General features: G+C 34.6%; 57 protein-coding genes (2 of these 57 cut by a window edge). 29 read left to right on the forward strand and 28 right to left on the reverse strand.

Features of this window, described 5'->3' with window-relative positions; all coding sequences use genetic code 11:
- From MTX13_RS08800 to MTX13_RS08810, 3 genes are all read left to right on the forward strand, one after another.
- On the forward strand, window positions 1-769 hold the end of the coding sequence (locus tag MTX13_RS08800) for an alkaline phosphatase family protein (protein WP_250434202.1). 947 nt of this gene lie to the left of the window's left edge; 769 of the gene's 1,716 nt are visible here — the last part of the coding sequence; its start codon lies off the left edge, out of view; it ends in the stop codon at window positions 767-769.
- Between the two features lie 12 nt (window positions 770-781).
- Window positions 782-2,203 (forward strand): DUF1254 domain-containing protein, encoded by a 1,422-nt coding sequence (locus MTX13_RS08805; RefSeq protein ID WP_250434203.1) that lies wholly within the window; start codon window positions 782-784, stop codon window positions 2,201-2,203.
- A gap of 321 nt (window positions 2,204-2,524) precedes the next feature.
- On the forward strand, window positions 2,525-3,076 hold the full coding sequence (locus MTX13_RS08810; protein ID WP_250434204.1) for a YfiT family bacillithiol transferase: 552 nt from the start codon (window positions 2,525-2,527) through the stop codon (window positions 3,074-3,076).
- A 1-nt stretch (window position 3,077) separates the two neighbouring features.
- Here MTX13_RS08810 and MTX13_RS08815 read toward each other — a convergent pair whose 3' ends face one another.
- Together MTX13_RS08815 and MTX13_RS08820 are read right to left on the reverse strand one after the other, a co-directional pair.
- Entirely contained in the window at window positions 3,078-3,443 is a 366-nt protein-coding gene (locus MTX13_RS08815) for a DUF1801 domain-containing protein (protein ID WP_250434205.1), read from the reverse strand.
- A 20-nt stretch (window positions 3,444-3,463) separates the two neighbouring features.
- Window positions 3,464-4,018, reverse strand: a complete 555-nt coding sequence (locus MTX13_RS08820; protein WP_250434206.1) for a thioredoxin family protein — start codon at window positions 4,016-4,018, stop codon at window positions 3,464-3,466.
- Between the two features lie 43 nt (window positions 4,019-4,061).
- On the opposite strand from MTX13_RS08820, the gene MTX13_RS08825 reads away from it, so the two are divergent.
- The 3 genes from MTX13_RS08825 to MTX13_RS08835 all read left to right on the forward strand — a co-directional run bounded on the left by MTX13_RS08825 (window position 4,062) and on the right by MTX13_RS08835 (window position 6,420).
- Window positions 4,062-4,397 carry a tRNA-binding protein gene (locus MTX13_RS08825; RefSeq protein WP_250434207.1) on the forward strand — a complete coding sequence of 112 codons (336 nt, stop codon included), beginning with the start codon at window positions 4,062-4,064 and terminating at the stop codon, window positions 4,395-4,397.
- Window positions 4,398-4,477: 80 nt separating this feature from the next.
- Window positions 4,478-5,392: a bile acid:sodium symporter family protein gene (locus MTX13_RS08830; RefSeq protein ID WP_250434208.1), complete on the forward strand. Its 915-nt coding sequence runs from the start codon at window positions 4,478-4,480 to the stop codon at window positions 5,390-5,392.
- Window positions 5,389-6,420: a 1-acyl-sn-glycerol-3-phosphate acyltransferase gene (locus tag MTX13_RS08835; RefSeq protein WP_250434209.1), complete on the forward strand. Its 1,032-nt coding sequence runs from the start codon at window positions 5,389-5,391 to the stop codon at window positions 6,418-6,420. Before MTX13_RS08830 ends, MTX13_RS08835 begins: the two co-directional genes overlap by 4 nt.
- A gap of 59 nt (window positions 6,421-6,479) precedes the next feature.
- Here MTX13_RS08835 and MTX13_RS08840 read toward each other — a convergent pair whose 3' ends face one another.
- Together MTX13_RS08840 and MTX13_RS08845 are read right to left on the reverse strand one after the other, a co-directional pair.
- Window positions 6,480-6,872, reverse strand: coding sequence for a PUR family DNA/RNA-binding protein (locus MTX13_RS08840; RefSeq protein ID WP_250434210.1), 393 nt, complete (start codon window positions 6,870-6,872; stop codon window positions 6,480-6,482).
- A 152-nt stretch (window positions 6,873-7,024) separates the two neighbouring features.
- Complete coding sequence (locus MTX13_RS08845) at window positions 7,025-8,782, reverse strand: ABC transporter ATP-binding protein (protein WP_250434211.1); 1,758 nt, start codon at window positions 8,780-8,782, stop codon at window positions 7,025-7,027.
- A gap of 145 nt (window positions 8,783-8,927) precedes the next feature.
- Between MTX13_RS08845 and MTX13_RS08850 the strand changes: the two genes are divergently transcribed.
- The 4 genes from MTX13_RS08850 to yajC all read left to right on the forward strand — a co-directional run bounded on the left by MTX13_RS08850 (window position 8,928) and on the right by yajC (window position 11,885).
- Complete coding sequence (locus MTX13_RS08850) at window positions 8,928-10,031, forward strand: Glu/Leu/Phe/Val family dehydrogenase (RefSeq protein WP_250434212.1); 1,104 nt, start codon at window positions 8,928-8,930, stop codon at window positions 10,029-10,031.
- 76 nt (window positions 10,032-10,107) lie between these two features.
- Window positions 10,108-11,052: a transcription antitermination factor NusB gene (gene nusB / locus MTX13_RS08855; protein WP_250434213.1), complete on the forward strand. Its 945-nt coding sequence runs from the start codon at window positions 10,108-10,110 to the stop codon at window positions 11,050-11,052.
- 46 nt (window positions 11,053-11,098) lie between these two features.
- Complete coding sequence (locus MTX13_RS08860; RefSeq protein ID WP_250434214.1) at window positions 11,099-11,590, forward strand: DUF1573 domain-containing protein; 492 nt, start codon at window positions 11,099-11,101, stop codon at window positions 11,588-11,590.
- Between the two features lie 4 nt (window positions 11,591-11,594).
- Window positions 11,595-11,885, forward strand: a complete 291-nt coding sequence (gene yajC / locus MTX13_RS08865) for a preprotein translocase subunit YajC (protein ID WP_250434215.1) — start codon at window positions 11,595-11,597, stop codon at window positions 11,883-11,885.
- A 92-nt stretch (window positions 11,886-11,977) separates the two neighbouring features.
- On the opposite strand, the gene MTX13_RS08870 is transcribed toward yajC, so the two are convergent.
- The 3 genes from MTX13_RS08870 to pepT all read right to left on the reverse strand — a co-directional run bounded on the left by MTX13_RS08870 (window position 11,978) and on the right by pepT (window position 15,097).
- Window positions 11,978-12,577, reverse strand: a complete 600-nt coding sequence (locus MTX13_RS08870; RefSeq protein WP_250434216.1) for a YdeI/OmpD-associated family protein — start codon at window positions 12,575-12,577, stop codon at window positions 11,978-11,980.
- Between the two features lie 116 nt (window positions 12,578-12,693).
- Window positions 12,694-13,722, reverse strand: a complete 1,029-nt coding sequence (gene rhuM / locus MTX13_RS08875) for a virulence protein RhuM/Fic/DOC family protein (protein ID WP_250434217.1) — start codon at window positions 13,720-13,722, stop codon at window positions 12,694-12,696.
- A gap of 130 nt (window positions 13,723-13,852) precedes the next feature.
- Window positions 13,853-15,097: a peptidase T gene (gene pepT, locus MTX13_RS08880; RefSeq protein WP_250434219.1), complete on the reverse strand. Its 1,245-nt coding sequence runs from the start codon at window positions 15,095-15,097 to the stop codon at window positions 13,853-13,855.
- 131 nt (window positions 15,098-15,228) lie between these two features.
- Here pepT and MTX13_RS08885 point away from each other — a divergent pair, with 131 nt between their 5' ends.
- The 5 genes from MTX13_RS08885 (at window position 15,229) to MTX13_RS08905 (ending at window position 23,536) form a co-directional block, all read left to right on the forward strand.
- A complete protein-coding gene (locus MTX13_RS08885) occupies window positions 15,229-17,571 on the forward strand; it encodes a TolC family protein (protein ID WP_250434221.1) in 2,343 nt (780 codons plus the stop codon).
- 11 nt (window positions 17,572-17,582) lie between these two features.
- Complete coding sequence (locus tag MTX13_RS08890) at window positions 17,583-18,671, forward strand: efflux RND transporter periplasmic adaptor subunit (RefSeq protein ID WP_250434223.1); 1,089 nt, start codon at window positions 17,583-17,585, stop codon at window positions 18,669-18,671.
- Window positions 18,672-18,680: 9 nt separating this feature from the next.
- Window positions 18,681-21,794, forward strand: a complete 3,114-nt coding sequence (locus tag MTX13_RS08895; RefSeq protein WP_250434225.1) for an efflux RND transporter permease subunit — start codon at window positions 18,681-18,683, stop codon at window positions 21,792-21,794.
- 130 nt (window positions 21,795-21,924) lie between these two features.
- The gene (locus MTX13_RS14430) at window positions 21,925-22,464 is read left to right on the forward strand and encodes an ion channel (RefSeq protein ID WP_250434226.1); all 540 of its coding nucleotides are present in this window, start codon (window positions 21,925-21,927) and stop codon (window positions 22,462-22,464) included.
- 55 nt (window positions 22,465-22,519) lie between these two features.
- Window positions 22,520-23,536, forward strand: coding sequence for a quinone-dependent dihydroorotate dehydrogenase (locus tag MTX13_RS08905; RefSeq protein WP_250434228.1), 1,017 nt, complete (start codon window positions 22,520-22,522; stop codon window positions 23,534-23,536).
- Here MTX13_RS08905 and MTX13_RS08910 read toward each other — a convergent pair.
- Window positions 23,526-24,437, reverse strand: a complete 912-nt coding sequence (locus MTX13_RS08910) for a T9SS type A sorting domain-containing protein (RefSeq protein WP_250434230.1) — start codon at window positions 24,435-24,437, stop codon at window positions 23,526-23,528. The genes MTX13_RS08905 and MTX13_RS08910 overlap by 11 nt on opposite strands.
- An 87-nt stretch (window positions 24,438-24,524) precedes the next feature.
- Here MTX13_RS08910 and MTX13_RS08915 point away from each other — a divergent pair, with 87 nt between their 5' ends.
- Genes MTX13_RS08915 through MTX13_RS08925 form a run of 3 tightly spaced genes read left to right on the forward strand, consistent with a single transcriptional unit; the run spans window position 24,525 to window position 26,817 of the window.
- Window positions 24,525-25,139, forward strand: coding sequence for a LysE family translocator (locus tag MTX13_RS08915; RefSeq protein WP_250434550.1), 615 nt, complete (start codon window positions 24,525-24,527; stop codon window positions 25,137-25,139).
- A gap of 5 nt (window positions 25,140-25,144) precedes the next feature.
- Complete coding sequence (locus tag MTX13_RS08920; RefSeq protein ID WP_250434232.1) at window positions 25,145-25,909, forward strand: hypothetical protein; 765 nt, start codon at window positions 25,145-25,147, stop codon at window positions 25,907-25,909.
- A gap of 44 nt (window positions 25,910-25,953) precedes the next feature.
- Complete coding sequence (locus MTX13_RS08925; RefSeq protein WP_250434234.1) at window positions 25,954-26,817, forward strand: hydroxymethylglutaryl-CoA lyase; 864 nt, start codon at window positions 25,954-25,956, stop codon at window positions 26,815-26,817.
- Window positions 26,818-26,874: 57 nt separating this feature from the next.
- On the opposite strand, the gene MTX13_RS08930 is transcribed toward MTX13_RS08925, so the two are convergent.
- Window positions 26,875-29,094 (reverse strand): TonB-dependent receptor family protein, encoded by a 2,220-nt coding sequence (locus MTX13_RS08930; protein ID WP_250434235.1) that lies wholly within the window; start codon window positions 29,092-29,094, stop codon window positions 26,875-26,877.
- A 289-nt stretch (window positions 29,095-29,383) separates the two neighbouring features.
- Between MTX13_RS08930 and guaB the strand changes: the two genes are divergently transcribed.
- Entirely contained in the window at window positions 29,384-30,856 is a 1,473-nt protein-coding gene (guaB, locus tag MTX13_RS08935) for an IMP dehydrogenase (RefSeq protein WP_250434236.1), read from the forward strand.
- Here guaB and MTX13_RS08940 read toward each other — a convergent pair.
- Both MTX13_RS08940 and MTX13_RS08945 read right to left on the reverse strand, forming a co-directional pair.
- Complete coding sequence (locus tag MTX13_RS08940; RefSeq protein WP_250434239.1) at window positions 30,853-31,167, reverse strand: DUF3784 domain-containing protein; 315 nt, start codon at window positions 31,165-31,167, stop codon at window positions 30,853-30,855. The two genes, guaB and MTX13_RS08940, sit on opposite strands and share 4 nt — an antisense overlap.
- Before the next feature lie 2 nt (window positions 31,168-31,169).
- Entirely contained in the window at window positions 31,170-31,406 is a 237-nt protein-coding gene (locus MTX13_RS08945) for a hypothetical protein (RefSeq protein ID WP_250434241.1), read from the reverse strand.
- Between the two features lie 116 nt (window positions 31,407-31,522).
- Between MTX13_RS08945 and MTX13_RS08950 the strand changes: the two genes are divergently transcribed.
- Complete coding sequence (locus MTX13_RS08950; protein ID WP_223034025.1) at window positions 31,523-32,167, forward strand: sterol desaturase family protein; 645 nt, start codon at window positions 31,523-31,525, stop codon at window positions 32,165-32,167.
- A 9-nt stretch (window positions 32,168-32,176) separates the two neighbouring features.
- On the opposite strand, the gene MTX13_RS08955 is transcribed toward MTX13_RS08950, so the two are convergent.
- The 5 genes from MTX13_RS08955 to MTX13_RS08975 all read right to left on the reverse strand — a co-directional run bounded on the left by MTX13_RS08955 (window position 32,177) and on the right by MTX13_RS08975 (window position 39,719).
- Entirely contained in the window at window positions 32,177-33,409 is a 1,233-nt protein-coding gene (locus MTX13_RS08955) for a M48 family metallopeptidase (RefSeq protein WP_250434243.1), read from the reverse strand.
- A 5-nt stretch (window positions 33,410-33,414) separates the two neighbouring features.
- Window positions 33,415-34,209, reverse strand: coding sequence for a TrmH family RNA methyltransferase (locus MTX13_RS08960; protein WP_250434245.1), 795 nt, complete (start codon window positions 34,207-34,209; stop codon window positions 33,415-33,417).
- Between the two features lie 70 nt (window positions 34,210-34,279).
- Complete coding sequence (locus MTX13_RS08965; protein ID WP_250434247.1) at window positions 34,280-35,584, reverse strand: amidohydrolase family protein; 1,305 nt, start codon at window positions 35,582-35,584, stop codon at window positions 34,280-34,282.
- Between the two features lie 12 nt (window positions 35,585-35,596).
- Window positions 35,597-38,569, reverse strand: coding sequence for an amidohydrolase family protein (locus tag MTX13_RS08970; protein WP_250434249.1), 2,973 nt, complete (start codon window positions 38,567-38,569; stop codon window positions 35,597-35,599).
- Window positions 38,570-38,651: 82 nt separating this feature from the next.
- Window positions 38,652-39,719, reverse strand: coding sequence for a DUF3810 domain-containing protein (locus MTX13_RS08975; protein ID WP_250434250.1), 1,068 nt, complete (start codon window positions 39,717-39,719; stop codon window positions 38,652-38,654).
- Between the two features lie 73 nt (window positions 39,720-39,792).
- On the opposite strand from MTX13_RS08975, the gene MTX13_RS08980 reads away from it, so the two are divergent.
- On the forward strand, window positions 39,793-41,253 hold the full coding sequence (locus MTX13_RS08980; protein ID WP_250434252.1) for an aminoacyl-histidine dipeptidase: 1,461 nt from the start codon (window positions 39,793-39,795) through the stop codon (window positions 41,251-41,253).
- A gap of 61 nt (window positions 41,254-41,314) precedes the next feature.
- Here MTX13_RS08980 and MTX13_RS08985 read toward each other — a convergent pair whose 3' ends face one another.
- From MTX13_RS08985 to MTX13_RS08995, 3 genes are read right to left on the reverse strand one after another with little or no spacing between them, the layout of a single operon-like run.
- Window positions 41,315-42,496, reverse strand: coding sequence for a peptidylprolyl isomerase (locus MTX13_RS08985; RefSeq protein ID WP_250434254.1), 1,182 nt, complete (start codon window positions 42,494-42,496; stop codon window positions 41,315-41,317).
- Between the two features lie 49 nt (window positions 42,497-42,545).
- Entirely contained in the window at window positions 42,546-43,085 is a 540-nt protein-coding gene (gene gldI / locus MTX13_RS08990) for a gliding motility-associated peptidyl-prolyl isomerase GldI (protein ID WP_250434256.1), read from the reverse strand.
- Window positions 43,082-44,098, reverse strand: coding sequence for a DHH family phosphoesterase (locus MTX13_RS08995; protein ID WP_250434257.1), 1,017 nt, complete (start codon window positions 44,096-44,098; stop codon window positions 43,082-43,084). The genes gldI and MTX13_RS08995 overlap by 4 nt, the downstream gene beginning before the upstream one ends.
- Window positions 44,099-44,185: 87 nt before the next feature.
- On the opposite strand from MTX13_RS08995, the gene MTX13_RS09000 reads away from it, so the two are divergent.
- Entirely contained in the window at window positions 44,186-44,605 is a 420-nt protein-coding gene (locus MTX13_RS09000; protein WP_250434258.1) for a nucleoside-diphosphate kinase, read from the forward strand.
- Between the two features lie 56 nt (window positions 44,606-44,661).
- On the opposite strand, the gene MTX13_RS09005 is transcribed toward MTX13_RS09000, so the two are convergent.
- Genes MTX13_RS09005 through recF form a run of 3 tightly spaced genes read right to left on the reverse strand, consistent with a single transcriptional unit; the run spans window position 44,662 to window position 46,466 of the window.
- Window positions 44,662-44,958 (reverse strand): DUF721 domain-containing protein, encoded by a 297-nt coding sequence (locus MTX13_RS09005; protein ID WP_250434259.1) that lies wholly within the window; start codon window positions 44,956-44,958, stop codon window positions 44,662-44,664.
- A gap of 16 nt (window positions 44,959-44,974) precedes the next feature.
- Complete coding sequence (locus MTX13_RS09010) at window positions 44,975-45,340, reverse strand: hypothetical protein (RefSeq protein WP_250434260.1); 366 nt, start codon at window positions 45,338-45,340, stop codon at window positions 44,975-44,977.
- A gap of 46 nt (window positions 45,341-45,386) precedes the next feature.
- Entirely contained in the window at window positions 45,387-46,466 is a 1,080-nt protein-coding gene (gene recF / locus MTX13_RS09015; RefSeq protein WP_250434261.1) for a DNA replication/repair protein RecF, read from the reverse strand.
- 133 nt (window positions 46,467-46,599) lie between these two features.
- On the opposite strand from recF, the gene MTX13_RS09020 reads away from it, so the two are divergent.
- The 7 genes from MTX13_RS09020 (at window position 46,600) to MTX13_RS09050 (ending at window position 53,065) form a co-directional block, all read left to right on the forward strand.
- Complete coding sequence (locus tag MTX13_RS09020) at window positions 46,600-47,373, forward strand: tetratricopeptide repeat protein (protein WP_250434262.1); 774 nt, start codon at window positions 46,600-46,602, stop codon at window positions 47,371-47,373.
- A 24-nt stretch (window positions 47,374-47,397) separates the two neighbouring features.
- Window positions 47,398-47,883, forward strand: a complete 486-nt coding sequence (gene ribH, locus MTX13_RS09025; protein WP_250434263.1) for a 6,7-dimethyl-8-ribityllumazine synthase — start codon at window positions 47,398-47,400, stop codon at window positions 47,881-47,883.
- Between the two features lie 345 nt (window positions 47,884-48,228).
- Window positions 48,229-48,513 (forward strand): riboflavin synthase subunit beta, encoded by a 285-nt coding sequence (locus tag MTX13_RS09030; protein WP_250434266.1) that lies wholly within the window; start codon window positions 48,229-48,231, stop codon window positions 48,511-48,513.
- Window positions 48,513-50,366: a DNA mismatch repair endonuclease MutL gene (gene mutL / locus MTX13_RS09035; protein ID WP_250434268.1), complete on the forward strand. Its 1,854-nt coding sequence runs from the start codon at window positions 48,513-48,515 to the stop codon at window positions 50,364-50,366. The genes MTX13_RS09030 and mutL overlap by 1 nt, the downstream gene beginning before the upstream one ends.
- 11 nt (window positions 50,367-50,377) lie before the next feature.
- Complete coding sequence (locus MTX13_RS09040; protein ID WP_250434552.1) at window positions 50,378-51,151, forward strand: rhomboid family intramembrane serine protease; 774 nt, start codon at window positions 50,378-50,380, stop codon at window positions 51,149-51,151.
- A 1-nt stretch (window position 51,152) separates the two neighbouring features.
- Window positions 51,153-52,037 (forward strand): rhomboid family protein, encoded by an 885-nt coding sequence (locus MTX13_RS09045; RefSeq protein WP_250434270.1) that lies wholly within the window; start codon window positions 51,153-51,155, stop codon window positions 52,035-52,037.
- 2 nt (window positions 52,038-52,039) lie between these two features.
- On the forward strand, window positions 52,040-53,065 hold the full coding sequence (locus MTX13_RS09050) for an endonuclease/exonuclease/phosphatase family protein (protein WP_250434272.1): 1,026 nt from the start codon (window positions 52,040-52,042) through the stop codon (window positions 53,063-53,065).
- Here MTX13_RS09050 and MTX13_RS09055 read toward each other — a convergent pair.
- From MTX13_RS09055 to MTX13_RS09080, 6 genes are all read right to left on the reverse strand, one after another.
- Window positions 53,054-53,362 (reverse strand): DUF6122 family protein, encoded by a 309-nt coding sequence (locus tag MTX13_RS09055; RefSeq protein WP_250434273.1) that lies wholly within the window; start codon window positions 53,360-53,362, stop codon window positions 53,054-53,056. The genes MTX13_RS09050 and MTX13_RS09055 overlap by 12 nt on opposite strands.
- The gene (locus MTX13_RS09060; protein WP_250434275.1) at window positions 53,359-53,982 is read right to left on the reverse strand and encodes a WbqC family protein; all 624 of its coding nucleotides are present in this window, start codon (window positions 53,980-53,982) and stop codon (window positions 53,359-53,361) included. The genes MTX13_RS09055 and MTX13_RS09060 overlap by 4 nt, the downstream gene beginning before the upstream one ends.
- A gap of 8 nt (window positions 53,983-53,990) precedes the next feature.
- Window positions 53,991-55,721 carry a signal peptidase I gene (gene lepB, locus MTX13_RS09065; RefSeq protein WP_250434276.1) on the reverse strand — a complete coding sequence of 577 codons (1,731 nt, stop codon included), beginning with the start codon at window positions 55,719-55,721 and terminating at the stop codon, window positions 53,991-53,993.
- A 66-nt stretch (window positions 55,722-55,787) separates the two neighbouring features.
- The gene (gene dapB / locus MTX13_RS09070; RefSeq protein WP_250434277.1) at window positions 55,788-56,489 is read right to left on the reverse strand and encodes a 4-hydroxy-tetrahydrodipicolinate reductase; all 702 of its coding nucleotides are present in this window, start codon (window positions 56,487-56,489) and stop codon (window positions 55,788-55,790) included.
- A gap of 3 nt (window positions 56,490-56,492) precedes the next feature.
- Window positions 56,493-57,083 (reverse strand): DUF5683 domain-containing protein, encoded by a 591-nt coding sequence (locus tag MTX13_RS09075; RefSeq protein ID WP_250434278.1) that lies wholly within the window; start codon window positions 57,081-57,083, stop codon window positions 56,493-56,495.
- A protein-coding gene (locus MTX13_RS09080) for a ParB/RepB/Spo0J family partition protein (protein ID WP_250434279.1) crosses the window boundary here: on the reverse strand, window positions 57,073-57,671 show its 3' portion. It continues 307 nt past the right edge of the window; 599 of the gene's 906 nt are visible here — the last part of the coding sequence; the start codon falls outside the window, past its right edge — the gene reads right to left on this strand; the stop codon is at window positions 57,073-57,075. The genes MTX13_RS09075 and MTX13_RS09080 overlap by 11 nt, the downstream gene beginning before the upstream one ends.

The raw sequence follows: 57,671 nt of genomic DNA on the forward strand, positions 1-57,671 counted from the left end.
GGTGAGTTTTTCATCTACTGATTATATAGGCCACACTTTTGGTCCAGCAAGTTTAGAAAGCGAAGACAATCTCATAAGATTAGATAGAACACTTGCCAATCTCATAAGTTTTGTGAACGAAAAAATTGGGCTGGATAATGTACTCATAGTATTATCAGCCGATCATGGTGGCCCTGATGTCCCTGAACGATTAAAGAACTTTGGTATTGACGCAGGTTATTTTGATATTAACAGTGTTGATACAACAGCCATAAGTCAGGTAATGAACAAAAAGTTCAATTTAACCGAAAAAATTGTTTCAGGTTATTTTCATCCTTATGTGTATTTAAACACCGACGTTATTAATAAATATAATTTGGATGTCAATGAAGTTTCCCGAACGCTGGCATACGAACTTCAAAATCAAGAAGGCATAGCCTTCGCCATAGCATCCATTGATTTATTGGAAGGTAAGCTTGCCGATACTGAACTGAATAGGTCGGTGTTAAGAAATTACAACCCTAAAAGATCAGGCGAAATATTCATTGTAACAGAACCGTATTGGTACATCAATGATTTTGATGGTTTAACTGTGGCAAGTACACATGGTTCGCCTTGGAAGTATGATACGTCTGTACCAGTAATTTTTGCTGGAAATGGTCTAAAACATCAAAATATTTTTAGAAATGTTGAAACAGTTGATGTCGCATTAACTTTATCAAATTATCTTAAAATCAAAATACCCTCTGCAGCATCTGGACAACCTTTAATAGAAGTATTAAAAAAATAAAAATAGTATAAAATGAAAACTGTAAAACTGAAAACATTATTCACCGTTTTTTTGTTTGGTACAATTATGTTAGGAACAAATTCCTGCGACAATAAAAAACAAGATTTAACTCTTCAAGAAACCAAACAAATTGCTGAAGAAGCATACATCTATGCTTATCCTATGATAGAACATTACAAAATGATGTTTGCCTATACTATGTATGAAGAATCAGGGCTATATACAGGACCATTTAATACGCTTTCGAATAATGCAACATTGAATGGACCAAAAGACACTATTATTGTTCGACCTAATAATGATACTTTTTATTCCTCTGTATGGCTTGATTTATCACATCAACCTCAAATTATGGAAGTTCCTGCTATTACCAATGGAAGATACTATTCATTCCAAATCATTGACATGTATACTCACAATATAGACTATGTAGGTACCCGTAAAACAGGTTTTGATGCAGGAAATTATATGTTTGTTGGTCCAAATTGGAAAGGTGAAACTCCAGAAGGAATTAACAAGGTCATTCATTCTGAAGGAAATTACCTTTTAGCACTTGGGCGCACTCAAGTTTTTGGTCCCGATGATGTTGAAAACGCACAGGAAATGATGACAGCTTATAAAGTATTGTCGCTCAATGAATATCTGGGTAATGTTTCAGCAACAGTTATGCCTCCAAATCCTGATTTTCCACCATACAATCCACAGAAAGCAGCCGATGCAAATTTCATTAGTTATTTAAATGCTTTAATGACTCAAGGACCTATTCATCCTAATGAAGAAGCAATGTTTGAACGGTTTGCAAAAATTGGAATAGCATCTGGAAAACTGTTTAACTCTGATGATATTGAACCTGAAGTTCTTGCAGCAATAAATGAAGGCGTACAATCAGGGATGGAAAAAATAAAAGAGGAGTCAACAAAGTTAGGTATGAGAAAAGACGGTTGGCAATTGATTTCTGGTTCCTTTGGAACAAGGGAAGCCATGAAAGGAAAATATTTGAGAAGAGCAGCAGCAGCATATTTTGGGCTTTATGGAAATGATTTGGAAGAAGCTTTCTATCCCGAAACTACTTTTGATGCAGATGGTGAGGAACTCGACGGATCTAAATACAACTATATCTTGCATTTTAATGCCGATGAATTGCCTCCTGCCAAAGCGTTTTGGTCGCTAACCATGTACAAACTACCTGAACAACTGCTTATAGAGAATGAAATCAATCGCTACATAATAAGCAGTAATACCAAAGGCTTAAAATATAACGACGATGGTTCTTTGGATGTTTATATCCAGAAAGACAATCCTGGAGAAGATAAAATATCTAATTGGCTGCCAGCACATGATGGAAAGTTTTCATTACAGTCACGCATTTACTGGCCTGATCCAAATGCGCTTGACCCATTATATGCACCACCTGCTGTAGAAAAGACAAATTAACTAATAAGTTAAATTAAGCAAAGATGAATTCTTTTTTTAGGTCTAAAAACAAGATTATATTTATAAAAATAAGTTGATTATTAACAGCGACGTACCAAGGAAAAGATGTCGTTAAGTGCATTTAAAAAGATAATTATAAGCTTACTAGCCAGCCAACAATGATTAATAGCTGAAGGGTCCAACATTTTGTTGGGCTTTTTTATTTTAGAAATTACTGAATAATTTATATTCTATAAGGTTTTTATATTGAAATTTTTTAAGTTGGATTACTTTTATGATTTTTAGAGATTATTAAACGATTTTAAAACCTAATCATTACAGATGGTATTGAATAGCAAGCAACTCGAGCAATTGAGGTATCCTATAGGTCATTTTAAATGCCCAGATGTAATTTCTAAAACGCAAATTGAAAATTGGATTACGGTTTTGGAAACGTTTCCTGAACGATTAACACAATTAACGGCTGGTTTGACTGATCAACAATTAGATACGCCCTACCGACCAGAAGGATGGACTATTCGGCAAGTAGTTCATCACGTGGCTGATAGCCATCACCACAGTTATATTCGTTTTAAATGGGCATTAACCGAAGAGAATCCAGTTATAAAATATTACTATGAAGCGCTTTGGGCCGAATTGTTTGATTCTAAAACAGGGCCTATTGACATGTCATTACTCCATTTAAAAGCCGTGCATGCCAAATTGGTTTATCTGCTGAAGGGTTTGAGTGACGCTGAATTAAACCGTACCTTCATTCATCCAGAGCATAACGAGGAAGTTGTTTTAAAAAAGAATATTGGTATTTATGCTTGGCATTGCAATCACCATTATGCGCATATCGAAAATTTAATAAAGCGTGAAGGTTGGGTTTAAGTTATTTTATTATAATAATTCCTTTTCTATATAAATCTAAAGCAGCATTAAGTAGTGCGTTAATTGTCTTTATTGGTAAATCCGATTTAGGATTAATTCTAAAAATTTTCATTCGCGAACGATTACCACTTTCCAATTCTGGAAAATCAAGATGGTTGCCTTCAACAAATAAGATATAAGGTTCCCCCGTTTTTTTATCTGTCCATAGATAGGCGAACATTTTGGTTTTATAACAAAAACAAGGCATACCATACTTTGTGGTTTCTGTTACGTTTTCATCTTGTTTTAAAATAATATCACGAAGCGTAAGCAAACAGCTTTTGTTTGATTCCTCTTGTTTAAAATAAAAAGATGCGTTCTGACTCAAAAGATAAGTTTAAAGTTGCGTTATTTCCACTTGATATTACAACCCATACTAGGCTTTTGGGTTTGCGTGTTTTCTTTTTGCTCTATTATACAGTCTAAAGCATACCGTAAATCGCTACCATTTAATGGTTTGCCATTTCCGGGCCTGGAATCGTCTAATTGGCCACGGTAAACTAATTTTAATTCGGCATCAAAAACATAAAAATCTGGAGTGCATGCAGCATCATAGGCTTTGGCGACCGCTTGGGTTTGGTCGTATAAATATGGAAACTTAAAGTCATTATCTATTGCCTGTTGTTTTAAATGTATGGGTGCATCTTCAGGATAGTTTTCGGTATCGTTACTGGAAATGGCAATATAATTAACACCCTTACTCTTGTAATCTCGGGCTAGTTGAGCCAGTTGTGGGTTTACATGTTTAACAAACGGACAATGATTGCAGATAAACATGATAACGGTGGCTTTTATTCCTTTTAACTCATTTAAACTATAGTTGTTTCCTGATATGGTGTCTTGTAATGTAAACTCTGGAGCTGTTGTACCTAAAGGCAACATATTTGAAGGTGTTAATGACATAAATTTGGTTTTGCTTTGTTATTAAATAATGTAATTTTATAGCATGAATAATGTAATAAATTTTGAGGATTTTACAAAAGTAGATCTTCGTGTGGGAACAATAACCGAAGTTCACGATTTTCCTGAAGCCAAAAAACCAGCTTATCAATTAACTGTAGATTTTGGTGATCTGGGTATAAAAAAAACTTCAGCACAAATCACAACCTTATATAACAAAACGGACTTGCTTAATAGACAGGTTGTCGCAGTGGTTAACTTTCCCAAAAAACAAATAGCCAAGTTTATGAGTGAATGTTTACTACTTGGAGCGGTTAATGGCTCTGATGTTATACTTTTAAACCCGGAAAGTAAGGTGAAAAATGGCTCAATAGTTTCCTGATAATGGACTTCTTTTAAAAACTTACTTGTTTTTTAATAAATTAACTGCCATCTTACCGCTTACTAACTAACTTTTTAAGTATGCTGGAACTCGATGAGGTTCAAATTAACTTCGATTCTAATAATTTATGGATTCTGAATATTGCATTGGCGGTGGTCATGTTTGGCGTGGCTCTGGGCATTACGGCAGATGATTTTAGGGCCTTGTTCAAAAAGCCCAAATTGGTGTTTGTAGGTATTTTGTCACAGTTTGTTTTATTGCCATTGGTTACTTTTTTCTTTGTTTTAATTGTTCAGCCTCAGGCAAGTATTGCTTTGGGCATGATGATGGTTGCCGCATGTCCTGGCGGGAATATTTCCAATTTTATGACACACTTGGCTAATGGCAATACAGCCCTATCAGTAAGTTTAACCGCATTTTCAACCTTTTTAGCTGTGGTTATGACACCTGTCAATTTTCAATTTTATGGTAATATGTACCAACCCACAGCCGAGCTGTTACAATACGTAGCTTTAAGCCCAATAGATTTGGTTAAGCTAGTTGTTTTAATTCTGGGAATACCTTTATTGTTTGGAATGCTTGTGCGTTATAGGTTTCCTAATTTCGCCATAAAAACATCTAAGCTCTTAAAGCCTTTTTCCATATTGATTTTTGTGGCTATAGTCATCATGGCGTTTATGAATAACCTTGATGTTTTTAATAATTACATTCATCATGTATTGGTTTTAGGTGTTAGTCATAATGTAGTGGCCATTTTACTGGGATTGTTGGTGGCCAAAGCATTTAGGCTGTCATTTAAAAACCAAAAAACAATAGCTATAGAAACAGGGATTCAAAATTCTGGATTAGGATTGCTACTTATATTTACTTTTTTTAATGGGTTAGGCGGTATGGCCATAATGGCTGCATTTTGGGGTATTTGGCATATTATTTCAGGGTTGGTTTTAGCTTATTTTTGGTCTGTTAAATCGCATAAAAAACACGCAGTAGTTTGAAAGCACTTTGGTTACATTTGGTAAGAGCTTATCTGCGAATTGGACTATTCTTTTACTACAGAAGGTTTTATAAAGTCAATAGAAAGGCTGTACCAAAAACAGGTCCGTTAGTTATTTTGTCCAATCATAATAATGCCTTAATGGATGCCTTGTTAATTGCTACTAGAGTAGGTAGGTTCTCCTATTTTTTAACACGTGCCAGTGTATTTAAAAATCCTAAAATAAAATCTTTTTTAATGAGTTTGAATATGTTGCCTGTTTATCGTGTTCGCGATGGATGGAGTACTATTCAAAACAATAATGAAATTTTTGAGTATTGTAGGAAGCTACTGTATATGGGAAAAGCTGTAGCCTTATTTCCTGAAGGAAATCATAATATGAGGCGAACCGTTAGACCATTAAGCAAAGGTTTTACCAGAATTATTTTTGAAACATTAGAAGCCTATCCGGAAACGGACTTAAAAATTGTACCAATTGGGTTAAACTATGAACAGGCCGATACTTTTGCAGATAGTGTCTCCATGGTTATAGGAAGCCCACTACAGGCATCAAATTTTATTTCTGATAACCGTAATCAAGATATTTTAGATTTAAAGCAAGTTGTTTCAGATAACCTAAAGGTATTAACCACACATATTCCAGCCGAGAATTATGATGAAAATCTTGAAGCATTAGAAAAGCTTCGCGCCAATTTTTTAAACCCTATAGCAGTTAATACTTGTATGGCTTCAAATTATATGGATTGTTCATTTAAATCACAATACACGCCTAAGGTTTTAAAGTCTGTTTTTAAAGCGTTAATGTGTATGGTGTTGTTTGCTCCATATGCCATTTGGGTCTGGTTTGTTAAGCCTCGAGTTAGCGAAATAGAGTTTGTCTCAACATTTCGTTTTGCTATTGCTATAACACTTGTGCCAATTTGGATACTCCTTGTTGTAATGGTTTTAATTACGTTTTTTGGATGGGAAGTAGGTTTAGGTTATATGCTGTTAACACTACTGTTTAGTTTACTTGCTATAAAGTTGTAAACAAAAAAGCCACTAATTGATATTAGTGGCTTTCGTATAATGTATATAGTTAGTTTTTGTTATATATCATCAAAATCAATGTCTGTAAAACTTTCAGGAGCTTTTGATGCGACATCGTCTGTTGATTCAGAATCGTCGTTATTTACAAATTCTTTTTTAAAGTCTTTTTGGTGACGTTCGCTTATAACTTCATCGCCTTTTTCCTGAATAATATAATCTGTCATTTCAGCTAGAATGCTATTAAATTCAGAAAAATCTTCTTTGTATAAATAAATTTTATGTTTTTTATAATGATACGAACCATCATCGTTAGTAAACTTTTTACTTTCTGTAATAGTTAAATAATAATCTCCGGCTTTAGTCGATCTTACATCAAAGAAATAGGTGCGTCTTCCTGCTCTTAATACTTTCGAAAAAATTTCTTCTTTCTCCATCATGTCATTGTTGTTCATTGTCTTAAAACTAATTAAAATCTAAATTATGAGTTCTTCAAAAATCTAAAAAAATAGGTTACGAACCAACAATTTATGAAATTTCTTTTGCTAACTTCTAATTTCGGTTTGTATGTATCACATTATCAATCGCTTAATGTGTTTGTGGTAGCTTAATGGCTTTCAGATTCACTTAATTGTTTTAAGTAAAGGTTTTTATAGTAGCCATCTTCTTCAATCAAACTATCGTGATTGCCAGATTGGACTATTTTACCGTCATCCAGAATAATAATTTTGTCAGCGTTTTTGGCAGCAGATATACGGTGGCTCACAATAATTGTTGTTTTGCCAATAGTAAGCTTTTTTAGGTTGTTTAGAATTTTTTCTTCGGTTTCTGTGTCTACTGCAGAAAGGCAGTCGTCAAACAGTAATATTTTGGGATCTTTTATTATGGCCCGAGCAATAGAAACCCGTTGTTTTTGCCCACCAGACAAGGTAATGCCTCGTTCACCTAAAATGGTATCATAGCCCTTGTTAAAACCTTTAATGTTTTTGTGGACTTGTGCATATTTTGCCGCTTGCATAACTTCATCATCAGTAGCAGATTCTTTACCAAATTTGATGTTGTTTTTAATGGAGTCTGAAAACAAAAAGGCATCTTGGGGCACATACCCAATACTGTCTCTTAAGCTGTAAAGGTTTATTTGGTCTATAGGTTTTCCATCTATGGTAAGTTTACCTTCTTTTACGTCATATAAACGACCAATTAATTCTAGTATAGTTGACTTTCCAGAACCTGTTTTGCCAATGATGGCTAAAGTTTCACCATGATTTACTTTAAACGATACGCCTTTTAAAGCGGTTATATTGGTATCGTCGTAAGTAAAAGTTACATCCTTAAACTGGATGTCACCTATAATATCTGAAGGATTGTTATTCTTATTTTGAACTTCAGATTCTATTTTTAAAAACTCGTTAATACGTTTCTGCGAAGCTTCTGCTTGTTGCACAATTGATGTTACCCAACCCACTGTGGCAACAGGCCATGTAAGCATATTGACATAAATAATAAATTCGGCGATAGTACCTATACTTTCAATTTCACCATTTATGTACTGCAAGCCACCTATGTAAATAACAATTAAATTACTAACACCAATAAGTAAAATCATCATAGGAAAGAACAATGCACTTACACGAACCAAGCTCAATTGCTTCTCACGACTACCTTCGGCAAGCTCAACAAAATTCTGATTCGTTTGGGGTTCAATGCCATACGATTTAATAATGGCAACACCACTAAAAGTTTCTTGGGTAAATGACGATAGTTTAGATAAGTATTCTTGAACAATAGTACTTCGTTTGTGAATTTCTCTACTCAACTTATAAATAGCCACTGATAAAATAGGTAGAGGAATAACAGTGTACAGCGTTAGGGTAGGGGCTGCATTGTACATATAGATTAAAGCAATTATAAATAAGGTAATTGTATTTATACTATACATAATGGCAGGACCTGCATACATGCGTACGCGTCCAACATCCTCGCTTATGCGGTTCATTAAATCGCCAGTCCGGTTTTTCTTGTAGAAGTTTAATGATAACCTCTGGTATTGCTGATAAATTTCATTTTTCAGGTCGTATTCAATGTAGCGCGATACATTTATAATGGTTTGGCGCATTAAAAAGGTAAAAAGTCCAGCGATAACTGCAGCGCCAATAATATAAATAATGGACAAAGTCAGTTCAGCTTTAAAAGCCTCTCTCGTTATCGAGCCATCCAGGCCTTTTTCTATTGCCGTGAAAATTTTACTGACTAGTCTAGGCGTAAATAACAGGAAGATTCTAGCTACAATAGTAATGAGTATTCCTGCCAGTAGTTTGTATTTATATTTATAGAAGTACTTGTTTAAGTGCTTTAGTTCTTTCATTAACGATTTGCTTTCTAATATAAAGTTTTTAACAAATTCTTATTTTAATCTTAATTATGTTGTTTAAACACTAATATTCACTTAATTTTGCATGCTCTTTTTATGAATCGTTTAAATGAGCGATTAAATATTAAATTAAATACAAATGGATACAGACATAATAAATGCAAATGAACTTCATAAAGCAGATCCTGTTTTTGGTCAGCTTTCATTCGATAATCACGAACAAATAGTTTTTTGCAACGACAAAGATACAGGTTTAAAAGCAATAATAGGTATTCATAACACAGTCTTAGGACCTGCATTGGGAGGGACAAGAATGTGGAACTATGCCAATGAATGGGAAGCTTTAAATGATGTCTTGCGTTTATCGCGTGGTATGACCTTTAAGTCGGCTATTACAGGATTAAATTTAGGTGGAGGAAAAGCCGTTATTATTGGTGATGCCAAAACCCAAAAGACACCTGAATTAATGCGAAAGTTTGGTGAGTTTGTACATTCGTTAAGCGGAAAATACATTACTGCTGAAGATGTTGGTATGACCACTGCTGATATGGATACGGTTCGTGAAGTAACACCTTATGTTACCGGAATTTCAGAGTCAATTGGAGGGGCAGGAAATCCGTCGCCAATTACAGCTTATGGTGTATTTATGGGTATGAAAGCTGCTGCAAAGTATAAGTTTGGAAGCGATGTGCTAGAAGGTAAAACGGTTTTTGTGCAGGGTATTGGTAATGTAGGTGAAGCTTTAGTAGAGCATTTGGTAGATGAAGGTGCCGAGGTTACCATTGCGGATATTAGCCAAGATAGACTGGAAGAAGTGCGTTCTAAATATGGTGTAACTATTTATGGCGGACATGATATTTATAGTGAAGATATGGATATCTATGCACCTTGTGCACTTGGGGCCACTATAAATGATGATACCATCTATAATTTAAAAGCAAAAATAGTTGCAGGAGCGGCTAATAACCAATTGGCTGTAGAAGAAAAGCATGGTAAAATATTACAAGACCGTGGTATTGTATATGCACCAGATTTCTTAATAAATGCAGGAGGTATTATTAATGTGTATGCCGAGTTGGAGGGTTACGATAGAAAAGAGATTATGCGTAAAACTGAAAACATCTATAACACGACGTTAGAGATTTTGAAGAATGCTGAAACGCATGACATAACAACTAACCATGCGGCTTTAAATATTGCAAAGCAACGCATTGAGACGAGAAAACAAGAGAATTCAAAATAATTCTTTAAAATAATAGTATTTTAGCGAGGCGATTGTGTATACTTTCGCCTCTTTAAATAAAAAGTTCTTTGTAAATATGCTAAACAGAAGACATATTCGCATAAAGGTTATGCAAACTATTTACGCTTATAAAGGCGGAGAAGGCGGAGATTTTAAAGCAGACCAAACATTTTTGTTAAGAAGTATTGAGAATATGTATTCACTTTACTTATTACAACTGTCCTTATTGGTTGAGATTCAAAAGCGTGAAGCTATTTACGTTGAGAAAACCCAACAAAAACACCTAGCTACTTCAGAAGATAAAAACCCGAATCAAAAGTTTGCAAACAATGAAGTGTTATTGTATTTAAAAAACAATACAGCACTTCAAGATGCTTTAGAAGATTATAAAGTAAAGAATTGGGAGTTAGATAACGAATATGTAGATGTGCTGTTTAAAGCTATAAAATCTAGTAGTTTGTATAGCGAATACATGCAAACCAGGACCTCTAACTTTAATGAAGACAAAAACTTCGTTATAGACATTTACAAAGAAATTATTGCGCCTAACGATAAGTTGTATGATTATTTAGAAGACCAAAATTTAACTTGGGTTGACGATTTACCGGTTATAAATACAACTATTGTAAAATTATTACGTAAGCTTAAACCTAATTCTTCGGAAAAGTACATGCTACCAGACTTGTTTAAGGACATTGACGACCGTGAGTTTGCGTTAGACTTGTTTAAAAAAACCATTTTAAACCAAAATCAGCTAAACTCCGAAATTGGAGAGAAAACAAAAAACTGGGAAGCAGACCGTATTGCCAATATCGATCAGGTATTGCTGCAAATGGCGATATGCGAACTTAAAAACTTTTCGTCTATACCAGTAAAAGTTACTATAAACGAGTATTTAGAAATTGCTAAAGAGTACTCAACCCCAAAGAGCAGTATTTTTATAAATGGTATTCTAGATAACTTGGTTAAAGAGTATCAAGAAGCCAATACCTTAAATAAAACCGGTCGTGGGTTGATGTAATTAGAAATAATTACTACATTTACGCCCCAAACAAAAATTTTTTATTATGAAAAAAGTAATATTAGGATTAAGCGCATTATGCATGATTGCATTTACATCTTGTAAAGAAGATGCTACAAAAAAGATTGATGAAAAAAATGTAGCAGAAGCTGCAGAAAGAGATGCTAACTCATCAAAATACCCTGTAATTACATTTGATAAAACAGAGCATGATTTTGGTGAAATTGAAGCTAAAACGGCTGTAGAAACTGTTTTTTCTTACACAAACACAGGAGACGCTCCTTTAGTAATTACAGATATTAAGAGTTCTTGTGGTTGTACAGTACCTCAAGATTGGAGTAAAGAGCCTTTAGCTCCAGGAGACAGTGGTCAATTTACAGTAAAGTTTAATGGTTCTGGTAAAAATAAAGTATCTAAAACAGTTACTGTAACAGCTAATACTGAAAAAGGTAAGGAAACAGTAAAAATTACTGCATTTGTAAAGCCAGACCCTAATGCTGTAGAACCAGCAAAAGCTACTATACCACAAGTTAAGTAATTTTATGGGAGAAGGTGGTTTAAGCACATTTTTGCCGTTTATTTTAATGTTTGTAGTCGTGTATTTTTTCATGATTGCACCACAGATGAAACGTCAAAAACAAGAAAAGAAATTTGCAGCTGAATTAAAAAAGGGAGACAAAGTGATTACCAAAAGTGGTATGCATGGTAAGGTTGTTGAACTTAATGATAAAGATGGCAGTTGTGTTATTGAAACTCTAGCAGGTAAAATTAAGTTTGATAAATCGGCCATATCCATGGAAATGAGCAAAAAATTGAACGCTCCAGCTAAATAGTATTCAATTATTATAAAACAAAAACTCCGAAGTCGCCTTCGGAGTTTTTTTATTTTTTGTCATTCCGCACTTGATGCGGAATCTATTAATAACTAACAATTTTTATACTTATCGTGTAAACCCACACCACTAATTATCATAGGTGTTATTTTCTCTAATCGTGATTGCTTCGTGGCTTCTCTTTTTGCAGATTCTATGTGCTCACAGTACTCACGTTGTTTACCAGGTGTTAAGGCTTTAAAACTAGCTTGTAAATCTGCGTTAGCTTTAAAAGCGGTTTGTAGTTCTTTTGGTATAGAAACCGATTTACCTTTGCGTTCTGGTTTTATTTCTTTACCTAGTTTTTGGTTTTCTATGGCTTCTTTAACGTAAGCCAGCACAGCCGCTTGGTCTATATCCTCAATATTTTCAAAACGCATTTGGCGTAAGGCTTTGGTTTTGCCTTCTTGGGCATTTACCAGTAAGTTCTTTTCATCCTTTAGAAATACACCATTAAAAAACCAAATGCCAAAATGGTTTTTAAAGGCACCTAAACCCACCACATTTTTACCATTAAGTGTATATACAGGTGCGCTCCATTTTAGGGTTTCTTCCAATTCGGTTTTAGTGATGACGTTGCGCAACAGCGTTAAGGCTTCACCAAAGTGGCTGTTGTTTTCTATATATTCTTCTACAGAGGTGACTTTTTTCATGTTTCGTTTAACGGTTTTGTGTATGGCTAGTACCTATTTTCGGTAAGAGTGAGTTACACAAATAAAGATAGATAATTTTTAGTGTATTAGAGGTATAGGTTATAGGCATTTTGAAGTTAGTTTTTAATTAGGTTAACAATTAACTTAATAATTGTATCTCTTTGTTCCGGGGAACTTTGTGCGACAGCCAATGCTAATGAAACCAATGAGTTTTCACTGATCTTTCTTTCTCCTTCTTTTGTAAGATGTATATTATTTCTTTCTAGAAACCAAACAAACACAAATGACCCTATTCTCTTATTTCCATCGCTAAATGCGTGTCCTTTTATTATCGAATAAAGAAGTTGAGCTGCTTGCTCTTCAGCTGTTGGGTATGCTAACTCACCAAATACAGTTTGAGAAATACTACCTAGTATTCCTTCAAATGATTTATCTTTTTCGTTACCGAATAATTCGCCTGCTTCACCTTTTGAAATTAGATTTTTTTTGAGTTGTTCTATTGCAGATTTAACATCCTTATAATTTATTGTATAAATAATCTCATCTGTGAGATTATCCATTGTTAGGTCTTGAGTATCATACTTATTCAGTAGTTCAAAAGATTTGGAATAATGGCTTATTATGGATAGGAATCCATCTGTAAGTTGGAGCTGATTTTTGAATGCTATTTCGTTTAAAAGGTTGATTTCAGTTTTTAGCTCTTTTATTTGTTTTGTGCTTTCCTGAAGTAATTGTTCATTTATGGTATAACCTTTTAATAAATATTCCTTTAATTTATTTGTAGCCCATTTTCTAAATTCAGTTGCTAGAGGAGATTTTACTCTATATCCGACAGATATTATTACATCTAAATTATAATGTTTTACTTCTCTTTCTATTTCTCTATCTCCCTCTTTTCGAACTTGTGCAATTTTTGCACTAGTTGAGTTTTCATCTAATTCTCCTTCTTTATAACTATTTTTAATATGTCTATTTATTACAGTTCTATCTCTACCAAATATTTCTGCAATTTGTATTTCAGTTGCCCAAAGAGTTTCTTGGTTTTCATCTAATATAACTTGATATTCAGTTTTGCCATGAGTAGGTTTAAATACAACAAGTGCTTTATCAGATTTTTTAATATTTTCTTTATTCTCTTCTAACATTAAATAGGTTTAAAATTAACTACAACTTGAGTATATGATATCATTTTAACATTTCGACTATGCTCAATGCAGGTTAATTATATACACCGTTAAACGAAGTTCGGTTATTTTTTTAACAAAGTCAAACCGCCTAGGCTTCATGCTTTTTAGCTGTCAACTCTGCAATCTTACAAATCACTTCAGTCGCTTTAATAATGCTCTCAACAGGTACATATTCATAACGTCCGTGAAAGTTATGGCCACCAGCAAAAATATTAGGACAAGGTAAGCCCATATAGCTTAATTGCGAACCATCTGTACCACCACGAATGGGTTTTATAAGTGGTTTTATGTTCAATTGTTTCATGGCTTCTTCGGCTATATCTACAATATGCATTACAGGTTCAACCTTTTCTTTCATATTGAAATATTGGTCTGAAATTTCTAGGGTTATAACTTCTCGCCCATATTGTTCGTTAAGCTCGTTGGCCAACTTTTGCATGACTTCTTTTCGTGCTTCAAAATGCCCTTTGTCGTGGTCGCGAATAATATATTGTAAAACGGTTTCTTCAACAGCTCCTTTCATATTGTGTAAATGGAAAAAGCCTTGATAGCCTTCGGTATGTTCTGGTGTTTCCATTCGTGGTAAGGAGTTGATATATTCTGTAGCTATGTACATGGAGTTTACCATTTTCCCTTTGGCATAACCAGGGTGTACAATTTTGCCTTTTACTTTTACAACGGCTCCAGCAGCATTGAAATTTTCGTATTCCAGTTCGCCTACTTGGCTGCCATCCATAGTGTAAGCCCAATCGGCTGCAAATTTTTCGACATCAAATTTGTGGGCTCCACGACCAATTTCTTCGTCTGGTGTAAAACCAATTCTAATGGTTCCATGTTTAATTTCTGGATGCTGTATTAAGTATTCCATTGCCGAAACAATTTCACATATACCTGCTTTATCATCAGCGCCTAAAAGTGTGGTGCCATCGGTTGTTATAAGAGTCTGACCTTTATACATGAGTAAATCTTCAAAATAGTCAGGAGAAAGCACAATATTTTCAGCTTCATTTAAAACAATATCTTTGCCATCGTAGTTTTCTACAATTTGAGGTTTTACGTTGGCACCTGTAAAATCCGGGCTTGTGTCAAAGTGCGATATAAACCCAATGGTAGGAACATCATGATCTACATTGCTTGGTAGCGTTGCCATGATATAAGCATTGTCGTCTATAGTAACATCTGTTAATCCTATTGATTTCAATTCATCAACCAAGGCATTGGCTAAATCCCATTGTTTTGCAGTACTCGGTGTGGTTTCAGATTCAGGATCAGATTCCGTGTCAACGGTTACGTAACTTATAAATCGATTAATGATGTGATTTTTGTCAATCATGGCTAGTTGTTTTTGCCAAAAGTAAAAATATCATTTGGGATATTAAACTATATGTTCTTGTAATTTAATTTGCCGATGGACTTTGATTACAAGTAAAATAAAATTATTTTAGCTAGCATAATTTCCTTTTAATGCGCTATTTATTACTCATTGGTTTTTTTCTGGCAGTTAATTTTTCAGCCTTATCACAAGACAAAACGTATAAAATTGGTTTTTTAATAGATAAAACCAATGACCGAATTAATGTATTGGTAGATGATTTACAGGAAGAAATTATTGCTGTTGTTGGTGAAGACGCAACGGTTGTTTTTCCTTCTAACAGAAGGTATGTAAATAATTTTAATCCCAATCTGGCTAAAGAGCAATATAACACACTGGTTTCAGAAGTGGATATTGTTATTGCCTACGGTGTAACCACTAATAAAGTTTTAACGGAAAGGGAGACCTATCCAATACCTACTATTCTTTTTGGGACAGTTAATGAGGATTTTATTGAGACGGCAAGAACTACTAAAGGCAGTGTTGAAAACTTCACCTCTATAGTAACACCACTTTCCTATGAGGAAGATTTACGCATATTTAAAGAACTGGTTGGTTGTAAGAGTGTTGGTGTTTTAATGGAGCGTGGTGCTATAGAATACAGCCCTGTTTCTGAAATTTTAGCAAAGTTATCATCAGAATTAGAACTGGAATTAACGTTGCTACCGTTTGATACTGCTCAAGATATTATTAATACGTTAGAGGGTCAAGAGGCTGTATATTTTATTGGAGGACTATACCTTACTGAAGATGAAATAAAAAATATTGCAAATGCGCTGATAGCTAAAAAAATTCCTTCGTTTACCACAACTCAAATTCGTGATGTTGAAAATGGTCTTTTGGCGACCAACAATGATCAATCTCAAATTGATCAGTTTTTTAGGCGTATTGCCTTAAGTGTCGAATCGGTTGTGGTTGATGATGTGCCCAGTGAATCATCATCTTTACTCACTGTAAATAAAAGCCTTACTATCAACTTTAATACTGCCCAGCGTATTGGTGTACCCTTAAAGTATAGCTTAATAGCAACAACAAATTTTGTTGGAGATGCTTCAGATATAGATGCAGATAAACGCTACGATTTAGTAAGTGTAATGACAGAGGTAATTGCGGAAAACTTAACACTTAAAGAGTTGCAGCAAGATGTGTTGGTTTCTGAAGAAGATACCAAGTTAGCTAAAAGTGATTATTTGCCAGATGTATTTGCTTCAGCTTCTGCAAATTATACCGATCCTGAATTTGCGGCTGCAACCAACGGTCAAAATCCAGAAGTGTTGACCGCAGGAAATATAACCCTGTCGCAAACTATATTCTCTGAAGCCGCAAATGCTAATATTGGAATACAAACGGCCTTGCAACAAGCGCAACAAGAAGAATATAATCGCGAGCAGTTAAATATTGTTTTTGAATCCGTTACGGCTTATTTTAATGCCTTAATACTTAAAGCCAATTACAAGATACAAAGTAAGAACTTAAATTTAACCAAACGTAACCTACAGATTGCTGCTCAAAACTATGATGCTGGACAATCTGGAAAATCAGATGTATTGCGTTTTAGAAGTGAGCTGGTACAAAATATGCAGGATAATGTAGAGTCGTTTAATCAGTTAAATCAAGGTTATTACGTGCTAAATCAATTGCTTAATAATCCTATAAGCTTGGTTATTGATGTTGATGATGCGGAATTGGATTCTGGTATTTTTGAAGAATATGATTACCATGCTTTTAACGATTTATTAAACGATCCTTTGGAGCGTAGACCGTTTATTCAATTCTTAATTCAGGAAGCACTTAACAACTCTCCGGAGTTGAAGTTTTTAGATTACAATTTAATAGCTACCGAACGAAGTGAAAAACTATTTGGCCCAGGCCGTTTTTTGCCAACTGTTGCCTTGCAAGGTCAATATAACCATGTGTTTTCTAGAAGTGGAGCAGGAAGTACATTTCCAGTATTCATACCAACTCCACCCGACGGCTATTATAATGTTGGCGTAAATTTAAGCTTACCCATATTTAATCAGAATAAACAAAATATCAATAAGCAAATTGCCACAATTCAAAAAGAGCAAATTCAATTTTCAACAGAGAACCTAAAGCTTCAGATTGAAAAAAATATCAATGATGCTGTATTGGAAGTCATCAACCAAATTACAAATATTGAGTTATCTAAAGTATTTGAGGAAACTGCAAAAGAAGTTTTGGAATTAACCCAGACATCTTATGAAAATGGCGCAGTTAATATCATCCAACTGTTGGATGCCCAAAACAATTACTTACAGGCGCAATTGGCCAGTAGTAATGCAACGTATAATTATTTGTTAGCCATGCTAACACTAGAACGCTATATAGGAAACTTCTTTTTACTGGAATCTCAAGAAGAACGTAACGCTTTTACAGCTCGTTTTTTAGAGTTTAAGGCCAGTATTGAAGATTAAACATAAAACGTATGATTTTAAACAAAAACTATAAATTACTATCACTTTTAATGCTTGGGTTTTTTATGGCCTGCGGTAAAAAGGAAGCACCAAAGCAAGAGGTGTTGCGCCCCGTAAAGTATACAGAAGTAAAATATGCGGGAGCAGATAAGATTAGACATTTTAGTGGTACGGCTAAAACTGAAAAAATTATCAATTTGAGTTTTAGGAATACAGGCATTATTGTAATGCTTGATATGAAATTAGGTCAGAAAGTTAAAAAAGGCGATTTATTGGCTCAACTCGATAATGTTCAGGCGCGATTGAATTATGAAAGTTCAATTGAATCACAAAACAGTGCCGAATCCCAAATGAATACCGCCAAATTAAATTTAAACCGGGTCAGAACCTTGTACGAAAAAGGTAGCTCTTCATTAAGTGATTATGAAGCTGCTAAAAACTCTTACCGCACTGCAGTAGCCAGTTTTGAATCGTCTAAACGTAGTGTATCCATTCAAGCCGACCAAATTAAGTTTGGATACCTATATGCACCAGAAGATGGGGCTATAGCTTCGGTTGTTGCTGAAGTTGATGAAAACGTTTCACCTGGTCAAACTATAGGTGTATTAAATGCAGGATCAGCAATAGAAATTGAAATTGGCCTTCCAGAGAGCGTTATTAACAATGTGTACAAAGGCATGAAGGTTAAGGTGTCGTTTACGGCTATTGGAAACAAACAATATAATGGTGAGGTTACCGAGGTTGCTCCAGCATTAGATAGCAATACGTCTACTTATCCAATTCGTGTAACTATTCTTGATGATGACGAGCGTATAAAAAGTGGTATGGCCGCCAGTGTTACCTTTGAATTTGTTACAAGCCAAAGCGAGGAGCGTAAATTGGTAATACCACCAGTTAGTGTGGGAGAAGACGGAGATAATCGTTTCGTATTTGTTATTGATGGTGCAGAGGGGAATTATGTTATTAAGCGCCAAACTATTGAAATAGGTGAGTTGACTGCTGAAGGTTTTGAAATTGATTCGGGTTTAGAGGAAGGTCAAAAAATAGCAACAGCTGGGTTGCAAACCCTTTTAGATGGTCAAAAAGTTAAATTAAATTAAGCGCAATACATGAATTTAGCCAAGTTTTCAATAGAGCGCAATAGAATTACCTTTACTGTTTTAGCTACTATCGTTTTGATGGGTATTGTCTTGTATCAAGGTTTATCACGAGATAGTATGCCACCTTATACGGTTCGTGTTGCTAATATTGTAACCAATTTTCCAGGTGCTAGTCCAGAACGTGTTGAGCTGCTTGTAACCGATAAGGTTGAAAAGGTCTCACAGGAGTTACCTGAATTAAAAGAAGTAACCAGTACATCACGAGCAGGTCTTTCGGTAGTTACTGTAGAATTAAAAGATGAAGTAAGACCTGAAAAACTGCAACCGGTTTGGGATAGATTAAGACGAAAACTTGATGCTTTAGAAGGCCTCCCTTCAAATGTAGTCCCTTTTTTAGATGATGATGGTATTGGAGAAGTGTTTGGAATTGCCGTCGGTATCATTTCAGATGGTTACTCCTATGCAGAAGCAAAAGAGTATGTTGACGATATTAAAGACGATTTAATAAAACTGGATTTTGCTGCTAAAGTGGAGTTGGGAGGTGTACAGGATGAGCGCGTATTTGTTGAATTTGATAATGCCCGATTAAAAGAATATGGTCTTTCAGCTTCAAAATTGCAACAAGCTATTGGAGCTACAAACATATTAAGTTCGGGTGGTCAGGTTAATTTAGACAGTGAACGTATTATTTTAGAACCAACAGGGAACTTTAATTCGGTACAAGACATAAAAAATACTTTAATTCCAGTTGGAGACGGAACTCAAATGGTTTATTTGGGCGATATAACAAACATTGTTAAAGGTTATATCGATCCACCTACACAAATTGTAAAAGTGAACGGTAAAGAAGCCATTTCTATGCACATTAGCTTAAAAGAAGGTGCTAACGTTATTCAATTGGGTGAAGATGTTAATAAAGTAATGGCTGAATGGGAAACAAGACTTCCGGTTGGCTTGGAACTTGTTAGGTTGGCTTCGTTAGATACCTATATTGATGTTAAGATTAGCGATTTTATCGTCAATCTTATGCAATCCATTGTTATAGTACTACTGGTAATGCTCATATTTTTGGGTGTTAGAACAGGAGCTATTATAGCCAGTTTAATTCCGCTTGTTACCATAATGACCTTAATGCTCATGGGTGTGATTAGTATGGGGTTAAACCAAGTAACACTGGCTGCATTAATTATGGCATTGGGTATGATGGTAGATAATGCTATTGTTGTTGCCGAAACCATTATGGTAAAAATGGAAAATGGAGCTAAAGCGAAAACGGCTGCAATTGATGCCTGTTCAGAATTGTTTACGCCATTATTAATTTCTACGTTAACCACATCGGCAGCATTTTTAGCGTTTTATTTGGCGGAATCAACCATGGGAGATATTGTTGGGCCAATTTTCGTGGTAATTTCAATGGCTTTGTTGTCATCATGGATATTAGCACTAACAGTAATTACTTTGTTTTGCGTTTTATTTTTAAAAATAAAACCTAAAGCTGAACGCGAACCAAGTACTATTGATAAAGTAATTTATAAACTGAAGGGGTATTATAAAGATTTGATTTTAAAAGCTTTATCAATTAAGGCAACGGTGCTTTTGGTAATTGTTGGTTTGTTTATTTTGTCGTTATACGGTTTTACTAAAATTCCGTTTATTTTCTTTCCAGATAGTGATCGTAACATGATTACGGTAGATATTAATCTAACCCAAGGGACTCGCATTGAGCGAACCCAAGAATTAGTTGAAGAATTAGAAGTTTATATGCGCGATTCGTTATTGGTTAATGCCAATCGTGAAAACGGTATTACCGATTGGTCTTCTTATGTTGGTAAAGGACCCGAATCCTATGATTTAGGTTACACACCTGACGAACCCGATGCGAGTTATGGGCATATGCTTGTAAATGTTTCTGATGCGATTTACAATAACGAATTGGTAAATAAACTGGATGCTTTTTGTTACGACAACTTTCCAGAAGCTGATGTTAAGGTAAGTCTTTTAGGTTCAGGAGGTGGTGGTACACCTATTGAGGTAAAAATATCTGGCGATAATCCCGATGTATTGGCAGCCTTATCAGAACAAACCAAACAAAAGTTATCAAAAATTACTGGAACCAAAAATGTTAAAGATGATTGGGGGCCAAAAAGTAAAAAGTTTGTGGTGGATATCGATCAGAATAAAGCACGTTTAGCAGGTGTTTCCAATCAGGATATAGCGACTTCCTTGCAAACGGTATTGGATGGTTTTCAAACAGGTGAATATCGCGAAGACGATAAGTCAATCCCTATTCTTATGCGAAGTGATGGTAGTCAACAGCAAACATTGGCTTCCATTGAAACTTTAAATATTTATGCCCAAAATACTGGCAAAAGTGTACCATTGAGTCAAGTGGCTACTATTGTTCCAGAATGGCAATACGCCAAAATAAAACGATTGGATATTGATAGAACTATTGTGGTTTCTAGTGAGTTGAATGATGATGGTAATGCTTCGGCTATTATGAAAGAAATTACACCTTGGATAGAGAATGAGTCCAAATCTTGGCCAGAAGGTTACACTTATAAGTTTGGCGGTGATGCTGAAAACACGGCTGAAAATATGGGAGCAGTAATTGGATATTTACCTTTGTCAGGATTCATCATTATATTATTGCTTATTATTCAATTTAATTCAGTTAGAAAAACAATCATGGTGGCTTCAACCATTCCATTAGGAATTATTGGTGTAGTCATTGGGCTTCTAATATTTCAGGAACCATTCGGTTTTATGCCATTTTTGGGTGTGATATCGTTGGCTGGAATTGTAATCAATAATGCCATTGTTTTAATAGATAGGATGCAAATTGAAGAGCACGAAATGAACAGACCTATTCAGGATGCAATAATTGCAGCTTGCTTACAGCGCTTCAGACCTATTTTATTGGCGACCTTTACTACCGTTTTGGGTTTAATTCCGTTGTATTTGAGTGGCGGCGAAATGTGGGAAGGTATGGCTGTCAGTATCATGGTTGGATTATTATTTGGTACGTTTATAACATTGTTGTTTATCCCATCTTTTTACAGTGTGCTTTACAAAGTGCATTATAAAGACTATACGTTTAATGAAGATCTAATGAATGATTAGTATGGTTTTGAAGAAGCTATATGTACATCGATTTGAGTTGTTCTTTTTTAGTCTTATTTGCGTGCTTTTCGGTTCTTTATTTTTTCCAAAAGACCTATTTGCAAATAGTATTTCTCCAATATTGTTTTTAGTGAATATACTATCTGGAATTCTCTTTTTCATAAAAACCAAAAGGCAGGTCTTAATTGTTATTGGAATATTCGTTTTAGTACTGGCCATTTTTTTATTTATGACTGTTGGAAATAATGAAGACGACTCTATTAGATATATAAGACTGGTAGCTTACTTTGCATTTTATTGTTTAGTCACTTATCAAATAATACGCCAAGTATGGAATGCAAAAACAGTAACTAGAAGCGTAATTTTTGGTTTAATGAGTGGTTATGTGTCATTGGGTCTTCTAGGGTTTTTTACATTTTTTTGTATAGAATTGGTTGCTCCAGGCTCTTTTAATGGTATTCCCTTTGATATGCCAATAGCGTCTAAAATTGAAGAGCTAATTTATTTTAGTTACATCACACTATTAACCATAGGATATGGCGATATTACTCCAAACGCAGAGATAGTGCAAAAAGCCTCTGTATTAGTAGGTATGGTTGGTCAATTTTATTTGGTGATTGTTACCGCAGTTGTTATTGAAAAGTATATTAGACATACACAAAAAGACTAATATTGGATGGTAAACATCGATTAGAATTGTATTTTTGCAGCATAAAAGAGGCAACATGTATAAAGTACTTATCCGACCACTATTTTTTCTTTTTGATCCAGAGAAAATTCATCATTTTACGTTTTCAACTATTCGTTTTTTTAACAAACTACCTTTTGTTTCTAGTATTATAAATAGCCTTTATAAAGTTGAAGATGAACGATTGGAACGCGAATTATTTGGGTTGAAATTCAAGAATCCAGTGGGTTTAGCAGCAGGTTTTGATAAGGATGCCAAACTATTCAACGAATTGTCGAATTTCGGATTTGGTTTTGTAGAAATAGGAACACTAACACCAAAACCTCAAGATGGCAATCCGAAAAAACGGTTGTTTCGATTACAATCCGATTCAGCTATAATAAATAGAATGGGTTTTAATAATGGTGGTGTAGATGCTGCTGTTGAAAGACTAAAGAAAAATAAAGGTGTTTTAATTGGAGGTAATATTGGAAAAAACAAAGTGACACCTAACGAGAAAGCTGTAGAGGATTATAAAACATGTTTTGAAGCACTATTTAAATATGTCGATTATTTTGTAGTTAATGTGAGTTCGCCAAATACACCTAATTTACGCGAACTGCAAGATAAGGAGCCGCTTACAAAATTGTTACAAACACTTAAAGATTTAAATAGCAAAAAGCGCAAGCCAAAACCTATATTATTAAAAATAGCACCAGATTTAACGGATTCGCAATTGTTGGACATTATAGACATCGTTAAAGACACTAAAATTAATGGTGTTATCGCAACCAATACCACTATTTCACGAAATGGATTGACAAGTGCTAATAAAACTGAAACAGGTGGTTTAAGTGGTAAACCACTGGCTAATCGTTCTACAGAAGTTATTCGGTTTTTATCAGAGAAAAGTAATAAGGCCTTTCCAATTATTGGAGTTGGTGGTATTCATTCAGTACAAGACGCTTTAGATAAGTTTAATGCTGGAGCCGATTTAATACAACTTTACACGGGTTTTATTTATGAAGGACCTAAACTTATCAAGCAGATTAATAAAGCCATTATTAATGGATAATAATCTTTTTTAAAACAGACTCTTCATTTTTAAATTTCATATTAACAAGGTAAACTCCTTTTTTTAGATTGGCGACATTAATAGTTTGAAGCTTATTATTTTTAGTGTTTGCCACCTTTAAGATTTGTTTGCCCAATACATTGTAAATGGTAGTTTCTGTTACTACATTGTTGGGAGCTGAAGCAATATTGAAATTTGTTGTCGTTGGGTTTGGGAACAACTTAACAGATTCGCTTTGAAATTCTTCTACTCCTAAAACATCTTGAAGTGAAATGGTAAGTGTTCCTATTTTTTGGTCATTAAAAGGACTAATGTTAACCAAACTGGTAATTACACCTTGAGGATTTGAATCGGCGTTGGCAGATGTATAGTTGACACCATCATCAGTACCGGCATCATAAGGATACAAATCAATAGAAATAGTGGTCCTCCAAGAATCGTTCGCTCTTAAATTAATGCCGCTTATTGCTATCATCCAATCTGGACTCGGAGCAATCATTGAAACTAACGTTAAAAGCGGGTAATCTTCGCTAACCTCTAAAGCCATAATCTCAATAGTACCTGTAGCATGGGCTAATGAGCTTCCGTTTATATACTGTTCGGCGTTTCCATTGTTTATGGCTTGCTCCACTTCAATGGCCATAAAAACAGTATTGTCTCCCAATTCTGCAACATCTTCAATACCTTGAGTTGCCAATTGTCCCATTTCTAGAAATGTGACATTGCTATTGTGGTTGGCTCCAACTAGTCTAGACCAATGTGCATTGGTTGGAAGTGTACCATGATCAGTTGAATTCCAAGAACTCGTAAATATTATATCATATGTAGCTATAGACTGCGAGTATGTAATATTCGTAATAATAAAAGCTAATATTGAGTAGAGTAGAGTAGTTATTTTCATAGCCAAAGCGTTTAATATTAGGTCGCTTAATTAGCAATTGCTTACAATTTCTTTTTGACTATTTTTGGTTTGTAATTAAAATAATTAATCATAGAAATACTATTATCTTTTATTCTGGCTACATCAATATTAGCTATTTCGCCTGGACCAGATAACATTTATGTGTTAACACAAAGTGTGGTAAATGGGTTTAAATATGGCTTGGCAACGACCTTTGGGCTTATTACTGGGTGTATAATTCATACCACATTATTGGCTTTTGGAGTATCACTAATTATCAAAGAGAGTGAAACGCTTTTTTTTGTTATAAAGCTTTTAGGTGCATTGTATTTAGTATTCTTGGCTTTTAAGGTTTATAAAAGCCATAGTACTATAAATTTATCTAACGAACACATCCCAAAGAAAACGTATGGTCAACTTTTTAAACAAGGGTTTATTATGAATGTGCTGAACCCAAAGGTTACCATCTTTTTTTTAGCTTTTTTTCCAGGATTTTTGTTTAGCGACACATTAAGTACGGTTCTTCAGTTTTATGTCTTAGGTTTTGTTTTTATGGCTGTATCCTTAATTATTTTTTCAACTATAGCGTTATTGTCAGGAACAATATCAGATTACATTAAATCACATAAAAATGTTGGGGCTGTATTAAAATGGCTTCAAATAGTGGTGTTTATAGGTATTGCAATTTTAATTTTAATCTGACGATAGTGTTTAACTTTAATAAAAAAACATTCCTTTGGGTAATATTGAGCTTTATTGTTTTTACAATAGTTGGTACACTTTCCCACGAAATAGGCCATATAGCCATTGCTAAATATTTTGGTTATGAAACGTATTTAAGTTATGGTAGTATGTATCATTTGCCTAAAGACTATAACCAGGATAAAAATGTTATAGAATTAGAAGAGTTGGAGCAAAAGTTTCAAGATGAAGGAATAACAAATATTGAAGAATTAGATAAGAAAGTATTAGACCATTACAATAATTTGGTTGCCGAAATTCAAGAGAAATTTCCAAACAATAAAACTCATGATTTATTGATAACTATTGGTGGTCCAGTGCAAACCATTTTAACGTGTTTGATAGGGCTTTTTATACTTTACTTCAGAAAATCAAAACATCGTAGTGATTTTAAATTTCTAGACTGGTTGGGTGTTTTTCTGGCATTGTTCATTTTACGTGAAGTTTTTAATACAGTTACAGCAACTTTAACAATGTTTATTTCTGGCTCAACTCAATTTTATGGCGATGAATTTAGAACATCAAGCGCATTGGGATTAAACCAATGGGTAGTTCCAATAATAACCATGTTAATGGGTTTAGCTGTTTCTATGTTTATCATTTTTAAGATTATTCCTTTTAAGTATAGATTCACTTTTATTGTTTCTGGTTTTATTGGTGGTATTTTAGGATTTGGTATTTGGTTTGGATTTTTAGGAAAATGGTTATTTCCAGAAGCTATTAGTTTTTGATAAAACATTTTTGCAGATAGTTTTCTTTACTATCTTTGGAATCCATGAATAAATCGGTTAAAATCATTGAATGTCCACGCGATGCCATGCAAGGTATCAAGACTTTTATTCCTACTGAAAAAAAGGTACAATATATACAATCGCTATTACGTGTTGGTTTTGATACTATTGACTTTGGGAGTTTTGTGTCACCCAAAGCTATTCCGCAAATGGTTGATACAGCTGAAGTTTTAGCGCAATTAGATTTATCTAAAACCACAAGTAAATTATTGGCCATTATAGCGAATACTCGTGGCGCACAGGATGCTTCACAACATCCAGCAATTGATTATTTAGGCTATCCATTTTCGATATCGGAAAACTTCCAAATGCGTAACACACATAAAACCATTGCGCAATCTGTTGTAACGTTAAGTGAGATTTTGGAAATAGCCGATAAGTCCAATAAAGAAGTTGTGGTCTACATTTCCATGGGCTTTGGTAATCCTTATGGCGACCCTTGGAATGTGGATATAGTAGGCGAGTGGACCGAGCGTTTAAGCAAGATGGGAGTTAGTATTTTGTCTTTAAGTGATACCATTGGAAGTTCAGACCCGGAAAATATCGACTACCTATTTTCAAACTTAATTCCCAAATATCCTCAAATAGAATTCGGTGCCCATTTACACACTACACCATCTACTTGGTTTGAAAAAGTAGACGCAGCTTATAAAGCAGGTTGTATGCGATTTGATGGCGCTATTCAAGGCTTTGGTGGTTGCCCAATGGCTAAAGATGAGCTAACAGGTAATATGCCAACCGAAAAATTACTGTCTTATTTTACAACAAAAAAGAAATCTGATTTAAATGCTATGAGTTTTGAGAGTGCCTATAACGAAGCGACAAAAATATTTTCAGCATTTCACTAATCATAAAAAAAGCTACTTGAATCAAGTAGCTTTATAAATTTAGACTAATTCATAGTTTTAAAACCTAAACTCTAATCCTGCATTAGCTGCAAAAGGCATACCTGGTCTTAATCCAGCAGGTACTCTTGAAACGGCATAGGTAGTATCTAAGGCATTAATTATATTTCCAGTTAAACTAAAGTGATCATTAAAATGGTATTTTGCTGAAAAATCTAATACAAAATTTGAATCAACTTTTTCGTTTTCTGGTATGGCACCAGATCCCGCCATTGTTCTAAATTCTCCCAAATAGCGCCCACTGGCATTTATCTCATATTTTTTGTGCTCTAAAGACACCATCAGGTTAAATTGATGTTCTGGTATGTAAGGTAATTTGTCACCTTCTTGAACTTCGCCCCATAGATCATCATCGCTTCCAAAGCTATTTTGAAATTCAGCGTTTGTGTAGGTATAACCAAATGAAATTGGCAGATCAAATTTCTCGTTATTGGAAAGCAAATCGTAGTTTAACAATGCTTCAAAACCAGCAACATTAACTTCACCTGCATTGAATTGTTCTAATGATCCTGTTCCACCAGTTGCAGCTAAATCACTGCCTAATAGATTGCTGTAATCATTAAAGAAAACTGCAACTTCACCTGTTAGACCAGCAACTGCGAACCTTGAACCTAATTCGTAGTTAATACTTTCTTCTGGTTTTTGCCCAACCTGATTACTAGGTGGAGAAAATCCTTTATGAACACCACCAAAAATGGATGTCATGTTATTAAACTTATAGCTAAATCCAATTCCAGGAATGAAGACATCAACTTTATTCTCACGAGAGGCTAAATTTATACCTGAACGGTTCACATCATTTTTACCATAATCATCTCGAGTAAGAATAATATTTTCATAACGTAGACCTGGTGTTACAGTTAATTTATTATATCTGAATTTGTACATGGCATAGGCTGCAAATGCTTTGGCTGCACTAACTCTGTTTGCATCAGTTCCAGGTGTTCCAGCTGTGGTTAGAGTCATTAACCCTTGATTATTTATTTTGTAATTATCTACCCATTGAAAACGATCTTCCTCATCGTAGTGATACCGTAATCCAACTTCAATATCGTGAAATGTATTGTCGCCTTTGTAATGATAATCCAATTTAGTTTGAATACCTTTTGAATGGTATAACCTGTTATTGGCTTTTACTCGCAACGCATCGTCTGGAGAGTTTATTTCACCTTTTACTATTTGCATATAATCAGCATACGTTTCTGGATTACTGACAATATTGGCAATTCCAACACGGTCACCATTTAACGTCACATCATTTAATTTGTACCAGTTGCGTTGAAATCTGTTATAATATCCTGTTGTCGTAATTCTAAAATCAGGTGTGAAGTCTAGGCTATGGGTTGCCATAAATTGAATATGTTCAGTATCCATTCTATCAACTTGGGAAGATGCATATCTATCAAACGGACTGGTTTCAAAATCCTCATCAGTTAATCCTAGATAGGTTTCATTAGAAATTTCGTCTGAATATTGAAACTTAAACTCTAATGCTTGTTTAGTTTTGGCATCATGACTTGAGTTTACTCTGAATTTTGCAACTACATCATTTTTGTCAAAGCCTGTATTTTGGTTGTCCAACAGATTTTTAAAACCATCGGAATTATAGTTCAAGTATTCTACCATATAACCGAAATTTTCTTTACTGTCACCAATTTTAGCCTGAAATTGTCCTGTGTTAAAGGTTCCATAACTACCAAAAACTTTACCGTAAAATGAATCTGGTATTTGAGTCGAAACCATATTAATGGCTCCACCAGTTGTAAATGGCCCATATTGCACCTGGCTACTTCCTTTTAATATTTCTATGGCCTCCATTCTCGCAATAGAAGGGAAGTAATAAGCAGCTGGGGCACTATAGGGAGCTGGCGCAATTAAAACGCCATCTTCCATAATAGAAATTTTGGCACTACGTTCTGGTGACGTTCCACGTAGACTAATGTTTGGTCGTAATCCGTAACCATCTTCTTCATAAATATTTACCCCAGGAACAGTTCTTAATACACGGTTAATATCTGTGTAATTAAATTTTGCTAATTCTTCAGGAGAAATGTAGTAGGCAGAACCTGTTCGATTTTTGGCTACATATTTGTTTCCAAAGATAACGTTTGTAGAAATTATAACTTCACTTAAATCTTGAACAGAATCAAGAGGTTTTTCATTTTGAGCGACTATAGATAAACTTAAAAGTACTGTAAATAGTGATAAATAGTATTTCATTTTTATTTAGACTTATTATAAATAGAATTGATTTAACGGCTGCAAAAGTAGTAGCAAAAATTACTTCTCGCAAGTTTATTTAGAATAAATAAAAATAAAAAAATGTAATTACCTGGTTATTAATGTGCTATCACATGTTAATTTTTTACGTTGTTATATTGACTGAAATTGCTACTAGTTTTAGCTAAAACCTTTCTTAAAATGACATAATATGTTATTAACATACTATTAAAATAGAAATCCATATTAAAATCGTATATTTGCACGCAATTATAACTGTAATTGCATCATGATCGCACATCAAAACAAAATTGTTGGAGAAGGCTTAACTTATGACGATGTCCTTTTAGTTCCTGCTTTTTCTGAAGTCTTACCTCGCGAAGTCAATATTCAAACTAAATTCACAAAAAATATTACCATCAATGTACCTATAGTCTCTGCTGCTATGGATACGGTTACCGAAAGTAAAATGGCAATTGCCATGGCACAGGAAGGCGGTATTGGTGTTTTACACAAGAATATGACCATTGAAGAGCAAGCTTCAAAAGTTAGAAAGGTGAAGCGTGCAGAAAGCGGTATGATAATCGATCCTGTTACCTTACCCTTAACGGCTATTGTTCGTGATGCGAAGGAAAATATGGCAGAACATAGTATTGGAGGTATTCCTATTGTAGATGAAAATGGTGTTTTAAAAGGTATTGTTACCAATCGTGATTTGCGTTTTGAAAAAAATAATAACCGTCCAATAGTGGAGGTTATGACCTCTGAAAATTTGGTTACAGCTGGTCAGGGAACATCGTTGATGGATGCTGAAGATATTCTACAAGAAAATAAAATTGAAAAGTTACCTGTAGTCGATGAAAATTATAAACTTATAGGTTTAATTACTTTTAGAGATATTACCAAATTAACTCAAAAACCAAATGCCAATAAAGATGCTTTTGGTCGTTTACGTGTTGCTGCTGCCATTGGTGTAACTGGCGATGCAGTAGATAGAGCTGAAGCATTGGTAAATGCAGGAGTAGATGCCATAATAATTGATACCGCTCATGGACATACTAAAGGTGTGGTAAATGTATTAAAGGATGTAAAATCTAAATTTCCAACTTTAGATGTTATTGTTGGTAATATTGCTACAGGAACAGCTGCCAAGTATTTAGTTGAAGCTGGAGCCGATGCTGTAAAAGTAGGAATTGGTCCTGGCTCTATTTGCACAACACGAGTAGTTGCTGGTGTTGGATTTCCACAATTTTCAGCTGTTTTAGAAGTAGCTGCTGCTATAAAAGGTTCTGGTGTTCCTGTTATTGCAGATGGCGGAATTCGTTATACAGGCGATATTCCTAAAGCCATTGCTGCAGGAGCTGATTGTGTGATGTTAGGGTCGTTATTAGCAGGGACTAAAGAATCTCCAGGAGAGACTATAATATACGAAGGTAGAAAGTTCAAGTCTTACCGTGGTATGGGATCGGTTGAAGCTATGAAACAAGGTAGTAAGGATCGTTATTTTCAAGATGTTGAAGACGATATCAAGAAACTGGTTCCGGAAGGCATTGTGGGTCGTGTGCCTTATAAAGGCGAATTAAATGAAAGTATTCACCAGTTTGTGGGTGGTTTACGTGCTGGTATGGGGTACTGTGGTGCTAAAGACATTGAAACGCTTAAGGAAACTGGTCAATTTGTGAAAATAACGGCTTCAGGAATAAACGAAAGTCACCCACATGATGTGACCATTACGAAAGAATCACCAAACTATTCTCGTTAATTGGAATTATTGTTCTTGTAAGCTTTAGAATTTGATTTAATTAGGAGATATGGAATGCCTATAATGCTCACCATTATGATAGCATAGAAGTTTATCTGCTCGTTTTCTAATTGTTTTGCTAGTATATAGCTAAGAATAATTAAAAATGCCATAGCAAACATGACATTTCTAAATAGAGTAGCTATTTTCTCAATGTTGTAAGTTGCTTGCTCTTCTTTAGACATGGTATTATAGCCAGCAATAAGGTTATAAAATCTTCCATGTTTTATTAAAACTCCTAAAACGACGAAAATAATTGCTGTTGCTATCATATTTATTCCTGATATAATTGTCCGCGATGTGGTTTTAAGGCATCGCGAATTGGTTTCATAATATGTTCTGGTACAACCATAAATGCAATAGCGTGCATATCGTTAATGGTTTGAAAGCCAGTAATATTCAAATTTAATTGTTCTGTTTTTATATAATCCTTTAAATGGATTTCATGATGTTCAGCTGTTTTTTCAGCAAGAGGACCTCTAAAATCCCAAATTAATTTCAACATTCTCATAGCAAAATAGGCACTTATTTATGATGGTTAAAAGGAAATAACACCAAAAATTCATTATTTATATAAAATTAGGTAATTTTGCAAAACATTTAGTCCAAATCTAAATAAAAGAAATTATGAAACCACGAGTAACGACAGAATTTCAAGCTGGTCAGGCGCAGATTTTTAAAAATCCGTTTTTAGAAAGTTTAACCAAAACTGATCCTATATCAAATATTATTGTGTATGGCCTAACAAATTTAATATTAGGTTATGTGGCTATTGAAGTTATGGGATTAAGCGTTCTGCAATTTGTTGGTTTATTTATTGTAGGATTATTTTTTTGGACATTTGCCGAATATATGTTACACCGTTATGTGTTTCATTGGGTAACTGAAGCTAAATGGTCACAACGCTTTCATTTTATCATGCATGGTGCCCACCATCACTACCCAAAAGATGAAGAGCGTTTACTTATGCCTCCAGTACCTGGGTTAATCTTGGCATCTATATTATTTGGGTTTTTCTTTTTGATTTTTTGGATTGCAGGCTATACACAGTTGGTTTATGGCTTTTTCCCTGGATTCTTTGTAGGGTATTTAATGTATTCGTTTGTTCATAGAGCAACCCACGTAATGAGACCACCAAAACGTTTTAAAAATTTATGGATGCACCATAGTTTGCACCATTATCAATATCCTGACAAAGCATTTGGAGTGTCTAATACATTTTGGGATAAAGTGTTTGGAACCATGCCTCCTAAAGCTCAAAGGAAAAAATAATCACTGCAGTTAGCGTTTTAGATTTTTTATTCTGTTTAGAAGTGTTGGATGCGAATAATGCATAAACACATACGCAGGATGTGGCGTTAAGTTGCTTAAACTGTTTTTAGAAAGTTTTTTAAGCGATGTAACTAACGGTTCTGCCTTATAGGTCTCTTTAGCATAGTTGTCTGCTTGATACTCGAACTTTCTTGAGAATACATTCATAATTAATCCTGTTATTTCTGAAATAGGCGAATATAACAACCCAAAAGCTATTAGTCCTATATGAAAACTAGCTGTCTCTACACCTAAAGCGTGGGAGAGAAGCGGATTGGATATAAAAATTGAAAGTATATATAATGTAAGCCCAGTTAATAAAACGGAAGCTATTAAATTGAAAATAATATGCTTCTTTTTATAATGACCAACTTCATGCGCCAATACCGCTACAATTTCTTCTTCATCCAAATCGTTTATTAACGTGTCAAAAAGTGTTACCCGTTTTTCGTTGCCAAATCCAGAAAAATAGGCATTGGCTTTAGTACTGCGTTTAGAGCCATCAATAACAAAAATCTTATTCAACTTAAAACCAACCGTTTCAGCATAAGCCGAAATTTTGTCACGCAAACCACCAGCTTCTAAAGGCGTTAGTTTATTAAATAATGGGACAATAAGTCGCGAATAAAACATATTCATAAATACGGTGAATACAGCAATCGTTCCCCAAGCATATAACCAAAAATTGACTTTTGTTACTTGATAAAACCAGATGATTAAAGCTAGAATTCCACCACCAATAATAGCCAGCATCAACCAACCTTTTACTTTGTCTAGAACAAATGTTTTTTTTGTGGTTTTATTAAAACCAAATTTTTCCTCAATTACAAATGTTTTGTAATACGAAAAAGGGATGGTAATTATATCGCTTCCTATCATAATAATCCCAAAGAAAATCAAGGCAATTATTATAGGGTTGTTCGAATAACTTCTAGCAATATTATCCACATATTCAAAACCATCTAGAAATAGAAACACGAGTGTTAAAACCAACGAAAATGTTGATGTAATAATACCAAACCTATAATTTGTTAGCTTATAGCTTTGCGATTTTTTATACGCGTTGTCATCATACACATCATTAATTTCTTCAGGTAGCGCCTCATTAAAATGTTTGGCGTTGAGGGCATCCAATATTTTATCAACAATAAAATTAATGATGATAATAGCTATAATTATCCAAAATAGGGTACTTGCAGTCATGGTATTTACTTAAAATCGCGTTGTCTTTTGGCTTCAAAAATAAGAATTCCTGCTGCAACAGATACGTTCATGGAATCAATTTCTCCCTGCATAGGAATGATAATATTTTGAGTAGATTCCTGAAGCCATTCGTCGCTTAATCCAGTTGCTTCTGTACCTACTACAATTGCCGTAGGTTTTATATAATCTTGCGTGTGATAACCTTTTGAGGCCTGCAAAGCGGCACAATAAATAGAAATGTTGTTTTTCTTTAAAAACTGAATAATTTCTGAAGTAGTTCCCGTAGCAATTTGATTCGTAAATACACAACCGACACTAGAGCGTATGATATTCGGGTTGTATAAATCGCTTTTAGGGTTGGCAATAATTACGGCATCTAGATTGGCAGCATCTGCTGTGCGTAATAAAGCACCTATGTTACCCGGTTTTTCAGGCGCTTCAGCAACCAATATTAATGGATTTTTGGAGTTGAAAGTTAAATTTTCAATATTGTGTTCTTTGAATTTGGCAACAGCCAAAACACCTTCGGTAGTATCACGATGCGCTAATTTTTGATACACGTCTTTTGAAATTTCAATCAATGCAATGGAGTGATTTGATAATTTTGAAACCTCTTGTTCAGAGGTTAATTCTGGTAAAAAAAGAATATGCGTTAAATTATAGCCTCCTTTGTTTGCTAATTGAATTTCCCGAAATCCTTCGATAAGAAATAATCCAGACTTTTTTCTGGTACGCGATTTTTCCTTAAGCTGAAAAAGCTCTTTGATAAATGGGTTCTGTACACTGGTTATTGCTTTCATGACTTCAAAACAAAAGTAGAATTAAAAATAAACAAACCAAAAAAAAGCGAGCTAACTGCTCGCCTTTAATTTATTCATTTTTGTATTTATCAGAGTATCGTTTTGCCAGTTCCGTTTGATGCGTTTCCAAACTAATATCACGACCTTGAACAAAAACTCTTGTCAGAATATTAGTTCGCATATCCAAGGCATCACCTTCACTAATAAATAAGGTTGCATCTTTACCAACTTCTAACGTGCCACAAAAATCGTCAATACCTAATATTTTAGCTGTGTTTGATGTTAAGAGCTTTAAGGCTTCTTCTTTATCCAATCCGTAAGCTACACAGGTTCCTGCATAAAATGGAATGTTTCTCGTGTTAATACGTTCATTTCGACTTTCAGATTGCAAACCGACTAAAACACCTTGGTCAACCAATAATTTGGCTGCTTTATACGGTAAATCATAATCGTCATCATCACTATTGGGTCTACTATGTACACCATTTAAAATAACGGGAATATTGTTTTGTTTTAAAAGCGCTCCAACTTTATAAGCATCATAACCACCAACGATTACCATTTTCAGTTGGTGTTTTTTGGTAAATTCAACAGCGTCACGAATACCCTTTTCATTACTCACATGCACAAACAGCTTTTGGCTACCATTAAATATACCCGACATGCCTTCGTATAATATGTTTTTTTCGTTTTTATCACCAGCTAAATAGGCTTTAGACGCTCCAAAGAAATCACTCAATTCGGTAACTTGATCACTATAATTTTCATTTGGTTTTAATACGTTCGGTTCTCCCAACCACCATCGACCTCTAGAATACGGATTTGGCCAATTTACGTGAATGGCATCATCTGCTTTTACAGTAGCATCCTCCCAGTTCCAAGCATCAAATTGCACAATGGATGAGGTTCCGGAAATCCGACCACCTTGTGGTGTAATCTGCCCCATTAGAACACCGTTGGGTCTCATAGATTCTACAATTTTAGATTCAGCATTGTAGGCAATAATACTTCTGATATTAGGATTCATTTGCCCAACTTCGTCACTGTCTATTGTGGCTCTAACAGCATCAATCTCCACCAATCCCAACGTAGAGTTGGGAGCGATAAATCCTGGGTATACATGTTTGCCTTGGGCATCAATGATTTCATTTTTAGTCCTGTCAATCCTAATGGTGGAACCATCGGCAACTGTCTGTATTTTGCCATTCTCAAAAATGATGACACTGTTTTCTATGACGTTCCCATTTCCAATATGGGCAGTAGCACCTACAATCGCAATGGCTTTTTGTTGTTTTGAAGCTGGTGCTTGTTGGGCATGCATAAAGCTTGTTACTAAAAAACAAGCAATAATGGTATATATTTTTGTTATGTTCATCTTTCTAGTTTTTTAGTTTATGGTATCACAGTGAAATAGTTCATCCTCTTTCTTTTCAATAGGCTTGGTTTTTAAACCTTTATTTTTGGCCTGCAACATCATGGTTGTAAGTTCGTTCTTTTCACGTTTCATGTCTTTGCGCATTTGCTGGTCACGGTCTATGTCAAAATAGACTGTTCCATCAATAATTGTTTTTTCGGCTTTGGCATAAATGGATAATGGATTGTCACTCCACAACACGACATCGGCGTCTTTACCTTCTTTAATACTACCAACACGATCGTCAATATGTAATAATTTTGCTGGGTTTAAGGTTACAAATTTCCAAGCATCTTCTTCGCTAATACCACCATATTTAACCGATTTGGCAGCTTCTTGATTCAATCGTCTAGACATTTCAGCATCATCACTGTTGATGGCAACCACAACACCTTGATTGTGCATAATGGCTGCATTTTGGGGAATAGCATCATTTACTTCAAATTTGTAAGCCCACCAATCACTAAAAGTTGAACCACCTACGCCATGAGCTTGCATTTTGTCAGCTACTTTGTATCCTTCTAAAATATGGGTGAAGGTGTTAATGTTGAAGTTGAACTGTTCGGCTACTTTCATAAGCATGTTTATTTCACTTTGCACATAGGAATGACATGAAATAAAACGCTCTTTATTAAGTATTTCGGACAAAGCTTCCATTTCTAAATCCTTACGGTAAGGCTTTCCGCTTTTTTTAGCAGCATCATAAGCTTTTGCTCTGTTAAAGTAATCGATGTACACTTGTTCAACACCCATTCTGGTTTGAGGAAAACGAGAACGTACATTGTTGCCCCAGTTGGATTGTTTGACATTTTCTCCTAAAGCAAACTTGATGAATTTAGGTGAATTATCGTAAATCAATTTATCGGCAGTTTCACCCCATTTTAATTTTATAATGGCTGAACGACCACCAATAGGATTTGCAGAACCATGTAATATTTGAATGGAAGTAACTCCACCAGCCAAGTTTCTGTATATGTCAACATCTTCAGAATCTACAACATCTTCTATACTCACTTCGGCAGTAGAATTATGTCCAGCTTCATTAACAGCTGCAGTTGCAATGTGCGAATGTTCATCAATAATACCAGCGGTTAGGTGTTTCCCAGTAGCATCAATAACTTGGGCGTTTCCTGCATTTAGGTTTTTACCTATTTTAGAAATCTTTCCATCCTTAATCAATACATCAGTTTGTTCTAAAATACCATTAGATTCATTAGTCCAGACTGTTGCATTTTTAAACAATAGGGTTTGTTGCTTTGGTAATTCAGAAAAACCATAGGCTTCATTAGGGTAGGTAATAGGGAATACTTTTGGTGAATCTTTTGAGTCGCTTTTTCCTTCTTTTTTATTTTCTGAAACAACGTCTTTTACATTTTTTGTGGCATAAAATGAGGTTTCATTGCCATTTGGTAAAATAGCTACACCATTAAAATTATTTGTCGAAACAATCTTTGCTGTCAATCGAGTATAATCTTGTTTGGTGGAATCGATACCGGAAAAAATCAGGGTCATCCAATCATCACTCATGGAAACTTTAGAACCTAGTTCATGGTTATCAGTTTTAACCTTTGATTTAAGTTTGCTGATATCACCAGAAATAGAAACTGCATATTTTTGTCCAGCAACATTAAACTCATAGTCACCTCGCATATCAATGGCATCCATTGGAGTAATTTCATGTCTGTCTCCTATTACCCAATTCTCGTATAAGGTTGTTTCCTTGTCAAAAATATCTCCTGATGTGATTAAAAAATTAGCATAAAAACCAGTTTTTAGCTTACCTAGCTTATTTTCTTTTCCTAATATTTTAGCAGGAATGGTTGTCAGTGCTTCTAATGCAGCCTGGTTATCAAAACCGTACTCAATAGCTTTTAATAGATTGCCCTTGAATTCTTTTGGAGATTTTAGATCATGGGTAGTTAGTGAAAACACAATGCCATTATCATGTAATACTTTTGGATTTGTAGGTCGTTGATTCCATTCACGTAATTCGGATAACCCAACGGCTTGTGATAGGAAAGGGTCTTCCATGTCATAGGCATCAGGAAAATTTATTGGAATTACAAATGTAGCATTGGTTGCTTTGATAGCTTGAGCCATTTCATACTCGTCACCACCACCAACAATAACAAACTGGGTATTGAATTCGTCACCTACCTTGTCAAAACGGAGTGCATTTACTTTACTGCCAGCATCCATAAATTGAACCAATGATTTATTTTGGTTAAACGCTTCTAAAGATCTGTCAGTTACCTCAGAAAGCCCTTTGGCGTACCAATCGGCATCATAGTTTACTTGTTTTAATAAGGCAATGGTACCCATTAATGATGTCGGGTAAGCTTGGTTAGACGTTACACTTTTTCGAGTTGAATAGAACTGACCACTCTTATCATCCAAAATCCTAGCTGCATCAGTTGTATTAGGCGCCAATGCAATAATACTTCCAGTACCCTGAATAATACCGTCAGAGATATGCGTATTAACTATACCAAAGCCAGCTTCACGAAATTCTTTTGCGGATTTGGCATCAAAATTATAATGTTCAATAGCATCTTGCTCTGGTCTAATGTGGTCATTCCAATAATAGCCCTCACGTGAAGCATCATATTGGGGAGCATTGGAACGTTCAGCACGTTTTGGATTTTGTATACCAAAACTAGTATATACGTCTATAAAAGATGGGTAAATGTACTTACCTGAAACATCATAAACTATCGAGTTTTTCGGTATGTTAACATTGGAGCCAGATGCGACGACCATACCATCTTTAATAAGTAACGTAGCGTTCTGTATAACTTCGGCTGGAGAAGTATAAATGGTTGCATTTGTAAAAGCGGTGTAATTGGATTTTTCAACTTTTACACCGTCGTTTTTCGGAAAATATTTTTGTGCTGAAGTGTACAGACAACACAATAAAAAAACAGGAACTATAAAATTTTTTATCATAAAAAAGTTGGTTAGAAATTTTTGAAGCCTAAAGATAAACAAACGGTAGTGGACTGTTGCTCAAATGGGTTATTTTAACATTTTAAGAAGTTTGAGAAAGAAAATAGTTAACATAAAGGGCAACAACATAGCTATAAGATTGCATACCTTTTGCTTGATTGTTGGCAATTAAAAAGCTATCATAGGTTTCTTTAAAAAATGGTTCCAAAGGATTTTGATAGGAATCCCAGAACATTTGAACTTCCTGATAATTTTTAATAATTCCTTTATTAAGTGTTTCTACTAGTTCAAAGTATAAATCCTGGTCTCTTTTGTACACTTCAAATAGGCAATGACGAAGAGCGAAAGTATAGCCGCTGTAATTAAAATAGATGTCATCGTGATAAATAGCAGCCAAAGCGCCTATAAAATTGGCTTCATTTTCGGCAGCATATCCTAATTGATGGGCTATTTCATGCGAAGCGGTTGTTGGAAATTTAAAAGTTGGAATCAGCCTATCAACTTGGGCTTCATTGGTTAAAGGATTCAAATAACCACTAAATCCCATATAGGTGAGTGGTAAACTATATAGCGATGTTTTTAAACTTGATGGTGAATAAGCTAAATGTGGATATTCTTTTTCAAGGTTGGTATATCCAAGAGGAGTCATTTCTAAAATGTCCTTTTTGGAATAAGGTAATTCAACTTTAGAGCTATCATTAGTCATTATTTTTTGATGAATAGCATTACTTTTTTCTATAAGTTTTTTGGTCACAGCTATTAACTGCTCTGTTGAATAATCAGCTTCTAATGATAAGTTCTTGTGAAGCGGTTGTCTATAGTAGTTTAAAGCCCATAGAAAGTGAAAAGCAAAGTAAATTACTGAAATTGCTGAAGCGACATCAATTATCCAGCCTTTGAAATCTTTAATAAGACGCCATCGGTTTTTTATCAACCACCTTAATACGTATAGTATTGAAAGCGTATAAAAAACATCGCCAAATGAAAAGGGTAACCATCCAAATACAAAGCGTGAAATTTTAGAAATCCAGTGGTACAATCCATTGCTATAATAGTTTTCAATAAACTCTGGAAAGTAGGTCAGAATTTTAATAATTATAAGTTGCGGAATTAAAGCAAGCGCAATATATAGTTTTGGGTTTCTTCGCATAATTCAAAAATAGCGAAATGTTTGTAATACGCTATACATTAATTACCTTTGTTCGACTTAAAAAATTAGACTAATGAATGAAGCTATACGAGAATTAGAACCTAAAACTTTATGGAATAAATTTGCCGATTTAAATGCCGTACCAAGGCCATCAAAAAAGGAAGAACGTGTTATTGCCTTTATGAAAGAATTTGGCTCCAAATTGGGTTTGGAGACTGTTGAAGACGAAGTTGGTAATGTAATCATAAAAAAACCAGCAACTCCGGGAATGGAAGATAAGATGACGGTTGTTATGCAATCGCATCTGGATATGGTACATCAAAAAAACAACGACACCGAATTTGATTTTGATACACAAGGCATAGACATGTATGTTGATGGTGATTGGGTTCGTGCCAAAGGAACGACTCTGGGTGCTGATAACGGATTGGGTGTTGCGACTATTATGGCCATTTTAGAAAGTAAAGATATTCCGCATCCTGCAATTGAAGCATTATTTACAATAGATGAAGAAACGGGAATGACAGGAGCAATGGGTTTAAAAGGTGGTTTGTTGAAAGGCGATATTCTACTGAATTTAGATACTGAAGAGGATGACGAAATAGGAGTGGGTTGTGCTGGAGGTGTAGACGTTACTGCTACCAGAACTTATAATGAAGAGGAAACACCTGAGTTCAAAATTGGTTATACTATAACCGTAAAAGGACTACAAGGTGGGCATTCAGGTATGCAAATACACGAAGGGTTGGGTAACGCCAACAAAATAATGAACCGCATGTTGTTTGATGGTTTTGAGAATTTTGGTTTGCGTATTTCTGAAATTAACGGTGGTAGTTTACGTAATGCTATACCACGCGAAAGCCATGCCATTGTTGCAATTGATGCTATTCACGAAGACGCTTTTATTATGGAAATGGCACAATTAGCCCAAACCATCAAAGCGGAACTTAATACCATGGAACCCGATTTGGAAATTATAGTTTCTAAATGCGATACACCAAAAACAATTATGGATTTAGGTGTTCAGGAAGGAGTTACCAGAGCCTTGTATGCTGCTTGCAATGGTGTATATCGAATGAGTGCCGATATTCCTGATTTAGTGGAAACATCAAATAATATTGCAAAGGTATCTATAAAAGAAGGAGGTATTAAGATTGAATGCTTAACACGCTCTTCCGTTGAAAGTTCGAAATGGGATTTGGCCAATATGCTTCGTGCTACTTTTGAACTAACAGGTTGTGAGGTAGAATTTTCAGGAGATTATCCAGGTTGGAAGCCGAATATGGATTCTAAAATCTTGAAAGTTCTAGAGCGTATTTATGTAGAAATGAATAATGAGAAACCACATGTGGCTGCTTGCCATGCGGGATTAGAGTGTGGTATCTTGGGACAAAACTACCCAGATATGGATATGATAAGCTTTGGGCCTAACATTAAAGGGGCTCACTCACCTGATGAGCGCGCACAAATATCATCGGTTCAAAAATATTGGAACTTTGTTTTGGAAATTTTAAAACAGATTCCGAAAAAGTAATACAGGGTTTAAATAAAAAAAGCAGCTCAACGAGCTGCTTTTTTTATGATTTTGATTTTAGTTATTTTATACCAACCAATTCAATATCAAAAATAACATTGGCATTAGGTGGAATTGGTCCTGAACCTTGTGCTCCCCAACCTAAATACGATGGGATAAACACACGAACTTTATCACCAACATTCATATTAAGCATTGCTTCCCTAAAACCAGGAACTGTTCTGGAAGTTGCGTTATAAGCATCTTCTAGCGGTTTATAACCACCTTGTTTGTCACGCTGTTCGTTATAAACATTATTTTCTTTTGCGACATCTACCCAACTTGTATCGAACAAACGGCCGTCTTCAAAATAACCTGCATAATTCAGTAAAACACGATCTGCACTACTTGGCTTTTCACCGTTGCTTTCGTTGATATAAATCATAATTACACCTGTGTCTAGTTTTTTAACTGGTCCAGGTAAATCACTATTGTTTTCAAGAAAAGCTTCTGCCGCTTTTGCTGCAGATTCTTTAACCTTTTGCTCTGCTTCAGCTTTAATTGCTGCTAATTTTTCCGCTAGTTTTTCGGATTCTTCAGTAAAAACTTTTGGAGCATCAAAAGCTTTTGCATCGGCACCTTTTCTAATAATATTTACTTCTTGAATAACAACATCTTCAATGGGTTTGTTATTCGACTTGTTAACTTCTACATTTGAAATGGTATCTTGTACTTCTAATCCTATAACCAATTCTCCAAAAACATTATGACAGCCAACTCTTGGGTTTTCACAATTCTTTAAACTTCCATTGGCGTCTAAACCATCTAGCCAAGGTGTTGGTACTTCTGTAATAAAAAACTGACTACCATTCGTGTTTACACCTCTATTTCCCATGGACAATACACCTGGCTTATCGTGTCTTAAATTTGGGCTAAACTCATCTCCAAATGTATAACCTGGTCCGCCAGCTCCTGTGCCTAAAATATCACCACCTTGAATCATGAATTTATCCATAACACGATGAAACGTTAAACCATTGTAAAAAGGCTTTCCTTTTAATGTGTCGGCAACTTTTGGATGTGTGCCTTCTGAAAGGGATACAAAATTGGCAACTGTTACAGGTGCTTCTGTATAAAACAGTTTAGCAACCATGGTACCTTTATTAGTTACTATTTCGGCATACAGTCCATCTTCTAAATCTGGATATTTTTCTTGTCCGCATGACGTTAGGCTTAACAAGAGTGTTAAGACTAATAATTTCATTGTTTGTTTGAATAATTTCATACTGATAAATTAATTATTTGAATAGGTTTTATTTATTTGGGTTAATTGTATGTACGGTTACATCACACATTATAGGAACATTGGTGCCTATTTTATTTTCATCACCATAGTAGCCATAAGCTTTTTGTGAAGGGAAAAGAAAAGTCGCCGATTCGCCAGCTCTCATAAGCTTTAAACCTTCGCGTAAACCGCTAAATAATTCTTGCTTGTCCATTATATAGCGTTGCGTTTTTAAATCGCCTTTGGAATAAATAATTTCTCCATTGCTGGTTTTTATATTATAATCGAAAACTACTGTATCTCCAAATGAAGGTGTTATTAAGGAATCATTCACCCGATTTTTGAAACTATACCAAAATCCATTTTCTGAAGCTTCGTAATTTTTAGTTGTATCGGCTTCCATTAGGTCTTGAAACATGAGTTCTTCCCTCTCATTAAGTTGAATATTACGTGCGACCGATTTATCGATAAACGACCCTGATTTAGCAGAAATAGGCCTGCGTGCTTCAGGAGATTTACACGCAGTTATAACTAGAAATAACAATATTATATATGCAAAAGGCTTCATGAATTTAGGGCATTGTTATAGTTTGGTAATATACTAATAAATTTTTCAACGGTGTTTTGTAAATCTAATTCGCTTCTTCCTCCTGCAGCATTGGTATGTCCGCCACCATCAAAATGAGCTCTTGCAAATTCGTTTACTGAAAAGTCGCCTTTAGATCGCAACGAAATTTTAATGATATTCTGCTGCTGATCCTCAATAAAAATGGCTGCAAAAATTATATTATTCAGTGATAAACCATAATTAACAAAACCTTCGGTATCGCCCTTCTTAAAATTATATTTGTTTAATTCTTCTTGCGATAAGGTAATGTAGGCTGTTTTAAACTCTGGAATGACTTTTAAATTTGTTAGCGCACAACCTAATAATTGTAAACGGTCATAAGAAATGGTATCGTAAATGGCATTGTGAATTTCGGCGTGATTAGCACCATAATCTATAAGTGCTGCTGCAATACGATGGGTTTGGCTTGTTGTAGACGGAAATCTAAAGGAACCTGTATCGGTCATAATACCAGTATAAAGACAAGAGGCAATATTGACGTCGATCTTGCTTGTATAACCAAGCATTTCAAAAAAGTTGTAAACCATTTCGCAGGTAGAACTCATAGCAACATCAGAATACATATATTGTGCATAATCATCTGGTTGTTGATGGTGATCTATCATGATTTTAATGGCGCGACTCTCTTGTAGTGAAAACTCCATATCACCAGCCCTGTTAAGTGCATTAAAATCTAATGTAAAAATAATATCAGCATCTTCAATAAGTTTGTTGCAAACGTCGCTTTGCGAATCGTATTTAAGAACAGTATCCTCGTTAGGGAGCCATTTTAAAAATTCGGGATAATCATTTGGTGCAATTACAGTAGTTTCATGATTGAACTTTCTTAAAAAATGGTATAATCCTAAAGTAGAGCCCATAGCATCGCCATCAGGGTTTTTATGCGGAACAATCACGATTTGCTTTGGTGATTGTAATAAAACTTTTACCTCTTGTATTGCCTGTTCTGTCATAGGGCACGAATATACAATTTTTTAATATCGCTTAATATTGTTTTTCTTAAGAAATGCATTACTTTTGCACTCAAATTAAAAAAACAAATGGCAACAAATAGAACATTTACAATGCTTAAGCCAGATGCTGTTGAGAAAGGACACATTGGTGCAATATTAGAAAAAATTACAGCTTCAGGTTTCAGAATCGTAGCTATGAAATTAACACAAATGACAACTGCAGATGCGCAGGCGTTTTATGCAATTCACAAAGAGCGTCCGTTTTTTGGCGAATTAGTAGAATATATGACTCGTGGTCCTATTGTAGCAGCTATTTTAGAAAAAGACAATGCTGTTGAAGACTTTAGAACATTAATTGGAGCTACTAATCCTGCTGATGCCGCTGAAGGAACTATCAGAAAATTATACGCAGCCTCTATTGGAGAAAATGCTGTACATGGTAGTGATAGTGATGAAAATGCAGCTATTGAAGGTGCATTTCATTTTGCAGGTCGCGAGATGTTTTAAGACTTATAAATATTGAATACAAGAAAAAAGCCTGAATACATTCAGGCTTTTTTAATTTAACGCAGTACCAGTTTTTTAATGAGCTCTTTGCCTAAACTTTCATTTAGCATATTAATTATTTTCTGTTTACCATAACTTAATTCCTCACGCAAAACACTGGAGCTTAACTGAACATAAAGGATATCCCCTTTAAGCTGAATAGCTGTAGTATAATTATTTACGCCATTTCCCATCATATTTTTCCAGGCATCTTGAACATTTACGGCATCTAAACCTTTTTCCAGTCTATTGGTTTCAACAAACTCTTTAAGAGCCTCGGCCATATTTAAATTTTCATTGTTGCGTTTTGCCATTTTTTGTGATGTGTTTTTACTCGATGTTTATAGGTTGATAACGTATGTAAGAATAAATAGCTCCTCTTTTGTTACTGACTACTAATTCACTTTCAGATAATTCCAAAATAGTTTCTTTCCACGAATCATAAGGAGTTTGGTAATATACGTTTACGCTATCGTTTTCTAGTTTAATTTCAAAACGTTCCGAATCTTTTGAGGTTTCAAAATAGCCGCTAAAATTAGGTTTCATTTTTTTTCTAATGCCAAATAAGCTATCAGTTAATGACAAAAAATCTATGGTGTCGCTAAACGTATATTCCTTTTTAGTACCATCCTTAAAAGTAACCGACTTAATTTCCCAATAGCCATCTAAATGTGATAAGTCAACATTGCTTTTCAATGAACAACTTATTAAAAAACAAATGATTAAAAATGATAATATAAATTTATAATTTAAATATTTCATAAGATTGATGAACATGTTTTACGGCTTCTTCAGTACGGTCGGCATGGGTGTCACTTATAAAAAGCTGACCGAAATTTTCATCGTCAACTAATTTTAAAATCTGCGCAACGCGATTTTCATCTAATTTATCAAAAATATCATCTAATAGCAAAATTGGGTTTGTGCCTTTTTGTGCTTTAATAAAATCAAATTGTGCCAGTTTTAAAGCTATTAAATATGATTTTTGTTGGCCTTGGCTTCCAAATTTTTTAATGGAATGTTCGGCTATTTGAAAATTTAAATCGTCTTTATGGATGCCTACAGAAGTGTATTGCAAAGCACGATCTTTAGCAAGGTGCTCTTTTAATAAATTGTCAAGTGTATGGTGTTCTAAATCGCTTTCGTAAACCAAATTAACAGCTTCTTTTCCGCCACTAATAGCTTCGTAACGCGACTTGAAAATAGGGATGAAGGTTTCTAAAAACTGTTTTCTTTTTTCAAAAATGTATTGTCCAAAAGTGTTTAGTTGTTCGTTGTAAACCAATAAAGTATCTGCATTGAAAGTTTGATTGGCAGCAAAATACTTTAATAGGGCATTGCGTTGCGAAACAGTTTTGTTGTATTTAATTAATTGTTCTAAATACACTTTGTCACTTTGTGAAATAACACTGTCTATAAATTTTCGTCGTGTAGAGCTACCCTCAATAATTAAATCGCGATCGGCAGGAGAAATAATTACCAAAGGTAAAAAGCCAATATGGTCACTAAACTTATCGTAAGCTTTATTGTTGCGCTTAATAACCTTTTTTTGTCCACGTTTTAAACTGACAACAATTTTTTCGGTATTCTTGTTTTTTTCGTATTCACCATTAATTACAAAAAAGGATTCGTCGTGTTTAATGTTTTGGGAAGACACCGGGTTAAAATAACTTTTACCAAAGGATAAGTGGAAAATGGCATCTAAAACATTAGTCTTTCCCACACCATTATTTCCAACAAAACAGTTTATTTTATCATTAAAAGAAAATGAAACACTGTCGAAGTTTTTATAGTTAAGAAGTGATAACGATTTTAAAATCATGAATCTAGAACTAATTGAAGCAATTTTTAGAATATTAGGTAAACAGTTGTGCAAATTATTGAAAAATAACAAATAAATACCCTTTTAAATCTAAAGAAAAATTATATTTTTGCGGCGCATAAATTTTAAATAAATGGCAACGTACAAGAAGAGAGGATACAAACCTAAAACCAAAGTTGAGAAAGAGCACGAGATTGAAGACCACTCAACAACGGCTGAAGTATTTAATACACTAGATGAAACAGCTTCAAAAACTGAAGATTGGGTTATTAAAAACCAAAAGTACATTTTTGTAATTATTGGTGTGGTAGCTGCAGTGGTATTGGGTTATTTAGGTTATAACGAATTTATAGCAAAGCCAAAGCAAAATGAAGCTATGAACGATATGTTCCAAGCTCAAAAATTCTATGATCAAGCTATCACAAATCCAACAGCTAAAGATTCACTATTCAATCTAGCTCTAAATGGTGGAGAAGGTAAGTTTGGAATGTTAGATATTATTTCTGAATACAATGGAACACAAGCCGCTAATATTGCTAATTATTATGCAGGAATGGCTTACTTAAATATGAAAGATTACAAAAATGCAGTTTCATATTTAGGCGATTTTTCTAGCGATGATGAGGTTTTGGCACCAATGGCCAAAGGTGGAATAGGTGATGCCTTTGTACAATTAAATCAACAAGAAGATGCTTTAGGTTATTATGAGCAAGCTGCATCTATGCGTTCTAACGATTTTACGACACCCATGTATTTATATAAAGCTGGAATCGTGGCTATGGAGTTAGGTAAAACAGATGTTGCCCTTAAGCACTTTGAAAATATTAAGGAAAATTACCCAGAGTCAACCGAAGCTGCAAATATTGATGTATTTATAGGAAAAGCTAAAGCGTTGGCCAGCAAATAATTTACCGAGTACTCGGCAAGCATTATGGCAACTGCAAATAAAAATTTATCAGATTACGATAAGACAACAATCCCAAACGCGAAAGATTTTCGGTTTGGGATTGTTGTTTCTGAATGGAACGATACTATAACCGAAGGCCTTTATGAAGGAGCCTACAATACTTTAATTGAACATGGTGTTTTACCAGAGCATATTACACGTGCTAATGTGCCAGGAAGTTATGAGCTTATTTTTGGTTGCAAGAAAATGCAGCAGCATTATGTAGATGCTGTTATTGCTATTGGTAGCGTTATTCAAGGTGAAACAAAACACTTCGATTTTGTTTGCGATGCCGTCTCACAAGGCATAAAAGATTTAAATGTACTTCACGACATTCCAGTTATTTTCTGCGTGTTGACAGACAATACCATGCAGCAAGCCATAGACCGTTCTGGTGGTAAACACGGAAACAAAGGAACAGAAGCAGCTATTGCCGCCATTAAAATGGCCCATTTGAATCGAAATAACTAAACGCTATTCCAAATTTAGATTACTCCTTTAAGTAATTCTTACTGTTGTTAACAATTTTTGGCAGTTTGAACTTTATGTTTGCTTGTAATTTCAGTATTTTTGAAAGGTATCTGCTTAAATAGTTACCATTGGCAAAACAAAAACGAAGTTTTAATTATAAACCTAGATTTCAGGATAAAAATCATAATGTCGATCAAGCCGATTTGCAGACAAAATGGCAAGATTTAAAACAAACGCGTAAGCGTAAAAATAGTTTCTTGACATCGCCATTGTTTTTGGTCTTGTTTTTGATTGCTATGTTAGTGTTAATTTACATTTTGAGTCAATACGAATAAAACTAATATCATGGGGATTTTTAAAACACGACAGAATAAAAAGTTTAGCTATACACCAAGACACTACCAAGGTGAAGGAAATCCTTATGAAATAAAACACAAGTTTGACGATTATAGAACTACTGTAGGCAGCAATAAAGGGCTGAAGGCAAAATTAAACAATGCTTTAAACGATTATCGCCATAATTCAGATAAAACAGCAAACAAACGTGTTTTAATAATTATAGCGGTTCTTGTTTTTCTCTTTTTTGTATTTATTGGATTCGATTTGTCAATTTTCTTTTCAAATAACTAATGGCAGATATCATTCAATTATTACCCGATCATGTTGCTAACCAAATTGCTGCAGGAGAAGTGGTTCAACGTCCAGCTTCTGTAGTAAAGGAACTACTTGAAAATGCTATTGATGCTCAGGCGACACAGATTAAATTGTTAATTAAAGATGCTGGAAAAACACTCGTGCAAGTTATTGATAATGGTTGCGGAATGAGTATTACCGATGCGCGGTTGAGTTTTGAACGTCATGCCACATCAAAAATCCGTTCTGCTGAAGATTTATTTCAACTGCATACCAAGGGATTTCGTGGAGAGGCTTTGGCAAGTATTGCGGCTATTGCGCATGTGGAGCTTAAATCGCGACAGGAAAATGATGAGGTTGGTACACAAATAGAAATTGAGGGTAGTGAGGTGAAGTCACAGGATGTTGTAGTGACGCCAATAGGAACTTCTATTGCTGTAAAGAATCTGTTTTATAATATTCCAGCCAGGCGTAATTTTTTAAAATCAAATCCTGTAGAATTGCGCCATGTGATCGATGAATTCCATCGCGTTGCGTTGGCACACCCTAATATTGGGTTCGCAATGTATCATAATGGCAACGAGGTATTTAACCTGCCTGAAAGTAATTATAGACAACGTATTGTAAATATATTTGGGAATAAGACTAATGAAAAATTAGTACCCGTAAAAGAAGATACCGAAGTACTAAAGATATCAGGTTTTGTTGGAAAACCTGAATATGCCAAAAAAACACGTGGCGAACAGTTTTTCTTTGTTAACAACCGCTTTATTAAAAGTGCGTACTTAAATCACGCTATAAATTCAGCATTCGATGGTTTATTACGTGAAGGAACCCATGCCAGTTATTTTTTGAATTTAGAGGTTGACCCAAAGTCTATTGATATCAATATCCATCCTACAAAAACAGAAATTAAATTTGATGACGAGCATACGTTATACGCGTTGTTACGTTCAGCTGTAAAACACAGTTTGGGTCAATTTAGTATTGCTCCTGTATTAGATTTTGATCGTGATGCAAATTTAGATACACCGTATTCGTATAAAAATAAATCGGTACAGACACCAAGTATAGAAGTCGATAGATCGTTTAACCCGTTTCAGGAGGAAACTGTTTCAAAAGCCTCTTCAAGATCGAGCTATACTAAACAACCTGCAGCTAGTTGGGAGAGTTTATATGTGGATTTAGAGTCAAAAAGCACAAAATCGTCGAAAGATTTTAGTGAAATTCAACTGGAGAGTGAGGAACAAACACCCAGTATATTTACTGACAGTTCTAAATTGGAATCTAATCATACCACATACCAACTTCATAAAAAGTATATAATTAGTCCTATAAAATCGGGTATGCTAATAATAGACCAAAATAGAGCACACCAACGGGTTCTGTATGAAGAATTTTTAAAACACATAACCATAAAAGAAAGTGTAAGCCAGCAGTTGTTATTTCCTGTTCAGGTTTTCTTTTCGCCAGAAGAAATTGCTTGTATTGAACAGGTAAAACAAGATTTGGAACATACAGGTTTTGTGTTTACACATTTTAAGGATGATCATATTGAAATTTCGGGTATACCTGTTAATGTCCCAGCGCAAGAGGTTTCAATAATATTGGAACGTTTAATAAGCGATATTCAGAATGAAGTCCCTGACACGAATTTTAGTGCTACAGATTTGTTGGCCAAATCTATGTCTAAAAGTTTGGCTATAAAGGCAGGTCAACAGCTAACGGGAACAGAGCAGGAGCATTTGGTTAATAGTTTGTTTGGATGTAAGGAACCCAATATGTCTCCTACCAACAAACCTACGTTTATAACGATGGATATGAATGAATTAGAAAATAAATTTATTTAGTAAAGCATATGATGAATTCAATGACAGATACCGTAAAGCATTTACTTATAATAAATGTTGTTATGTTTATTGGTACACTAACTGTTGGAGGTGCGTCAATTGGCAATAACGAGTTGTTTTACGAATGGTTTGCCTTACATTTTCCCCAAAACGAAATGTTTAAACCATGGCAAATTATAACACATATGTTTATGCATGGTGGGTTTATGCATATTTTCTTTAATATGTTTGCGCTATGGATGTTTGGTACAGCTGTAGAACAGCGATTTGGAAGTAAAAAGTTTTTGTTCTTTTACATGTCATCTGGATTAGGGGCTGCTTTGTTGATGATAGGATATTACTATTTTCAGTTTTATTCAGGGATAAGTGTTTTAAATGATGCTGGATTTGACCAAGCCCAAACTATAAACACATTAAAGTCGGGTTATAATATGTATGATACACGTTGGTCACAGCATTTAAATCAGGAGCAGTTACAGAACTTTGTTGGTGTTTTTAATAGTACTATGGTAGGAGCATCTGGAGCTATAATGGGTGTTTTAGTAGCTTTTGGAATGCTTTATCCAGAATCTAAACTAATGCTCATATTTTTACCAATTCCTATAAAGGCCAAATATTTTATTCCTGGCATCATTGGGTTAGATTTAATTTCTGCAATTACAGGGCAATCATTTTTTAGCCCAAGTAACACTGCGTATATGGCACATATTGGTGGAGCCTTAACCGGATTTTTAATTATGTGGTATTGGAAAAAAACACAGTTTAATAAAAATAGATGGAATTAAAATGACATCGCTTAATCACGATATACAAGACAAATTAAAACGCCTTAATGTTTTTGAAAAGCTTATTGTAGCCAACCTGGTTGTGTTTATTATAGCTTTGCTATTAAGAAATGTTTTCACTTTAAGTCTTAATTGCTTTGAACTGCCTAGCGCGTTTAATGACTTTATTACACAACCTTGGACCGTTGTTACATACGCTTTTGTACATTACGATTTTTGGCACTTTGCTTTCAATATGTTGTGGCTGTATTTTATAGGGAATATGTTTTCCAATTTGTTTAATGCCAAAATGGGCTTAAATGTTTATTTCCTAGGTGCTATTTTTGGAGGCTTTATTTTTCTTTTAGGGTATAATGTGTTTCCAGATTTATTTCCTAACAAATCCCGATTGGTTGGTGCTTCGGCTGCTGTAAGAGCATTATTAATATTCCTTTGTGCCTATATGCCTAAAATGGAAGTTCGGTTTTTTACATTCAACATAAAGCTATGGTATATTGGCGCAGCTATTGTTGTTTTTGATGTTTTGGGAGTGTTTGCCGGAATAAAAGACCCAATATTAGGTAATGCAGGAGGTAATTTAGCTCACCTTGGAGGTGCGTTGTTGGGGTATTTTTATGCCAAGCAATTATTGAAAGGCCAAGATATTGGTAAGGGATTTGAAAAAATGATGGACAGTCTGTCTAGCCTTTTCAAGAAACGAGAAAAGTCGAATTTACGAACAGTCCACCGTAAAAAGTCTGGAAAGGTTGCGGGTTATACTAAAGCCGAGTTTAACGAGTTTAATAAGCAAAAGAAAATTGATTTAATTTTAGATAAGATAAGTAAAAGTGGTTACGATAGTTTAACTGCTGAAGAAAAGGAATTCTTATTTAAAGCGGGTAAGTAAGCATGAAGAACTTAAAGCTAATAGACAAAATTATTTACCTTATTAATGGTCTGTTGGCATTTATGTTATTGCTATCCTATTGTCTGCCACTAGTGCCCCCAAAAACATTTCCCATACTATCTGTATTGAGTTTAGGTGTGCCATTTCTTATTATTATAAATGTTATTTTTTTCTTGTATTGGTTGGTGAAACTTAAAAAACAACTTTCTATATCTTTAGTGGTGCTACTAATAGGTTATTTCGCTTTTGGGTCGCTTTATAAGTTTTCATCTTCAGAGTATGTAAAAAGTAGTAACGATTTAGAAGTGATGAACTACAACGTACGACTTTTCAATTTATACGATTGGATTCCAGAAAAAGATATGGTAGGAGAAATGACCAACCTTATTAAAAAACAAAATCCTGATATATTAAGCATTCAGGAGTTTCATCCACATAGTGATTTAGATTTATCGTTTTTCAAGTATAAATTTGAAAAGCTTTCTGGTAAAAAGGTAAAATACGGTCAGGCTATTTTTTCGCAATATCCTATAATTAATTCAGGATCTATAGAATTTCCAAATACATCAAACAATGCCATATTTATTGACATTGTAAAACAAGAAGATACGTTGCGCGTGTATAATATTCATTTGCAGTCTATGCGTATTGATGCTAATGTTGACAAGTTAAAACAAGAAGATTCTGAACGTTTATTTAAGCGTGTTGAACGGACGTTTGAAATGCAACAGTCTCAAGCCGAACTGTTTTTGGATCACAAGGCAAATTGTCCTTATAAGATGGTAATTTGTGGCGATTTCAATAACACGTCGTTTTCGTATGTATACAATGCCATTCGAGGTGATTTGGTTGATACGTTTAAGGCATCTGGCAATGGATTTGGTAGAACTTACGACTTTAAATTCTTTCCAATTCGAATTGATTTCATTTTAAGTGATCCGTCGTTTGAGGTAAAGGATTTTAAAACATTTGATGAACACTATTCCGATCATTATCCTATTTCAACAACCTTACAATTACATCAATAAACAATCGGCTATATCGGCAATAATATGGCAAATTAAACCCAGTGCAATTAATCGGGTTTGTTTTGGAAATAATAGTACAATGTATATAGCCATTGCCCAATAGGTATGCAGTGGATGAAAATTAATACTGCATCTGTTCGAGTCAAATATTGGGGTGGCTAAAAGGTGATCCAAATCAATGAGCATTCCAGCCATCATAATGGCATAAGCAATAATGACGCGCTTAGGGTAAAATTTTAAAGCTATAAATAGCGGTAATAAAACATGTAACCCATAATGGACCAAACCCTGTGTCATAGTTCTAAAAGAGACTGATTTTGTAAATAGTTTATTGTATTTGGACCTTCGCTAAACAATAAATCAAGAATACTTAAATTGCTGATGAAGCCGTGTTTGTCATTAAAAACTTGGGTGTAAGGCTCAAACTGTTTCGGCTTTTCTTGTTTCGCATTTACCAGATGTCGCCAATCTAACTTGTTAGTCACTGTTTTTTCATACACATCAGTTTTCAAAATAGGCAATTCAAGCTGAAGGCAGTCGCAAATGGTTTCAAAACACGTCATGTTAAAATCTAAAAGAAACTCAACTTGGGTTTGATAAAGCGGAGCAATTTCATCTTCATAAAATTCAAAAAAGGGAGAGGTACGATATGCAGACTCTAACGATTTCCAATGGTTTAATTGCCACTTTTCAGCATTATAAATCCTAACATCGCGATATTTCTGGCGTTCCTTTTGTGTATGTATTACAGGAATATTGAGCGATAATTTGCCATTGGCACCATAAATATATGCTCGGTTTCTATAGGTTTGTTTTTGAAAGTTGTCATCCATTTCAAACCAAACATTGTCAGCTTGTATAATAGCAGCAAAGTGCGCTATATTTGGTAAATAGGTCGGATGGATGAGAATATCCATAAAACAAATTAACTATTTGCTTTTTTATGTTTACGCCATTTGTTGAAACCAAACCAACCGGCTAGCAATATTAAAAACGGAATAAAGTATGATGTTGGTTTCCCACTACCATTTACTGTAGTAAATAATCGTTCCCAACGAATTTTTTCTTTAATGCCTTTGCCATTTGTGTTCCAACTCATCCAAATAAACACAGGCTTACCTACAACATGGTCAAATGGAACAAATCCCCAAGACCTTGCATCTAACGAGTTGTGGCGGTTATCACCCATTAACCAATAATAATCTTTTTCAAACGTGTAAGAATCGGCCAATTCACCATTTACAAATATTTGATTGCCTTTAACTTGTAAGGTGTTGTTTTCGTATTCGGTAATGATGCGTTTATAGACTGGAAGTACGTCTAAATTAAGCTCAACGGTAACTCCAGCTTTTGGTATGTAAAGCGGACCAAAATTATCATTATTCCAATCGTAATTTGGGTCATGTGGAAATACACCTTCATCTCTGGTTTTGGAATTATTTTTGATAACAGATTTCACCTGCGAATCATTTTTAATTTTTTCAGCAAGTTCCAATGTAGTGTTGGCACTAATCTTATTGCTCACAAAATTAACCTTAAGCTGGTTGAATGCATTCTGGCTTATTTGCCCAATAAAATGAACTTCACTACTGTCTTTATAAACGACATCTAAATGCGCATGGTTTTTATTTAAATAATCCTGAATTCTAGTATCTTCCCAAACATTGGTTGGCAACAAATAAACTCGTCCATACTCGGTAATACCATATTTGTCTAAGAAAAATTGGTTGATTTCAGATTTAGTTTCAATAGTGTGAAAAAACTGAAGTTTTGCACGATCTGGTAGTACATTTTGCTTACCATTAATATAAACATAACCATCACGAACCTCAAGCGAATCTCCAGGTAGTCCTACGCAGCGCTTAACATAATTGGTTTTTTTATCTATAGGCTTGTAATAATTTCTGTCGGCTTGTTTGTACATGTTGTATAAGGTATCTACAGGCCAGTTAAACACTACAATATCGTTATGCTCGATTTCCTGAAATCCAGGAATACGCATGTAGGGTAATGAGAATTTATTGATAAACGAGGTGCTCTTTTTACTCACATCATCATCATACAAATACGATTTTTTATTTAAAATAGGGATCGTATCATGTACCATAGGTGCCGAAACTGCCGTCATGGGCACACGAGCACCATAATGAAACTTACTTACAAACAAGAAATCACCAACCAATAATGACTTTTCAAGAGACGATGTTGGTATGGTGTAGGGTTGAATAAAATAGGTGTGTACAATTGTGGCTGCTACAATAGCAAACAGAATAGAACTTATCCAATCTCCAGCTGCAGATTTAGGATGTAAACTTCTATCTTTTACGTGTTCAACATCTAGTGCGTAATTAATATAGTAGTTATAAAAACCTAATGTTATAATAGCGAGAATAGTGTCAGTAGTAGAATTTTTACCAAAACTTCTAGCGGTTTCAACCCATATTACGGGAAACATAATAAGGTTTACAATAGGAAGGAATAATAGAATAGTCCAATACCAAGGGCGATTAATAATCTTCATTAAAACTACAGCATTGTAAACAGGAACAAATGCCTCCCAACCTTGACGACCAGCCTTTTGGTATAGTTTCCAAGTTCCTAAACCATGTATAATTTGAATAACTATAAATACGATTAACAATTCAGTAAATGTCATGTTCGTTTATTTTTATTGTTTTAATTAGTTTGCTTAAGCTACTAATTGTTACAAGTTTATGTTTAATTAACCAATGTTTAACACATCTTTCATGCTAAACACACCCGTTTTTCCCAATAACCATTCAGCAGCTATAACAGCACCTAAAGCAAAACCTTCTCTACTATGGGCCACGTGTTCTATTTTTATACTATCGGTTTTACTACTATAATTTATGCTGTGTGTACCAGGTACATCAGGAATACGTTTTGCATGGATAGGTATGGCTTTTTCTTCAGACGATTCCAAACTCCATTTAGAATAATCCTCATGTTCATTAATTATACTTTCAGCCAAAGTAATGGCTGTACCGCTTGGCGCGTCTAACTTTTGTATATGATGGATTTCTTCCATAGAAATTTTATAATCAGACAATCCGTTCATCATTTTTGCCAATTGTTTATTGAGCTCGAAAAAAATATTAACACCTAAACTAAAATTAGAGGCGTAGATAAAAGCACCATCATGTTCTCTACAAAAACGAAGGGCATCTTCATAATTATGTAGCCAACCGGTTGTTCCTGAAACAATAGGAACATTATGCTTAAAACAATTTATTATGTTATAAAAGGCTGCATCAGGCACACTAAAGTCAATGGCAATATCGGCTTGAGTAATATCGTATCCATCTTCTTCAGAGGTTTTAATTACAATATCGTGTCCGCGACTTATTGCAACTTTCTCGATGGTTTTCCCCATTTTGCCATAGCCAAGCAATGCAATTTTCATTGTTTAAAATTTAAAATTAAAGGTTAATCCTAAATCACCACTCTTATCAAAGTCATTGATTTTATAATGTGGCTTGAATGATAAGTTATCGTCAACGTTAAACTGCAATAAATGGGCATCAACGTTAGCATCAATAATATTTAATACATAAATACCTATGGTTACCAGTAGTGAAATTTCTTGGTTTCGCTGTAAGGTTTTTTGTGCTTCTATTAAGCCAGAGTCTGTAATAGTGCCAAAAAATTCATCATCAGTAAAACCAGCTAAACGTCGTTTATAGGCATCGCGATAACGGTCGTACTCATTACCATTATCAAAGTAAAAATACAATCCAGCTCCAAGAGCCGCATAAACAATAGGGATTTTCCAATACTTTTTATTATAGGCTTGCCCTAAACCAGGAATTACAGCCGAATAAAAAGCTGCTCGAGAAGGTGCTAAAGGATCTATAGGGTCAGTAACAACTGTTCCAGATTCTACAACGAGCTCTTCATTGGATTCTTTTTGTTTCTTATTCTCTTTACCATCTTGAGCAAAAGAGGGAAGCGAACAAAATAACATGAAAACAATTGCTATTGCAAATCTATTTAGCACGCTTTATAAGTTTTATTATACGATTGAAATCTTCTTCTGAATGAAAAGGAATGCTTATGTTACCTTTTCCATTGGCAGATGCTTTAATACTAATTTTATGACCAAAAAAATCTGAAAACTCCTTGATGCCTTTTTTTACAAATTTAGGAGTCTCAACAGTACTCTTTTCAGGTTTTTTAGGGTTTTCATCATTCTGAAGCGCTCGCACTAATGCCTCTGTATCTCGAACAGATAATTTATTTGTAATAATTTGTTCGTAGATGTCTAATTGTGTGCTTTGGTCTTCAATATTTATAATGGCACGACCATGACCCATTGAAATAAAACCATCGCGCATACCAGTTTGAATAATGGGATCCAGTTTTAATAAACGTAAATAATTAGCTATGGTTGAGCGCTTTTTCCCAACACGCTCACTCATTTGTTCTTGAGTAAGGTTAATTTCGTCTATTAAACGCTGATAGGATAAAGCAATTTCAATAGGGTCTAAATCCTGGCGTTGAATATTTTCAACAAGAGCCATTTCTAACGATTCCTGATCGTTGGCAATTCTTATATAAGCAGGAATAGTTTCAAGCCCTATTAATT

The sequence above is a fragment of the Hanstruepera flava genome (assembly GCF_023634025.1).
GTDB lineage: Bacteria > Bacteroidota > Bacteroidia > Flavobacteriales > Flavobacteriaceae > Hanstruepera > Hanstruepera flava.

Bases quoted from the DNA above. Each gene is read 5' to 3' on its own strand.
- MTX13_RS09005 (WP_250434259.1), bottom strand. From the start codon at position 44,958: ATGGCAAAACGCAACAATGAAAATTTAAATATGGCCGAGGCTCTTAAA.
- rhuM (WP_250434217.1), bottom strand. From the start codon at position 13,722: ATGTTAGAAGAGAATAAAGAAAATATTAAAAAATCTGATAAAGCACTT.
- MTX13_RS08860 (WP_250434214.1), top strand. From the start codon at position 11,099: ATGAAAAAAGTAATATTAGGATTAAGCGCATTATGCATGATTGCATTT.
- MTX13_RS08950 (WP_223034025.1), top strand. From the start codon at position 31,523: ATGAAACCACGAGTAACGACAGAATTTCAAGCTGGTCAGGCGCAGATT.
- recF (WP_250434261.1), bottom strand. From the start codon at position 46,466: ATGATTTTAAAATCGTTATCACTTCTTAACTATAAAAACTTCGACAGT.
- MTX13_RS08995 (WP_250434257.1), bottom strand. From the start codon at position 44,098: ATGACAGAACAGGCAATACAAGAGGTAAAAGTTTTATTACAATCACCA.
- MTX13_RS09000 (WP_250434258.1), top strand. From the start codon at position 44,186: ATGGCAACAAATAGAACATTTACAATGCTTAAGCCAGATGCTGTTGAG.
- MTX13_RS08955 (WP_250434243.1), bottom strand. From the start codon at position 33,409: ATGACTGCAAGTACCCTATTTTGGATAATTATAGCTATTATCATCATT.
- MTX13_RS08970 (WP_250434249.1), bottom strand. From the start codon at position 38,569: ATGATAAAAAATTTTATAGTTCCTGTTTTTTTATTGTGTTGTCTGTAC.
- MTX13_RS08945 (WP_250434241.1), bottom strand. From the start codon at position 31,406: ATGAGAATGTTGAAATTAATTTGGGATTTTAGAGGTCCTCTTGCTGAA.
- MTX13_RS08885 (WP_250434221.1), top strand. From the start codon at position 15,229: ATGCGCTATTTATTACTCATTGGTTTTTTTCTGGCAGTTAATTTTTCA.
- MTX13_RS08830 (WP_250434208.1), top strand. From the start codon at position 4,478: ATGCTGGAACTCGATGAGGTTCAAATTAACTTCGATTCTAATAATTTA.
- MTX13_RS08975 (WP_250434250.1), bottom strand. From the start codon at position 39,719: ATGCGAAGAAACCCAAAACTATATATTGCGCTTGCTTTAATTCCGCAA.
- MTX13_RS08845 (WP_250434211.1), bottom strand. From the start codon at position 8,782: ATGAAAGAACTAAAGCACTTAAACAAGTACTTCTATAAATATAAATAC.
- MTX13_RS08960 (WP_250434245.1), bottom strand. From the start codon at position 34,209: ATGAAAGCAATAACCAGTGTACAGAACCCATTTATCAAAGAGCTTTTT.
- MTX13_RS09050 (WP_250434272.1), top strand. From the start codon at position 52,040: ATGAAGAACTTAAAGCTAATAGACAAAATTATTTACCTTATTAATGGT.
- MTX13_RS08940 (WP_250434239.1), bottom strand. From the start codon at position 31,167: ATGATAGCAACAGCAATTATTTTCGTCGTTTTAGGAGTTTTAATAAAA.
- gldI (WP_250434256.1), bottom strand. From the start codon at position 43,085: ATGAAGCCTTTTGCATATATAATATTGTTATTTCTAGTTATAACTGCG.
- MTX13_RS08840 (WP_250434210.1), bottom strand. From the start codon at position 6,872: ATGAACAACAATGACATGATGGAGAAAGAAGAAATTTTTTCGAAAGTA.
- MTX13_RS08930 (WP_250434235.1), bottom strand. From the start codon at position 29,094: ATGAAATACTATTTATCACTATTTACAGTACTTTTAAGTTTATCTATA.
- MTX13_RS08985 (WP_250434254.1), bottom strand. From the start codon at position 42,496: ATGAAATTATTAGTCTTAACACTCTTGTTAAGCCTAACGTCATGCGGA.
- guaB (WP_250434236.1), top strand. From the start codon at position 29,384: ATGATCGCACATCAAAACAAAATTGTTGGAGAAGGCTTAACTTATGAC.
- ribH (WP_250434263.1), top strand. From the start codon at position 47,398: ATGGCAACTGCAAATAAAAATTTATCAGATTACGATAAGACAACAATC.
- MTX13_RS08825 (WP_250434207.1), top strand. From the start codon at position 4,062: ATGAATAATGTAATAAATTTTGAGGATTTTACAAAAGTAGATCTTCGT.
- MTX13_RS09030 (WP_250434266.1), top strand. From the start codon at position 48,229: ATGGGGATTTTTAAAACACGACAGAATAAAAAGTTTAGCTATACACCA.
- pepT (WP_250434219.1), bottom strand. From the start codon at position 15,097: ATGATTGACAAAAATCACATCATTAATCGATTTATAAGTTACGTAACC.
- lepB (WP_250434276.1), bottom strand. From the start codon at position 55,721: ATGACATTTACTGAATTGTTAATCGTATTTATAGTTATTCAAATTATA.
- MTX13_RS08870 (WP_250434216.1), bottom strand. From the start codon at position 12,577: ATGAAAAAAGTCACCTCTGTAGAAGAATATATAGAAAACAACAGCCAC.
- nusB (WP_250434213.1), top strand. From the start codon at position 10,108: ATGCTAAACAGAAGACATATTCGCATAAAGGTTATGCAAACTATTTAC.
- dapB (WP_250434277.1), bottom strand. From the start codon at position 56,489: ATGAAAATTGCATTGCTTGGCTATGGCAAAATGGGGAAAACCATCGAG.
- MTX13_RS08890 (WP_250434223.1), top strand. From the start codon at position 17,583: ATGATTTTAAACAAAAACTATAAATTACTATCACTTTTAATGCTTGGG.
- MTX13_RS09055 (WP_250434273.1), bottom strand. From the start codon at position 53,362: ATGACACAGGGTTTGGTCCATTATGGGTTACATGTTTTATTACCGCTA.
- MTX13_RS08895 (WP_250434225.1), top strand. From the start codon at position 18,681: ATGAATTTAGCCAAGTTTTCAATAGAGCGCAATAGAATTACCTTTACT.
- MTX13_RS08910 (WP_250434230.1), bottom strand. From the start codon at position 24,437: ATGAAAATAACTACTCTACTCTACTCAATATTAGCTTTTATTATTACG.
- yajC (WP_250434215.1), top strand. From the start codon at position 11,595: ATGGGAGAAGGTGGTTTAAGCACATTTTTGCCGTTTATTTTAATGTTT.
- MTX13_RS09040 (WP_250434552.1), top strand. From the start codon at position 50,378: ATGAATTCAATGACAGATACCGTAAAGCATTTACTTATAATAAATGTT.
- MTX13_RS08965 (WP_250434247.1), bottom strand. From the start codon at position 35,584: ATGAACATAACAAAAATATATACCATTATTGCTTGTTTTTTAGTAACA.
- MTX13_RS08980 (WP_250434252.1), top strand. From the start codon at position 39,793: ATGAATGAAGCTATACGAGAATTAGAACCTAAAACTTTATGGAATAAA.
- MTX13_RS08925 (WP_250434234.1), top strand. From the start codon at position 25,954: ATGAATAAATCGGTTAAAATCATTGAATGTCCACGCGATGCCATGCAA.
- MTX13_RS08810 (WP_250434204.1), top strand. From the start codon at position 2,525: ATGGTATTGAATAGCAAGCAACTCGAGCAATTGAGGTATCCTATAGGT.
- MTX13_RS09020 (WP_250434262.1), top strand. From the start codon at position 46,600: ATGGCAACGTACAAGAAGAGAGGATACAAACCTAAAACCAAAGTTGAG.
- MTX13_RS09060 (WP_250434275.1), bottom strand. From the start codon at position 53,982: ATGGATATTCTCATCCATCCGACCTATTTACCAAATATAGCGCACTTT.
- MTX13_RS08805 (WP_250434203.1), top strand. From the start codon at position 782: ATGAAAACTGTAAAACTGAAAACATTATTCACCGTTTTTTTGTTTGGT.
- MTX13_RS08905 (WP_250434228.1), top strand. From the start codon at position 22,520: ATGTATAAAGTACTTATCCGACCACTATTTTTTCTTTTTGATCCAGAG.
- mutL (WP_250434268.1), top strand. From the start codon at position 48,513: ATGGCAGATATCATTCAATTATTACCCGATCATGTTGCTAACCAAATT.
- MTX13_RS08820 (WP_250434206.1), bottom strand. From the start codon at position 4,018: ATGTCATTAACACCTTCAAATATGTTGCCTTTAGGTACAACAGCTCCA.
- MTX13_RS09045 (WP_250434270.1), top strand. From the start codon at position 51,153: ATGACATCGCTTAATCACGATATACAAGACAAATTAAAACGCCTTAAT.
- MTX13_RS08850 (WP_250434212.1), top strand. From the start codon at position 8,928: ATGGATACAGACATAATAAATGCAAATGAACTTCATAAAGCAGATCCT.